Origin of the sequence: Actinoplanes sp. M2I2, from assembly GCF_023544445.1 — a bacterium.
In the GTDB taxonomy this organism is placed as follows: Bacteria; Actinomycetota; Actinomycetes; order Mycobacteriales; family Micromonosporaceae; genus Actinoplanes.
Genome location: NZ_JALPVJ010000007.1, coordinates 228,124 through 283,588, shown reverse-complemented (window position 1 = coordinate 283,588; position 55,465 = coordinate 228,124). Strand labels below are relative to the sequence as shown.

General features: G+C 71.3%; 58 protein-coding genes, 2 tRNA genes and 1 pseudogene (2 of these 61 running past the window's edge). 37 read left to right on the top strand and 24 right to left on the bottom strand.

What is annotated here, in order from left to right; genetic code table 11:
- The 5 genes from HJC40_RS15825 to serA form a co-directional block, all read left to right on the top strand.
- Positions 1-1,288, top strand: the 3' portion of a protein-coding gene (locus HJC40_RS15825) for a putative bifunctional diguanylate cyclase/phosphodiesterase (RefSeq protein ID WP_374271890.1). Its footprint begins 1,043 nt before the window's first position; the window shows 1,288 of its 2,331 coding nt (coding positions 1,044-2,331); the start codon falls outside the window, past its left edge; its stop codon occupies positions 1,286-1,288.
- 213 nt (positions 1,289-1,501) lie between these two features.
- Positions 1,502-3,331: an acetolactate synthase large subunit gene (locus HJC40_RS15820; protein ID WP_250001839.1), complete on the top strand. Its 1,830-nt coding sequence runs from the start codon at positions 1,502-1,504 to the stop codon at positions 3,329-3,331.
- An 88-nt stretch (positions 3,332-3,419) separates the two neighbouring features.
- Complete coding sequence (ilvN, locus tag HJC40_RS15815; protein WP_250001838.1) at positions 3,420-3,935, top strand: acetolactate synthase small subunit; 516 nt, start codon at positions 3,420-3,422, stop codon at positions 3,933-3,935.
- A gap of 34 nt (positions 3,936-3,969) precedes the next feature.
- Positions 3,970-4,983, top strand: coding sequence for a ketol-acid reductoisomerase (ilvC, locus tag HJC40_RS15810; RefSeq protein ID WP_250001837.1), 1,014 nt, complete (start codon positions 3,970-3,972; stop codon positions 4,981-4,983).
- Positions 4,984-5,168: 185 nt separating this feature from the next.
- A complete protein-coding gene (serA, locus tag HJC40_RS15805; protein ID WP_250001836.1) occupies positions 5,169-6,824 on the top strand; it encodes a phosphoglycerate dehydrogenase in 1,656 nt (551 codons plus the stop codon).
- Here the strand turns inward: serA and HJC40_RS15800 are convergent.
- Positions 6,760-7,095 (bottom strand): hypothetical protein, encoded by a 336-nt coding sequence (locus HJC40_RS15800; RefSeq protein WP_284043268.1) that lies wholly within the window; start codon positions 7,093-7,095, stop codon positions 6,760-6,762. The two genes, serA and HJC40_RS15800, sit on opposite strands and share 65 nt — an antisense overlap.
- A gap of 395 nt (positions 7,096-7,490) precedes the next feature.
- Between HJC40_RS15800 and HJC40_RS15795 the strand changes: the two genes are divergently transcribed.
- A complete protein-coding gene (locus tag HJC40_RS15795) occupies positions 7,491-8,522 on the top strand; it encodes a 3-isopropylmalate dehydrogenase (protein ID WP_250001834.1) in 1,032 nt (343 codons plus the stop codon).
- A gap of 138 nt (positions 8,523-8,660) precedes the next feature.
- Entirely contained in the window at positions 8,661-9,758 is a 1,098-nt protein-coding gene (locus HJC40_RS15790; RefSeq protein ID WP_250001833.1) for a branched-chain amino acid aminotransferase, read from the top strand.
- Positions 9,759-9,783: 25 nt separating this feature from the next.
- Here HJC40_RS15790 and HJC40_RS15785 read toward each other — a convergent pair whose 3' ends face one another.
- Positions 9,784-10,152 carry a hypothetical protein gene (locus HJC40_RS15785; protein ID WP_250001832.1) on the bottom strand — a complete coding sequence of 123 codons (369 nt, stop codon included), beginning with the start codon at positions 10,150-10,152 and terminating at the stop codon, positions 9,784-9,786.
- 60 nt (positions 10,153-10,212) lie between these two features.
- The gene (locus HJC40_RS15780; protein WP_250001831.1) at positions 10,213-10,953 is read right to left on the bottom strand and encodes a tyrosine-protein phosphatase; all 741 of its coding nucleotides are present in this window, start codon (positions 10,951-10,953) and stop codon (positions 10,213-10,215) included.
- 313 nt (positions 10,954-11,266) lie between these two features.
- Here HJC40_RS15780 and cimA point away from each other — a divergent pair, with 313 nt between their 5' ends.
- Both cimA and HJC40_RS15770 read left to right on the top strand, forming a co-directional pair.
- Entirely contained in the window at positions 11,267-12,838 is a 1,572-nt protein-coding gene (cimA, locus tag HJC40_RS15775; protein ID WP_250001830.1) for a citramalate synthase, read from the top strand.
- The gene (locus HJC40_RS15770; protein ID WP_250001829.1) at positions 12,835-13,218 is read left to right on the top strand and encodes a RidA family protein; all 384 of its coding nucleotides are present in this window, start codon (positions 12,835-12,837) and stop codon (positions 13,216-13,218) included. The genes cimA and HJC40_RS15770 overlap by 4 nt, the downstream gene beginning before the upstream one ends.
- Before the next feature lie 2 nt (positions 13,219-13,220).
- Here the strand turns inward: HJC40_RS15770 and thrS are convergent, their stop codons facing one another.
- The 6 genes from thrS to HJC40_RS15740 all read right to left on the bottom strand — a co-directional run bounded on the left by thrS (position 13,221) and on the right by HJC40_RS15740 (position 19,951).
- The gene (gene thrS / locus HJC40_RS15765; protein WP_250001828.1) at positions 13,221-14,417 is read right to left on the bottom strand and encodes a threonine--tRNA ligase; all 1,197 of its coding nucleotides are present in this window, start codon (positions 14,415-14,417) and stop codon (positions 13,221-13,223) included.
- Positions 14,418-14,625: 208 nt separating this feature from the next.
- On the bottom strand, positions 14,626-15,144 hold the full coding sequence (locus HJC40_RS15760) for a GNAT family N-acetyltransferase (RefSeq protein ID WP_250001827.1): 519 nt from the start codon (positions 15,142-15,144) through the stop codon (positions 14,626-14,628).
- A complete protein-coding gene (locus HJC40_RS15755; RefSeq protein WP_250001826.1) occupies positions 15,141-16,151 on the bottom strand; it encodes an endonuclease/exonuclease/phosphatase family protein in 1,011 nt (336 codons plus the stop codon). Before HJC40_RS15755 ends, HJC40_RS15760 begins: the two co-directional genes overlap by 4 nt.
- Before the next feature lie 74 nt (positions 16,152-16,225).
- Entirely contained in the window at positions 16,226-17,233 is a 1,008-nt protein-coding gene (locus tag HJC40_RS15750) for an endonuclease/exonuclease/phosphatase family protein (protein WP_250001825.1), read from the bottom strand.
- 52 nt (positions 17,234-17,285) lie between these two features.
- Positions 17,286-18,632, bottom strand: coding sequence for a pitrilysin family protein (locus HJC40_RS15745; RefSeq protein ID WP_250001824.1), 1,347 nt, complete (start codon positions 18,630-18,632; stop codon positions 17,286-17,288).
- Positions 18,629-19,951, bottom strand: coding sequence for a pitrilysin family protein (locus tag HJC40_RS15740; RefSeq protein ID WP_250001823.1), 1,323 nt, complete (start codon positions 19,949-19,951; stop codon positions 18,629-18,631). Before HJC40_RS15740 ends, HJC40_RS15745 begins: the two co-directional genes overlap by 4 nt.
- A 39-nt stretch (positions 19,952-19,990) precedes the next feature.
- Here HJC40_RS15740 and arfB point away from each other — a divergent pair, with 39 nt between their 5' ends.
- Positions 19,991-20,419 carry an alternative ribosome rescue aminoacyl-tRNA hydrolase ArfB gene (arfB, locus tag HJC40_RS15735; RefSeq protein ID WP_250001822.1) on the top strand — a complete coding sequence of 143 codons (429 nt, stop codon included), beginning with the start codon at positions 19,991-19,993 and terminating at the stop codon, positions 20,417-20,419.
- A complete protein-coding gene (locus HJC40_RS15730; RefSeq protein WP_250001821.1) occupies positions 20,419-21,237 on the top strand; it encodes an alpha/beta fold hydrolase in 819 nt (272 codons plus the stop codon). The genes arfB and HJC40_RS15730 overlap by 1 nt, the downstream gene beginning before the upstream one ends.
- Here HJC40_RS15730 and HJC40_RS15725 read toward each other — a convergent pair.
- Positions 21,224-22,165, bottom strand: coding sequence for a 3-methyladenine DNA glycosylase (locus tag HJC40_RS15725; protein WP_250001820.1), 942 nt, complete (start codon positions 22,163-22,165; stop codon positions 21,224-21,226). The genes HJC40_RS15730 and HJC40_RS15725 overlap by 14 nt on opposite strands.
- A gap of 171 nt (positions 22,166-22,336) precedes the next feature.
- On the opposite strand from HJC40_RS15725, the gene HJC40_RS15720 reads away from it, so the two are divergent.
- The 4 genes from HJC40_RS15720 (at position 22,337) to HJC40_RS15705 (ending at position 25,409) form a co-directional block, all read left to right on the top strand.
- On the top strand, positions 22,337-23,272 hold the full coding sequence (locus HJC40_RS15720; protein ID WP_374271880.1) for an ABC transporter ATP-binding protein: 936 nt from the start codon (positions 22,337-22,339) through the stop codon (positions 23,270-23,272).
- Positions 23,272-24,111 carry an ABC transporter permease gene (locus HJC40_RS15715; RefSeq protein WP_250002068.1) on the top strand — a complete coding sequence of 280 codons (840 nt, stop codon included), beginning with the start codon at positions 23,272-23,274 and terminating at the stop codon, positions 24,109-24,111. Before HJC40_RS15720 ends, HJC40_RS15715 begins: the two co-directional genes overlap by 1 nt.
- Before the next feature lie 120 nt (positions 24,112-24,231).
- Entirely contained in the window at positions 24,232-24,489 is a 258-nt protein-coding gene (locus HJC40_RS15710) for a helix-turn-helix transcriptional regulator (protein WP_250002067.1), read from the top strand.
- A 128-nt stretch (positions 24,490-24,617) separates the two neighbouring features.
- Positions 24,618-25,409: a fumarylacetoacetate hydrolase family protein gene (locus HJC40_RS15705; RefSeq protein WP_250001819.1), complete on the top strand. Its 792-nt coding sequence runs from the start codon at positions 24,618-24,620 to the stop codon at positions 25,407-25,409.
- On the opposite strand, the gene HJC40_RS15700 is transcribed toward HJC40_RS15705, so the two are convergent.
- The gene (locus tag HJC40_RS15700) at positions 25,380-26,132 is read right to left on the bottom strand and encodes a TetR/AcrR family transcriptional regulator (protein ID WP_250001818.1); all 753 of its coding nucleotides are present in this window, start codon (positions 26,130-26,132) and stop codon (positions 25,380-25,382) included. The genes HJC40_RS15705 and HJC40_RS15700 overlap by 30 nt on opposite strands.
- A gap of 46 nt (positions 26,133-26,178) precedes the next feature.
- Here HJC40_RS15700 and HJC40_RS15695 point away from each other — a divergent pair, with 46 nt between their 5' ends.
- From HJC40_RS15695 to HJC40_RS15680, 4 genes and pseudogenes are all read left to right on the top strand, one after another.
- Entirely contained in the window at positions 26,179-26,982 is an 804-nt protein-coding gene (locus HJC40_RS15695; RefSeq protein ID WP_250001817.1) for an NmrA family NAD(P)-binding protein, read from the top strand.
- A 69-nt stretch (positions 26,983-27,051) separates the two neighbouring features.
- Positions 27,052-27,123: transfer RNA gene (locus tag HJC40_RS15690), tRNA-Gln, on the top strand.
- A gap of 90 nt (positions 27,124-27,213) precedes the next feature.
- Positions 27,214-27,286 (top strand) — tRNA-Glu (locus tag HJC40_RS15685).
- Positions 27,287-28,178: 892 nt separating this feature from the next.
- A pseudogene (locus HJC40_RS15680) lies at positions 28,179-28,722 on the top strand (transposase); the annotation flags it as partial.
- Positions 28,723-29,511: 789 nt separating this feature from the next.
- Here the strand turns inward: HJC40_RS15680 and HJC40_RS15675 are convergent.
- From HJC40_RS15675 to HJC40_RS15655, 5 genes are all read right to left on the bottom strand, one after another.
- Positions 29,512-30,189, bottom strand: coding sequence for an N-acyl homoserine lactonase family protein (locus HJC40_RS15675; protein WP_250001816.1), 678 nt, complete (start codon positions 30,187-30,189; stop codon positions 29,512-29,514).
- A 260-nt stretch (positions 30,190-30,449) separates the two neighbouring features.
- Positions 30,450-31,196, bottom strand: a complete 747-nt coding sequence (locus HJC40_RS15670) for an MBL fold metallo-hydrolase (RefSeq protein ID WP_250001815.1) — start codon at positions 31,194-31,196, stop codon at positions 30,450-30,452.
- A complete protein-coding gene (locus HJC40_RS15665; RefSeq protein ID WP_250001814.1) occupies positions 31,193-31,981 on the bottom strand; it encodes a carboxylesterase in 789 nt (262 codons plus the stop codon). The genes HJC40_RS15670 and HJC40_RS15665 overlap by 4 nt, the downstream gene beginning before the upstream one ends.
- Positions 31,978-32,214, bottom strand: a complete 237-nt coding sequence (locus tag HJC40_RS15660; RefSeq protein ID WP_250001813.1) for a hypothetical protein — start codon at positions 32,212-32,214, stop codon at positions 31,978-31,980. Before HJC40_RS15660 ends, HJC40_RS15665 begins: the two co-directional genes overlap by 4 nt.
- A 98-nt stretch (positions 32,215-32,312) precedes the next feature.
- Complete coding sequence (locus HJC40_RS15655; RefSeq protein WP_023561932.1) at positions 32,313-32,999, bottom strand: IclR family transcriptional regulator; 687 nt, start codon at positions 32,997-32,999, stop codon at positions 32,313-32,315.
- A gap of 49 nt (positions 33,000-33,048) precedes the next feature.
- On the opposite strand from HJC40_RS15655, the gene leuC reads away from it, so the two are divergent.
- The 4 genes from leuC (at position 33,049) to HJC40_RS15635 (ending at position 36,720) form a co-directional block, all read left to right on the top strand.
- Complete coding sequence (gene leuC / locus HJC40_RS15650; protein ID WP_250001812.1) at positions 33,049-34,503, top strand: 3-isopropylmalate dehydratase large subunit; 1,455 nt, start codon at positions 33,049-33,051, stop codon at positions 34,501-34,503.
- Between the two features lie 17 nt (positions 34,504-34,520).
- Positions 34,521-35,108 carry a 3-isopropylmalate dehydratase small subunit gene (gene leuD, locus HJC40_RS15645; protein ID WP_250001811.1) on the top strand — a complete coding sequence of 196 codons (588 nt, stop codon included), beginning with the start codon at positions 34,521-34,523 and terminating at the stop codon, positions 35,106-35,108.
- Between the two features lie 216 nt (positions 35,109-35,324).
- Entirely contained in the window at positions 35,325-36,179 is an 855-nt protein-coding gene (locus HJC40_RS15640) for an HU family DNA-binding protein (protein ID WP_250001810.1), read from the top strand.
- Positions 36,180-36,282: 103 nt separating this feature from the next.
- On the top strand, positions 36,283-36,720 hold the full coding sequence (locus HJC40_RS15635; RefSeq protein WP_250001809.1) for a hypothetical protein: 438 nt from the start codon (positions 36,283-36,285) through the stop codon (positions 36,718-36,720).
- On the opposite strand, the gene HJC40_RS46140 is transcribed toward HJC40_RS15635, so the two are convergent.
- Genes HJC40_RS46140 through cofC form a run of 4 tightly spaced genes read right to left on the bottom strand, consistent with a single transcriptional unit; the run spans position 36,677 to position 40,741 of the window.
- Positions 36,677-37,546 carry an NUDIX hydrolase gene (locus HJC40_RS46140; RefSeq protein ID WP_250001808.1) on the bottom strand — a complete coding sequence of 290 codons (870 nt, stop codon included), beginning with the start codon at positions 37,544-37,546 and terminating at the stop codon, positions 36,677-36,679. The two genes, HJC40_RS15635 and HJC40_RS46140, sit on opposite strands and share 44 nt — an antisense overlap.
- 14 nt (positions 37,547-37,560) lie before the next feature.
- On the bottom strand, positions 37,561-39,825 hold the full coding sequence (locus HJC40_RS15625) for an RNA degradosome polyphosphate kinase (RefSeq protein WP_250001807.1): 2,265 nt from the start codon (positions 39,823-39,825) through the stop codon (positions 37,561-37,563).
- A 54-nt stretch (positions 39,826-39,879) separates the two neighbouring features.
- Positions 39,880-40,077, bottom strand: a complete 198-nt coding sequence (locus tag HJC40_RS15620; protein ID WP_250001806.1) for a cold-shock protein — start codon at positions 40,075-40,077, stop codon at positions 39,880-39,882.
- A gap of 16 nt (positions 40,078-40,093) precedes the next feature.
- Positions 40,094-40,741: a 2-phospho-L-lactate guanylyltransferase gene (gene cofC / locus HJC40_RS15615; protein WP_250001805.1), complete on the bottom strand. Its 648-nt coding sequence runs from the start codon at positions 40,739-40,741 to the stop codon at positions 40,094-40,096.
- Positions 40,742-40,910: 169 nt separating this feature from the next.
- On the opposite strand from cofC, the gene HJC40_RS15610 reads away from it, so the two are divergent.
- From HJC40_RS15610 to HJC40_RS15595, 4 genes are read left to right on the top strand one after another with little or no spacing between them, the layout of a single operon-like run.
- Positions 40,911-41,639, top strand: coding sequence for a lysophospholipid acyltransferase family protein (locus HJC40_RS15610; protein ID WP_250001804.1), 729 nt, complete (start codon positions 40,911-40,913; stop codon positions 41,637-41,639).
- The gene (locus tag HJC40_RS15605; RefSeq protein ID WP_250001803.1) at positions 41,636-42,631 is read left to right on the top strand and encodes an NAD(P)H-dependent glycerol-3-phosphate dehydrogenase; all 996 of its coding nucleotides are present in this window, start codon (positions 41,636-41,638) and stop codon (positions 42,629-42,631) included. The genes HJC40_RS15610 and HJC40_RS15605 overlap by 4 nt, the downstream gene beginning before the upstream one ends.
- On the top strand, positions 42,628-43,737 hold the full coding sequence (locus tag HJC40_RS15600; RefSeq protein ID WP_250001802.1) for a cystathionine gamma-lyase: 1,110 nt from the start codon (positions 42,628-42,630) through the stop codon (positions 43,735-43,737). The genes HJC40_RS15605 and HJC40_RS15600 overlap by 4 nt, the downstream gene beginning before the upstream one ends.
- Positions 43,738-43,761: 24 nt before the next feature.
- Positions 43,762-44,118 (top strand): hypothetical protein, encoded by a 357-nt coding sequence (locus tag HJC40_RS15595; RefSeq protein WP_250001801.1) that lies wholly within the window; start codon positions 43,762-43,764, stop codon positions 44,116-44,118.
- A gap of 39 nt (positions 44,119-44,157) precedes the next feature.
- On the opposite strand, the gene HJC40_RS15590 is transcribed toward HJC40_RS15595, so the two are convergent.
- Positions 44,158-44,661, bottom strand: a complete 504-nt coding sequence (locus tag HJC40_RS15590) for a hypothetical protein (RefSeq protein ID WP_250001800.1) — start codon at positions 44,659-44,661, stop codon at positions 44,158-44,160.
- 107 nt (positions 44,662-44,768) lie between these two features.
- Here HJC40_RS15590 and HJC40_RS15585 point away from each other — a divergent pair, with 107 nt between their 5' ends.
- Positions 44,769-45,863: a D-alanine--D-alanine ligase family protein gene (locus tag HJC40_RS15585; protein ID WP_250001799.1), complete on the top strand. Its 1,095-nt coding sequence runs from the start codon at positions 44,769-44,771 to the stop codon at positions 45,861-45,863.
- Here HJC40_RS15585 and HJC40_RS15580 read toward each other — a convergent pair whose 3' ends face one another.
- Positions 45,864-46,502, bottom strand: a complete 639-nt coding sequence (locus HJC40_RS15580) for a DUF3515 family protein (RefSeq protein WP_250001798.1) — start codon at positions 46,500-46,502, stop codon at positions 45,864-45,866.
- A gap of 2 nt (positions 46,503-46,504) precedes the next feature.
- The gene (locus tag HJC40_RS15575; protein WP_250001797.1) at positions 46,505-46,738 is read right to left on the bottom strand and encodes an Lrp/AsnC ligand binding domain-containing protein; all 234 of its coding nucleotides are present in this window, start codon (positions 46,736-46,738) and stop codon (positions 46,505-46,507) included.
- Between the two features lie 97 nt (positions 46,739-46,835).
- Here HJC40_RS15575 and HJC40_RS15570 point away from each other — a divergent pair, with 97 nt between their 5' ends.
- Entirely contained in the window at positions 46,836-47,774 is a 939-nt protein-coding gene (locus tag HJC40_RS15570; protein WP_250001796.1) for a thiamine-phosphate kinase, read from the top strand.
- A 15-nt stretch (positions 47,775-47,789) separates the two neighbouring features.
- Positions 47,790-48,248 carry a GNAT family N-acetyltransferase gene (locus HJC40_RS15565; RefSeq protein WP_250001795.1) on the top strand — a complete coding sequence of 153 codons (459 nt, stop codon included), beginning with the start codon at positions 47,790-47,792 and terminating at the stop codon, positions 48,246-48,248.
- A gap of 61 nt (positions 48,249-48,309) precedes the next feature.
- Here HJC40_RS15565 and rpmB read toward each other — a convergent pair whose 3' ends face one another.
- Positions 48,310-48,501, bottom strand: coding sequence for a 50S ribosomal protein L28 (gene rpmB / locus HJC40_RS15560; RefSeq protein WP_026207002.1), 192 nt, complete (start codon positions 48,499-48,501; stop codon positions 48,310-48,312).
- Positions 48,502-48,705: 204 nt separating this feature from the next.
- Here rpmB and HJC40_RS15555 point away from each other — a divergent pair, with 204 nt between their 5' ends.
- The 7 genes from HJC40_RS15555 to HJC40_RS15525 form a co-directional block, all read left to right on the top strand.
- Positions 48,706-50,553 (top strand): DAK2 domain-containing protein, encoded by a 1,848-nt coding sequence (locus HJC40_RS15555; protein WP_250001794.1) that lies wholly within the window; start codon positions 48,706-48,708, stop codon positions 50,551-50,553.
- Positions 50,550-52,757, top strand: coding sequence for an ATP-dependent DNA helicase RecG (recG, locus tag HJC40_RS15550; RefSeq protein ID WP_250001793.1), 2,208 nt, complete (start codon positions 50,550-50,552; stop codon positions 52,755-52,757). The genes HJC40_RS15555 and recG overlap by 4 nt, the downstream gene beginning before the upstream one ends.
- A gap of 6 nt (positions 52,758-52,763) precedes the next feature.
- On the top strand, positions 52,764-53,105 hold the full coding sequence (locus tag HJC40_RS15545) for a DUF952 domain-containing protein (RefSeq protein WP_250001792.1): 342 nt from the start codon (positions 52,764-52,766) through the stop codon (positions 53,103-53,105).
- 438 nt (positions 53,106-53,543) lie between these two features.
- Positions 53,544-53,930: a hypothetical protein gene (locus HJC40_RS15540; RefSeq protein ID WP_250001791.1), complete on the top strand. Its 387-nt coding sequence runs from the start codon at positions 53,544-53,546 to the stop codon at positions 53,928-53,930.
- 124 nt (positions 53,931-54,054) lie between these two features.
- Positions 54,055-54,618, top strand: a complete 564-nt coding sequence (rsmD, locus tag HJC40_RS15535) for a 16S rRNA (guanine(966)-N(2))-methyltransferase RsmD (RefSeq protein ID WP_250001790.1) — start codon at positions 54,055-54,057, stop codon at positions 54,616-54,618.
- Positions 54,615-55,094 (top strand): pantetheine-phosphate adenylyltransferase, encoded by a 480-nt coding sequence (coaD, locus tag HJC40_RS15530; protein ID WP_133874798.1) that lies wholly within the window; start codon positions 54,615-54,617, stop codon positions 55,092-55,094. Before rsmD ends, coaD begins: the two co-directional genes overlap by 4 nt.
- A gap of 155 nt (positions 55,095-55,249) precedes the next feature.
- Positions 55,250-55,465 carry the 5' end (the start) of a hypothetical protein gene (locus HJC40_RS15525; protein WP_250001789.1) on the top strand. The gene runs 282 nt beyond the window's last position, so the window shows 216 of its 498 coding nt (coding positions 1-216); the start codon lies at positions 55,250-55,252; its stop codon lies off the right edge, out of view.

Sequence of the window (55,465 nt, the reverse complement as noted above, 5' to 3'; positions counted from 1 at the left end):
CGGCCACGACGTGGGGGACGCGGTGCTCACCGAGGTCGGCCGGCGGCTGCAGCACAACCTGCTCGACGGCGACGTCGCCGCGCGCCTGGGCGGTGACGAGTTCGCGGTCCTCATGCGCGGCACGGCCGACGAGGCGATGCTGACCGCACACCGGCTGCTGGCCGTCCTGGGCGAGCCGTACGAGGTCGACGGGGGCTCGGTCTTCCTGTCGGCCAGCCTGGGGGTGGCCTCCACCGGGCCCGGCCCGGCCGACACGGGCGACATCATCCGCGACGCCGACCTGGCGCTGCGCTACGCGAAGCAGCGCGGCAAGAACCGCGTGGAGCGCTACCAGCAGCGGTACGACGAGTTGCTGCGCCGCCGCGGGACGCTGGAGAACGAGCTGCGCCACGCGATCGACCGCGAGCAGCTGCGGCTGGTCTTCCAGCCGGTGGTGGCGCTGCCGTCGACGCGGCCGGTGGGCGCCGAGGCGCTGCTGCGCTGGACCCACCCGACGCTCGGGGCGGTGCGGCCGGACGAGTTCATCCCGGTCGCCGAGGAGTCGGGGCTGATCAACCGGATCGGCGCCTGGGTGCTCGAGCAGGCCTGCGTCCAGCTCGCCGAGTGGCTGGCCCGGGGGCACGACGTCTGGGTGTCGGTCAACCTCTCGCCCAAGGAACTGCACGCGGCCGACTACGCGGGCCAGGTCGCCGATGTGCTCGAACGCCACGGGGTGCCGCCGCAGCGGCTGGTGCTCGAGGTGACCGAGCACGCCGTCGCCACCGACCTGGAAGAGCTGATCAGCCGCCTCACCGAGCTGCGGACCACCGGCGTCCGGATCGCGCTGGACGACTTCGGCGCCGGCTATTCGTCGCTCGGCCAGCTGCGGACGCTGCCGGTCGACATCCTCAAGATCGATCACGCGCTGGTGGCCGAGCCCGAGTCCCGGACGGGAACGGCCGCGCCGCTGGTCGACGTCGTCGTGCGGCTGGGGCACCGGCTCGGGCTCGAGGTGCTGGCCGAGGGCATCGGCACCCCGGCGCAGCGGGCCGTGGTCGAGGAGGCCGGCTGCCGGCTGGGTCAGGGCTCGCTGTTCGGCTGGGGCGTGCCGGCCGAACACCTCGAGGCGCAGTTGCGGACCCTGCGGCAGAGCCCGTCGCGGCCGGTGCCGGCACCGCGATCGGCCCCGCCCGCCGACGCCGCTCCGCGCAGCCAAGTGGTGATGCTCGGACCCGGAATGCGGCAGCTCAGGGCCCTGTTGCCCAGCGATCCGGGCTTCGCCGCCCCAACGGGTGAACGGGCCGAGTGATCAAAATATGGGATCAGTTGACTCACCGCGTGAGATGGGGCAAGGTTGGCAGCATGTGCTTCGCGTCCCGAGTACTTATGTGAGCGCACTCCAGCCGTCCTGAGACGGCGAGAGTGCGCCAGGTCCCGTGCTGTTACGGCACGAGGGCCTTTTTTGTTGCTCGCATACAGCTGCTCAGCCTGGACCGACCAACTTGAAAAGGTATGAAGTGCCATGACGAGACCCACTCCCGAGACTCTCGCCCACCGAGCCAACCCGGCCACTGTCGCGGCGGCCGCCAACCAGGCCCCGGCCGTAGCCTCCCCGGTTCCCACCACGGGCGCCGGCGCGCTCGTGCGGTCGCTCGAGGCGCTCGGGGTCGAGGTCGTGTTCGGCATCCCGGGCGGCGCGATCCTCCCGGCCTACGACCCGCTCTTCGACTCCAAGGTCCGGCACATCCTGGTGCGCCACGAGCAGGGCGCGGGGCACGCCGCCACCGGCTACGCGCAGGCCACCGGCCGGGTCGGCGTCTGCATCGCGACCAGCGGCCCGGGCGCGACCAACCTGGTCACGCCGATCGCCGACGCCTACATGGACTCGGTGCCGATCGTCGCGATCACCGGACAGGTGGCCCGGCCCGCGATCGGGACGGACGCCTTCCAGGAGGCCGACATCCAGGGCATCACGCTGCCCATCACCAAGCACAACTTCCTCGTGCAGACGCCCGAGGAGGTCCCGCGGATCCTGGCCGAGGCGTTCCACCTGGCCGCCACCGGCCGTCCCGGCCCGGTCCTGGTCGACATCCCCAAGGACGTGCTCCAGGCCCAGACCGCCTTCACCTGGCCGCCGACGCTCGACCTGCCGGGTTACCGCCCCACGCTGCACCCGCACGGCAAGCAGATCCGGGAGGCGGCCCGCCTGATCGCGGCGGCCAAGCGGCCGGTGCTCTACGTCGGCGGCGGCGTGCTCAAGGCCGGCGCCACCGACGGGCTGCGCAAGCTGGCCGAGATGACCGGCATCCCGGTCGTGACCACGCTGATGGCGCTCGGCGCGTTCCCCGACTCGCACCCGCAGCACCTGGGTATGCCCGGCATGCACGGCACCGTCCCGGCGGTCTACGCGCTGCAGAAGGCCGACCTGCTGATCACCCTGGGCGCGCGCTTCGACGACCGGGTCACCGGCAAGCTCGACTCGTTCGCGCCGGACGCCAAGGTCGTGCACGCCGACATCGACCCGGCCGAGATCGGCAAGAACCGGCACGCCGACGTCCCGATCGTGGGCGACGCCCGGCACGTGATCGACGAGCTGATCGCCGCGGTCTCCGCCGCGGCCGAGGGCGCGGGTCAGTACGAGCCGTGGTGGGCCACGCTGAACGAGCTGCGCGAGCGCTACCCGCTGGGCTACGAGGAGCCGACCGACGGCACCCTGGCCCCGCAGTACGTGATCGAGCGCATCGGCGAGCTGGTCGGCCCGGACGCCATCTACGTCGCCGGCGTGGGGCAGCACCAGATGTGGGCCTCGCAGTTCATCAGGTACGAGAAGCCCGCCACGTGGCTGAACTCGGGCGGCGCCGGGACCATGGGCTACGCCGTCCCGGCCGCGATGGGCGCCAAGGTCGGCAAGCCGGAGACCCCGGTCTGGGCGATCGACGGCGACGGCTGCTTCCAGATGACCAACCAGGAGCTGGCCACCTGCGCCCTGGAGGGCATCCCGGTCAAGATCGCCGTGATCAACAACGGCAACCTGGGCATGGTCCGGCAGTGGCAGACCCTGTTCTACGAGGGCCGCTACTCGAACACCGAGCTGGGCACCCACAAGCACCGCATCCCCGACTTCGTGAAGCTGGCCGAGGCGCTCGGGTGCATCGGCCTGCGCTGCGAGTCCAAGGACGACGTCGACAAGATCATCAAGCAGGCCATGGAGATCAACGACGCGCCCGTGGTCATCGACTTCACGGTCGGCAAGGACGCCATGGTGTGGCCGATGGTTCCGGCCGGCACCAGCAACGACGAGATCATGTTCGCCAGGGACGTGCGTCCCGCGTTCGAAGAGGACGACCTTTAGTTATGGCCGCCTGCACCGAGCAGCACCCAGCCGCACTTGACGACGGCCTCGCGCGCGAGGGCCAGAAGGACATGACCAGGAGGCTCAGGTGAACAAGCACACGTTGTCGGTGCTGGTGGAGAACAAGCCCGGTGTGCTGGCCCGGGTCAGCGGTCTGTTCTCGCGGCGCAGCTTCAACATCGATTCGCTGGCGGTGGGCGAGACGGAGAACCCGGACGTCTCCCGCATCACGATCGTGGTCAACGCCGACTCCTCACCCCTGGAGCAGGTGACCAAGCAGCTCAACAAGCTGGTGAACGTCCTGAAGATCGTCGAGCTGGACCCGCATCAGTCGGTTCAGCGCGAGCTTCTGCTGGTCAAGGTGCGCGCCGATCGCGTGCAGCGCAGCCAGGTGCTCGAGACGGTCGAGCTGTTCCGGGCGAAGGTGATCGACGTCGCTCCGGACACCCTCACGATCGAGGCCACCGGTAACCCCGACAAGCTGGACGCGTTGCTGCGCGACCTCGAGCCGTACGGCATCAAGGAGATGGTCCAGTCGGGCCTCGTGGCCATCGGCCGTGGTTCCCGCTCCATCACCACCGGGCCCGCCCTGCGCGCCGCCTGATTTCGCATTCCGGACTGAGACTGAAGAGGAACAAATGACCGCGGAAGTGTTCTACGACGACGACGCCGACCTGTCGATCATCCAGGGCAAGAAGGTCGCCGTGATCGGCTACGGCAGCCAGGGCCACGCCCACTCGCTGTCGCTGCGCGACTCGGGCGTCGAGGTGGTCGTGGGCCTGAAGGAGGGCTCCAAGAGCCGGGCCAAGGCCGAGGAGCAGGGCCTCGAGGTCAAGACGCCGTTCGAGGCGTCGGCCTGGGCCGACGTGATCATGGTGCTGGCGCCGGACACCGCGCAGCGCAAGATCTACGCCGAGTCGATCGCGCCCAACCTGACCGCGGGCAAGGCCCTCTTCTTCGGTCACGGTCTCAACATCCGGTTCGAGCTCATCAAGCCCCCGGCCGACGTCACCGTGGCCATGGTGGCGCCCAAGGGCCCGGGTCACCTGGTCCGCCGCCAGTACGTGGACGGCAAGGGCGTGCCGTGTCTGGTCGCCGTCGAGCAGGACCCGACCGGCGAGGGTCTCGCGCTCGCCCTCTCGTACGCGAAGGCGATCGGTGGCGCCCGCGCCGGCGTCATCAAGACGACCTTCAAGGAAGAGACCGAGACCGACCTGTTCGGCGAGCAGGCCGTGCTCTGCGGCGGCACCGCGGCGCTCGTCCAGACCGGCTTCGAGGTGCTCACCGAGGCGGGCTACGCCCCCGAGATCGCGTACTTCGAGTGCCTGCACGAGCTCAAGCTGATCGTCGACCTGATGTACGAGGGCGGCATCTCCCGCATGCGGTACAGCGTGTCGGACACCGCCGAGTTCGGTGACTACGTCAGCGGCCCGCGGGTCATCAACGCCGAGACCAAGGCCGAGATGAAGCGCATCCTCGGCGACATCCAGTCCGGCGAGTTCACCCGCCAGCTGATCGAGGACGACGACAACGGCGGCCCGCTGCTCAAGAAGTACCGCGAGCAGGGTGCCCAGCACCCCATCGAGGTCACCGGCAAGAAGCTGCGCGACATGATGAGCTGGGTCGACCGCCCCATCACCGAAACTGCCTGATTCGCCTCTCGGCCCGCTTTCCCGGCTCTCTGAGCCCGGAAGGCGGGCCGAAGTGTTTTCTGGAAATACGATCCCGACCCGGTGAGGCGCCGGCCGGCGCGCGGGAAAGGGTGACGCCGGCCTCCGGGACGCATACGATCGCATCGATCCCCAGCGATCCCCAGCGATCCCCGGAGGCTGCCCGCGTGACATCCGTCGTCCTGATCGCCGAGGAACTCGCCCCGTCCGCCGTCGACGTTCTCGCCCACGACTACGACGTCCGCCACGTCGACGGGGGTGATCGGGACGCGTTGCTGGGTCAGGTGGCCGAGGCCGAGGCCCTCATCGTGCGCAGCGTGACACGGGTCGACGCCGAGGTGCTCACGGCCGGCCGGCGCCTGCGGGTGGTGGCCCGGGCCGGGGTCGGTCTCGACAACGTCGACCTGGCCGCCGCGACCGCCCGCGGTGTCCTGGTGGTCAACGCGCCGACCAGCAACATCGTGTCGGCCGCCGAGCAGGCGATCGCGCTGCTGCTGGCCACCGCCCGGCACACGGCCGCGGCCACGGCCTCGCTCAAGGGCGGCCGGTGGCAGCGGTCGCGCTTCGTCGGCGTGGAGGTGCAGGGCAAGACGGTCGGCGTCGTCGGGCTCGGCCGCATCGGGGTGCTCTTCGCCCAGCGGATGGCCGCCTTCGGCACCCGGCTGATCGCCTACGACCCGTACGTGCAACCGGCCCGCGCGGCGCAGCTCGGCGTGCGGCTGGTCGGCCTGGACGAGCTGTTGCGGGAGAGCGACTTCATCTCCGTGCACCTGCCCCGTACGCCCGAGACCGTCGGACTGATCGGCGAGAAGGAGCTGGCCCTGGTGCGGCCGGGGGTGCGCATCGTGAACGCCGCCCGGGGCGGGCTGATCGACGAGGACGCGCTGGCCGCCGCGCTGCGCGAGGGGCGGGTGGCCGGCGCCGGGCTGGACGTGTTCGTCACCGAGCCGACCACCGACTCGCCGCTGTTCGGCTTCGACAACGTCGTCGTCACCCCGCATCTGGGCGCGTCCACGGCCGAGGCGCAGGACAAGGCCGGTCTGTCGGTGGCCCGCAGCGTGAAACTGGCGCTCGACGGCGAGTTCGTCCCCGACGCGGTGAACGTGCAGGCCGGCGGGGTGGTCGACGAGGACGTGCGGCCGCTGCTGGGCCTGGCCGAGAAGCTGGGCCGGGTCTTCACCGCGGTGGCCGGGCACGTCGCGGCGAGCGTGGCGGTGGAGGTCCGCGGCGAGATCGTGTCGCACGACGTGGGGGTGCTGCGGCTGGCCGCCACCAAGGGGCTCTTCACGGCGGTGGTGGACGAGCGGGTGACGTACGTGAACGCGCCGCAGCTGGCTGCCGACCGTGGTGTCGAGGTCGAGCTCGTGGTCAGCGACGAGCCGGTGGAGCAGCACAACCTGGTCACCGTGCGCGGCGTCCTGCCCGACGGCCGGTCGGTGAGCGTGGCCGGCACGTCGACCGTCCACGGCGCCCGGGAGATCGCCAAGCTGACCGGCCTGGACGACTTCGACCTGGATCTCAACGCCGACGGGGTGCTGCTGTTCTTCCGCTACAGCGACCGGCCGGGGGTCGTCGGCGCGATCGGCAGCATCCTGGGCGAGGCCGGGGTCAACATCGCCGCCATGCAGGTGGCCCGGCGCGAGGCCGGTGGCGAGGCGCTGATGTCTCTGACCGTCGACTCGTCGGTCGATCCCGAGCTGCTCTCCACGGTGGCGGCCGAGATCGGGGCCGAGCGGGGCAGCCTTGTCGACCTGCGGCTCAACGGGTCCGGACAGGCGGTGGATAGACCGTACCGTCCTGCAGATCCAGCAGGTCGAGGTTGAGTTCGGCGGCCAGCCGCTCGATCGTCTCGAGCACCTCGTCCGGGCAGTTCTCGTCGAGCCGCATCTGGATGTGGTCGGCCGCGGCGTGCAGCGGGGGGTGCGCCCACGGCGAGCCGGCCGCCGAGGCGCGTGGCCCACGGTCGGGATAACTGCTGGTCAGGGCGTCATAGAAGGCGACGACGCGCGGGTCGGCCGGGCGCTGCGGGTGCTCACCGCGCGCGCACCGCGCGTTGGCGGCCCGCACGGCGTCCGGCAGGTCCGTCTTGTCCATCGCCCACACCACGAGGTCGAAACTCACCGGCGCATGGTGCCATGTGGGCCGGAACATCCGGGCCGACACGCGGGGGATGCGTCTTGCGCGTCTTTAGTCCGCATCGCTAGCGTTGTCCGTGCCGCACGGTTCGCCGGCGGGCTCGTCTTCGGGTGACGTGTCCACTGTCGGGCCGCGTGGATCGGAGTATGTGGATAGCAGTATTTCGGCGGGACCGAGCCACGCGTACTCGTCGCAACAGCCCCCGTGACCGTTTGCCGCGGTCCGGGGGCTGTTCGCGTCCCGGTCGGCGTGTGCGAAACCGGCTTAACGTTCACTAGGTGGGACCGCTGTACCGAAGATCGAGACCGGCACGCTAGCCTGAGGCTCGCAGACCGATGACTGAGGGAGCAGACGTGAGCGTGGCGCGGATCGCGGTGGTGGCCGGCGACGGCATCGGTACCGAGGTGACCGCGCAGGCTCGCAAGGTCATCGAGGCCGTGCTCCCGGGCACCGAGTTCGACGACTACGACCTCGGCGCCCGCTTCTACAACCGCACCGGCGAGGTTCTGCCCCAGGCCATCCAGGACGAGCTGGCCCGGCACGACGCGATCCTGCTCGGCGCGATCGGCGACCCCAGCGTCCCGCCCGGCGTGCTCGAGCGCGGGCTGCTGCTCAAGCTGCGGTTCGACTTCGACCAGTACGTGAACCTGCGCCCCTCCAAGCTCTGGCCGGGCACCACCAGCCCGCTGGCCGGCGTCAAGCCCAGCGAGATCGACATGGTCGTGGTGCGCGAGGGTGTCGAGGGCCTCTACGTCGGCGCCGGCGGCGTCCTGCACAAGGACACTCCCGCCGAGGTCGCGACCGAGGAGAGCCTGAACACCCGGTACGGCGTCGAGCGGGTCATCCGTGACGCGTTCACCCGGGCCCAGCGCCGCGACCGCCGCCACCTGACCATGGTGCACAAGACCAACGTGCTGACCAAGGCCGGCGGTCTGTGGGCGCGCACGTTCGCCGCCGTGTCCGCCGAGTTCCCCGAGGTCACGACCGAATACCAGCACATCGACGCGGCCAGCATGTTCATGGTCAGCAACCCCCAGCGGTACGACGTGGTCGTGACCGACAACCTCTTCGGTGACATTCTCACCGACATCGCCGCTGCCGTTACCGGCGGCATCGGCATGGCGGCCAGCGGCTCCGTCAACCCGGAGCGTCAGTACCCGTCGACGTTCGAGCCGGTGCACGGCTCGGCGCCCGACATCGCCGGTCAGGGCATCGCCGACCCGGCGGCCGCCATCCTCTCCGCTTCGCTGCTGCTCGAGCACCTGGGCCACCACGACGAGGCCCGCCGAGTATCCGAGGCGGTCGCGGCCGAGGTCGCGTCCCGCACGACGGGCGCGCCGCTGCGTACCGCCGAAGTCGGCGACCGCATCGCCGCCGCGCTGTAGAGCCAAGCGGCAAACAGCGTCGGGGGCCTTCATCCGGCACGGTCTGTGGATTGAACGACCGTTCGGGTAGATTCAGGAAGCGCTACGGGTGCTTCCGCATGCCTCCATTCGTCTTGTCAGAAAGCAGGTCCACTTGTCATGAGCGGTGGTGACAACCTCGAGTTCGAGATTCGTCCGAACCCGGCACCCGTGGGCGACGCCGAGCGCGCAGCCCTGCTCGCGAACCCCGGCTTCGGCCGCATCTTCACCGACCACATGGTCACGATCCGCTATGCGGACGGCAAGGGTTGGTACGAGCCTCGCGTCGAGGCGCGGGCCCCGATCCCGATGGACCCGGCGTCCGCCGTGCTGCATTACGCGCAGGAGATCTTCGAGGGGCTGAAGGCGTACACGCTGCCCGACGGCGGGGTCGCGATGTTCCGCCCGGATGCCAACGCCGCCCGTTTCGCCCAGTCGGCGCAGCGGATGGCGATGCCGGCGCTGCCCGTCGAGACGTTCCTGCAGTCCCTGCGCGAGATCATCGCGATCGACCGGTCCTGGCTGCCGACCAGCGACGAGGGCAGCCTCTATCTGCGCCCGTTCGCGTACGCCAGTGAGGTCTTCCTCGGGGTGCGACCCGCGATGGAGTACCTCTACCTGGTCATCGCGTCGCCGGTCGGGCCGTACTTCTCCGGCGGCGTCAAGCCGGTCTCGGTGTGGGTGACCCCGGATTACACGCGCGCCGCCCCGGGCGGCACCGGCGCGGCGAAGTGCGGCGGCAACTACGCGGCCGGCCTGTCGGCTCAGGCCGAGGCCATCGAGCACGGCTGCGACCAGGTCGTCTACCTCGACGCGATCGAGCGCAAGTACATCGACGAGCTCGGCGGCATGAACGTGTTCTTCGTCCTCGACGACGGCACCCTGGTGACGCCGCCGCTGACCGGCACGATCCTGCCGGGCATCACCCGCGACTCGGTCATCAAGCTGGCCGGCCGGGCCGGCCGCCGGATCGAGGAGCGTCCGGTGAGCCTGGAGGAGTGGCGTTCGGGCGCCGCGTCCGGCCGCATCCGTGAGGCGTTCGCCTGTGGCACCGCGGCTGTCATCACGCCGATCGGCCAGATCAGGAGCGCCGATGACGAGTTCGTCGTCGCCGACGGCGGCACCGGCGAGGTGACCACCGAGCTGCGCAAGCAGCTGGTCGACATCCAGCGGGGCCGGGCCGAGGACCCGTTCGGCTGGGTCCACCGGGTTCTCTGACCCGGCCGGAGACCGCCCGAAAGCTCTACGACGCGCGGACAGCTCGGACGAATTCGTCGACCAGCCGATCCTGCTGGGCGCCGGAGGCGTCCGAGATCCGCAGCGTCCGGTCGCCGACCGACATCTCGACGGCGCGCGGAGCCGGGTTCCGTCCGACCCAGGAGCGGAACACGGTCATCATCTGGGTGAGTGCCTCGGCCGACCCGTCCAGCGAGACCTGGAGAGCTCCGACGAGGGCCACCTCCACGGCCCGGCTCGCCGGCGACGGCGCACCCGGCACCGGTTCGACGGTGTCCACATCGAGCTGCAACAGCTCCGAACGGACGCCGTGGATCAGGTAGTCGACCCGTTCCGCGTCGGCGCCGCCCTCGGCAATCCCGATCAGCATCTGCATCGCTCCAGCATGCGTGATGCATGCCCGGCAGTGTGCTCAGCTGACAGATGGACGACTGGGTTACTCCAACAGGTGAGTCCGCATCGAGGCGATCTCGGCGTCGGTCAGGCCGATGTCCCGGACGTAGTTCTCGATCGAGCCGTGCCGGTCGCGGATGTCGGACAGGAACATGAGCATCGCCGCGGGCGGTGAGTCGAACATGTGCTCGTTTCCCTGCACCGACTCGGGGTGGTGCTCGAGCAGGTAGGCGACGAGACGCTCCATCGCCTTGGTGGTCAGGGCGTAGTCGGCCGCGATGTCCTCGTCGGACACGCCGAGCAGGGACAGCGCGAGGGCACACACCGTACCCGTGCGGTCCTTGCCGGCCATGCAGTGGACGATCACCGGGGCGGCGGCGGGGTCGGCGATCAACCGCAGCGAGTCACGCAGACCCTCCCGGCCGTCCTCGGCGAAATTGAGGTAGCGGTCGGCCAGCCAGCGCTCGTGCAGCACGTCGTCGGGATGGGCGACCTCTTCCCAGTCGACGTGCCGGACCACGATGTTGTGATAGTCCAGGTCGTAGCGCTCGGCCACCCGGCCGTGCTTCTGCACCTCGAAGGGCCGGCGCAGGTCGATCACCGTACGCACGCCGAGCGCCTCGAAGGCCGCGGCGTCGTCCTCGCCGATCCGGCCGAGCGCGTCCGAGCGGTAGAGGCGTCGCCACCGGACGGTGCGGCCGTCCAGGCCGCTGTATCCGCCGACGTCGCGAAAGTTGTAGGTCGCCGAGAAGCCGAGATTCCGGGGGTGTTGTTCGACAGCCACGGAGCCAACGTAGCCGTCCTGTTCGATTTTCGCAGTGACGCGATCCCGCCCTGAGCGACCGTCCCGGCCGAGTCCCGGCCGAGTCCCGGCGGAGTCCCGGCCGAGTCCCGACGGCACCCGATCGAGGGACCGTGTCTCATCTGGTGGATTTCTTGTCCCAGACCGGCGACCTCGTGGCATGCTTCGGAACGTGACCCACACTGTGCTGATTATTCGCACCTAGCGCGCCGGCTGACTTCTTCGCCGACGTGCCGACCTCCCGCATCCGCGGGGGGTCTTTTTGTTGGTCACCACACTTCCGGAGGGACGCGTCATGGAGTACCAGGTCTTCGACACCACGCTGCGCGACGGCGGGCAGCGGGAGGGGATCAGCTACTCGGTCGCCGACAAGCTGGCGGTCGCGAAGCTGCTCGACGAGTTCGGCGTGGGCTTCATCGAGGGTGGCTGGCCCGGCGCGATGCCCAAGGACACCGAGTTCTTCGCCCGGGCCCGCACCGAGTTGGACCTGCGCAACGCCGTCCTGGTCGCGTTCGGGGCCACCCGCAAGGCCGGTGTCGACGTCGCGACCGATCCCCAGGTCCAGGCCCTGCTCGACGCCGAGACCCCGGTCGTGTGCGTGGTCGCCAAGAGCGACATCCGACACGTCGAGCGGGCGCTGCGCACCACCGGCGAGGAGAACCTCGCGATGGTCCGCGACACCGTCCGCCACCTGGTCGCCAACGGCCGTCGAGCCTTCGTCGACTGCGAGCACTTCTTCGACGGCTTCCGCTACGACCCGGAGTACACCGCCTCGGTCGTCCGGACGGCCATCGACGCCGGCGCCGAGCGGGTCGTCATGTGCGACACGAACGGCGGCATGCTTCCCTCGATGATCACCAAGGCGATCACCGAGGTGGTCGAGCGGACCGGCGTCACCCCCGACCTGCTCGGCATCCACTGCCAGAACGACACCTCGTGCGCCGTGGCCAACACCGTCGCCGCCGTCGAGGCCGGGGTCAAGCACTTCCAGTGCACTGCGAACGGCTACGGCGAGCGCCCGGGCAACGCCGATCTGTTCGCCACCGTCAGCAACCTCCAGCTCAAGCTCGGGCTGGCCGTCCTACCGGACGGCTGCCTGGAGAAGGCGACGCGGGTGTCCTCCGCGCTCGCCGAGATCGCCAATATCGCCCCCGACACCCACCAGGCCTATGTCGGGGCCGCTGCCTTCGCTCACAAGGCGGGGTTGCACGCGAGTGCGATCAAAGTGGATCCGCTGCTCTACAACCACGTCGACCCGTCGGTAGTGGGCAACGACATGCGGATCCTGGTGACCGAGATGGCCGGCCGGGCCAGCATCGAGCTCAAGAGCCGCGAGCTCGGGATCGACCTGGCCGGCCACTCGGACACGCTCAGCACGGTCACCCGCCGGGTCAAGGACCTGGAGGCCGGGGGCTGGTCGTTCGAGGCCGCCGACGCCTCGTTCGAGCTGCTGGTCCGGGGCGAGCTGCCCGGCCACGCCTTCCCCAAGCCGTTCACCCTGGAGTCCTACCGGGTGCAGGTCGAGCACCGCGAGGACGGCGCCGTGGTCAGCGAGGCCACGGTCAAGGTCCGCGTACGCGGTGAGCGCGTCATCGCCACGGCCGAGGGCAACGGCCCGGTCAACGCGCTCGACGAGGCCCTGCGGGTCGCGCTGACGCAGTACTACCCGCAGCTCAAGAACTTCGAGCTGACCGACTTCAAGGTCCGCATCCTCGAGGGCAGCCACGGCACCAACGCGATCACCCGGGTGCTGCTCGAGACCGGTGACGGCGACCGCGACTGGACGACCGTCGGCGTGCACGAGAACATCGTCGAGGCCAGCTGGATCGCCCTGGTCGACGCGCTCACCTACGGTCTGGCCGAGTGAGGCGCATCGTCAGCGGTTCCTCGTTCGAGGAGCAGATCGGCTACGCCCGGGCCGTGGTCGACGGGGACCGCGTCCACGTCTCGGGCACCACCGGCTTCGACTACGCCACGATGACGATCGCCGACGGCGTGGTCGAGCAGGCCCGGCAGGCGCTGCGCAATATAGAGGCCGCGCTGACCGAGGCGGGCAGCTCGCTCGCCGACGTCGTGCGCGTCCGCTATCTGCTGCCCGACCGGGCCGACTTCGAGCCGTGCTGGCCGCTGCTGCGCGAGACCTTCGGCGCGGTCCGCCCGGCCGCCACCATGCTGGTGTGCGGCCTGGCCGACCCGCGGATGCGCATCGAGATCGAGGTCGACGCCAGGGTCTCGCTTCCGAGCTGACGTCAGGGTCTCGCCTCCGAGCTGAGCAGTTCCACGGCCGCGGCCACCGGCAGGGGCTCCAGCCGGCGGCCGTCGCGATGCCGCAGGGCCACGAGGCCGTCGGGCGCCTCGCGGCTGCCGATCACCCCGGCGTACGGGATCTTGCGCTCTGCGGCCGACCGGACGCGTGAGCCGATCGAGCCGCCGGACCAGGCCTCGGCCCGCAGCCCGGCGGCCAGCGCGGCCCGTACAAGGGCGTTCGCGGCCTCGCTCTGGTCGTCCGACACCGGCAGGACGGCGAGCTGCACCGGGGCGTACCAGAGCGGGAACCCGCCCCCGTGCACCTCGATCAGATGCGCGAACAGCCGCTCCAGGGAACCGGCCAGGCTGCGGTGCACCATCACCGGGCGCGACCGCCCGCCCGACGCGTCCGCGTATTCCAGGCCGAACGCGGCCGGCTGGTGATAGTCGATCTGGATGGTGGCGAGGCTCCACTCGCGGCCAGCCGGGTCGGCGACCTGGACGTCGATCTTCGGGCCGTAGAAGGCGGCTTCGCCCGGCGCCTCGACGAAGTCCACCCCGGCGTCGTGGAGGGCCTCGCGCAGCAGCCGCTCCGCCGAGGCCCAGCCGTCCGCGTCCCCGCCGTACTTCCCGCCCTCGCCGCGCAACGAGAGCTGGAACGACGACGGGACGATGCCGAGCGCGGCGTGCGCCTGCCGCATCAGCCGCAGTACGCCGGCCACCTCCTCGCCGGCCTGGGCGGCGCCGCAGAAGATGTGCGCGTCGTTGAGCTGGATGGCCCGCACCCGGGACAGCCCGCCCAGCACCCCGGAACGCTCCGAGCGGTACATCGGCCCGAGCTCGGCGATGCGCAGCGGCAGGTCGCGGTACGAGCGTCCCCGGGACTTGTACATCAGCGCGTGGTGCGGGCAGATGCTCGGCCGCAGCACGAGCTCGTCGCCGCCCATCGGCATCGGCGGGAACATGTCCTCGGCGAAGTTGCGCCAGTGCCCGGACAGCTCGAAGAGCTGCCGCTTGCCCAGCGCCGGCGAGTACACGTGCTGGTAGCCGTGGCGGCGCTCGAGGTCGTGCAGATAGGACTCGACCGCGTGCCGGGACGCGGCGCCGGCGGGCAGCCAGAACGGCAATCCGGCGCCGATCAGCGGGTCCGAGTCGAAGAGGTCGAGTTCGCGGCCGATCTTGCGGTGGTCGAGGTGCATGGGAGGTCTCCTCCTGAACGGGGGCGAGACGTCCGGGCACCCGAAACGGCCCCGGGCAGCTCGCCCGGGGCCGTGTCGGCGCTGTGGTCAGGTCAGCGCGAACGAACGCCGGGACGTCCCGGCGTCGTCGTGCGCTGCCTGAAGCTCATGCCGCCGATGCTAGACCGATGCCGGTTCCGGAGGCATCCGCATTATCGGCCGCTCGGGCTCAGTCGTCGGCCAGGCGCTGGAACAGGATGTGGTCGCGCCAGGCCCCGGCCACCCACAGGTAGCGCGGCGCCAGGCCGAAGCGCCGGAACCCGTTCTTCTGCAGGACGCGTTGCGAGCCGGTGTTGTCGACGAGCGTGCCGGCCTCGACGCGGTGCAGGCCCAGCTCGTCGAAGGCCAGGCGGACGACCCGGCCGACCGCCGCGGTGGCGACACCGCGGCCGTTCGCGTCCCGCGACACCCAGTATCCGAGGCTGCCGGACAGGAACGGGCCGCGGGCGATGTTGGTGATCGCGATCCGCCCGACGAGCCGGCCGTCGTCGACGATGGCGTGCGGCACCGACGAGCCGGCCTCGTGCTGGCGCAGCAGCTCGGTCAGCACCCGCCGCTGGCCGCCCTCGGTGAAGTACTCCTCGGACCTGTCGGGCTCCCACGGCGCCAGGAACTCCCGGTTGGCCCGCAGCCGTTCGGCCATCTCGGCCGCGTCGCCGACCGTGAGCAGTCTCGTGGTGACGGTCATCGCGCCGGCGGGACGGTGAGACCGGCGATGACCGCGCGGTGGTCGCTGCCGGGGATCGGGTGAATGCTGACCTCGCGGACGCCGATCCGCTCGTCCACGAGCACGTGGTCGATCGTCACCGGCGGGATCGGGTCGCCGTCGTACGGCCCCCAGGTGCCGATCAGCCCCTTGCCGGTGGCGTCCGCGGCGTCGCGGTAGCCGCGCGAGATGAGCTCGCGCAGCGGGGCGTGATCGAGCGTCGCGTTGAAGTCGCCCAGGAGGATCCGCGGGACCTCGCTCCGGTCGGCCCGCGGCTCGGCCAGCAGGTCCTGGCGCCACTGCTTCAGCACCGAACTGGCGTAGGGGGCCAGCGGGTGCGCCGACTCCACGACGACCGGCCCGGCGCCCGGCACGTCGACGGTGGCATGGGCCTGCATGAAGCCACCGCCGTTGCGCTCGGCGCCCGGCGCGGTGATCGGGTAGCGCGAATAGACCCCGGAGCCGTCCGCCTTCGGCTCGTCGGCAAGGGACGAGTACGGCAGGAGCGCGCCCAGCCCGGCCGCGGCCAGGGCCTCCTTGCCCTCGGTGGTGAACTCCTGCACCGCCAGCACGGCGATGTCGTGCTCGCTGACCAGCTTGACGATCGTGGCCGCGTCGGCCCCGCCGAAAAGCATGTTCGACGTCATCACATTGAGCCGCACGCCGACCGTCGGTCCCTGGTCGCGGCTCGGCACGGCCCGCGGCGCGACGGCCGAGGCGAGCAGGATCGCGATCAGGACGGCGACCGCGCCGACGGTCCACCGGCGGGTGACGAGCGCCAGCACGGCGGGCACCCAGGCGGCCGCCGCGACGTAAGGCGTGAAGGCGAACAACTGGACCACCGGCCCGCGTTCCCAGCCACCGAGGCGGATCACGGCCCAGACCAGGAACGGCACGAGGAAGAGCCAGAACAGCACGGTCAGCGCGGCCTTTCGTCGTCGTCGGGGGCCGGCCTCCCGACCGGCGCGCGGCGCGCTGATGATCGTCATGGCGGCGAGGTTAGCGACCCCACGCCAGACCAACTATGACTCAGGACATGCGCGGCCGGCCTGGCCCGCCCCGGTCAGGCCGCGGGCAGGACCACCGAGGCGACCACGGCCCGGTGGTCGCTGCCGGTCACCCCGTGCACCTGAACGTCCCTGACCCCGATGCGCCGGTCGACCAGTACGTGGTCGAGTGTCACCGGCGGGATCGGCAGCTTGTCGTACGGGCCCCAGGTGCCGATCAGGCCCTTGCCCGCGGCGTCGGCGGCGTCCCGGTAGCCGCGCGAGACGGCGTCGCGCAGGGGAGCGTGGTCGAGCGTCGAGTTGAAGTCGCCGAGCAGAAGCGTCGGCACGCCGCCCGAGTCGGCCGGGGGCAGCGCCGCGAGATCGCTCCGCCAGGCGTCCTCGGCCCGCAGGGCGTACGGCGCGAGCGGGTGGACCGACTCGACGAGGACGGGCCCGGCGCCCGGCGGCTGGATCGTCGCGTACGCCTGCATGTTGCCGTCCTGCAGCCCGCCGCCGTCACCGCGGCGCGAGGCCTGGCCGGTCAGCGGGAAACGGGAGTAGAGCCCCGATCCGGTGGTGCCGACCTCGTCGGCCAGCGCGTGGTAGGGCAGCAGGTCGTCGAGGCCGGCCGCGCTCAGCCCGGCCGCCGACCGGGGCGTGAACTCCTGCACCGCGAGCACGGCGACGTCGTGCCGGCGCACCAGACCCACGACCGCCGCCGGGTCGGCCGCGCCGATGAACATGTTGACCGTCATGACGGTCAGCGGCACCCCGGTGGCCGGACCCCGGTCGGCGTCGGGCAGAGCGCGGGGCAGCACCGTCACGGCGAACAGCACCGCGGTCACCGCGGCCACCGCCGCGATCAGCCACCGGCGGGACCACAGCGTGACGCCCAGCACGATCAACGACCACAGGGCCGCGTACGGCGTGAAGGCGACCAGCTGCACCAGGACACCACGTTCCCAGCCGAACAGCCGGACCACCGCCCAGACGAGGCCCGGCAGGGTCAGCAGCAGGAGCAGCGCGGTGCGCCGCAGCCGCCGACCCGGCCGGACCCCGGGCGGTGTCGTGGTGATCGTCATGGCGGCCAAACTATCGGCCTGACCTTGCCGATCACTGAGAACGACGCGTGATTCAGATCTCCGCGTCGACCACGTCACCGATCTGCGCGGCGACCAGCTCGTCGCGGATGACCGCCGCGTCCCCCTCGATGACCAGGGTCAGCCCGTTCGGCCGCAGGTGGGCCGCGGCGGCCGCCGACACCTCGGCCAGCGGGGTCTCGAGGTACTGCCGGCGCAGGGTCGCGTAGTAGTCGTCGGGCAGGCCGTGGACGACCAGCGTGCTGAGCGCGCCGACGATCGAGCCGGGCGTCTGCATCTCGACCGACAGCTGACCGGCCCGCCATGCCCGGGCCACCGCCAGCTCGTCCTCGGTCACCCCGGACTCCTGCGTGCGGGCGATCTCGCCGAGCGTGTCGACGACGGCCGGCACCGTCACCGCGGTCTGCACGCCCGCGGCCACCTCGAAGCGGCCGAAGCGCCGGCTCATCGCGTAGGAGCCGCGAATGCCGTACGTGTAGCCCTTGACCTCGCGGATCAGGTGGTTCAGGCGGGACGTGAAGGCACCGCCGAGCACGGTCGCGGCCAGCGTCATCGCCACGTAGTCGGGCGTGGCCCGCTCGGGCGCCCGGTGACCGAGGCGCAGCGTGGACTGCACCGAACCGGGCCGGTCGACCAGGATGATCCGGCGCTCGGCCCGCACCGGCACGCCCAGCGGCGGCTCGACGGTGAGGGCGTCGCCCCCGGTGCCGGCGAAGGCGGCCTGGCCCAGCGCCTCGAGGTCGAGCGTGCCCAGGTCGCCGGCGACCAGCAGCACGCCCGGACGGCGCAGCCAGGCCTGGTGGAAGGCGAGCACGTCGTCGACCGACACGGCGGCCACCGAAGCGGGATCGCCGTGCATCGGGCGGCCGAACCGCTCGGCCGCGCCGAACAGGTCGGCCCGCAGCGCGGCGTCGGCCCGCGGACCGGGCTGGGCCCAGTCCATCCGCAGCGCGGTCACTTCGTCGTCGCGCACCCGGTTGACGTCGTCCGGGTCGAGCCGCGGCGTGCGGACCGCCTCGGCGGCCAGCCGCATCGCGTCGAGCAACTGGGGCACCGGGGCCGAGACGCCGACCCGGAAGGTGTCCCAGTCGACGCCGGGCGACAGCTCGGCGCCGAGGCTCTCCAGGGCCAGGGCGTACGCGGCGGAGTCGCGCTCGGTCGTGCCCTCCTCGAGCGATTTGGCCAGGACGGTGGCCGTGCCCTCGCGGCCGGCGCTCTCACGGGCGGCGCCGGCGTCGAGCAGCAGCATGGCGCTGGCCAGGGCCTGCCCGGGCAGGTGGGCGCCGATCACGGTGCCGCCGGCGACGGTCACCCGCTGCAGGTCGGGGAACGTGTAGGGGCGGGCCTCGCCCGGATCGGGGCGGGTGGCGATGAGCGTCATGCGGATTCCCCGTTCGTCTCGGGCAGGTAGGTCAGGGTCACCCGGGACTCGGGCTTGAGGGCGTACGCGGCCGCCTCGGTGACGTCGTCGGCGGTCACCGCGAGCCACTGGGGCAGGCGGTACGCGGCGCTGGCGGGATCGCCGAACTGGGTCGCGTACCGGCCCAGGGTGTCGGCCCGGCCGCCCACCGTGGACACCTGCCGCCACCACGCGGTGGTCAGCAGCGCCTTGGCCCGGGACAGCTCCTGCTCGGTGACCGGCTCGGTGACCAGGCTGCCGATCACCTCGGACAGGCCCTCCTCGAGCGTCTCGACCGGGACGCCGTCCTTGGCCGTCGCCGTGACGATCAGCGGGGCGGGCGCGTGCGCCAGGTCGACGCCGTACGCGCCGATGTAGTCGGGCTGGGCGATCCGGGCGCCGTCGGCCAGGCGCTGGTAGAGCCGGCTGCCCCGGCCGTTGCCGAGCACGGCGGCGAGCACGGTGACCGCGTCGTACCCGGCCGTGCCGAACTGGTGGGTGCGGTGCGACAGATAGAGGCGGGGCGCCGGGACGTCCGCGGTGACCGTCTCGCGCACCGGCGAGGTGGCCGGGCCGGGCAGGTGGCTGCCGGGCGCGGGCGGGATCGAGGCCACCGGCTCGAGCAGGCCGAAGTACTTCTCGGCCAGCGCGAACACCTCGGCCGGCGAAGCGTCCCCGGCCACCGTGAGCACGGCGTTGTTCGGCGCGTAGTAGCGCTGGTGGAACTCCTTGAACGTCTCCAGCCCGGCCGCGTTCAGGTCTTCCATCGAGCCGATGGTGGCGTGGTGGTAGGGGTGCCCCTCGGGATAGAGCAGGGCCAGCAACCGCAGCCAGGCGTCGCCGTAGGGCACGTTCTCGTAGCGCTGGCGGCGCTCGTTCTTGACGACCTCGCGCTGGTTGTCCAGCGTTTCCTGGGTGAGCGCGGGCACCAGCCCGCCCATCCGGTCGGCCTCGAGCCAGAGCGCGAGCTCCAGATGCTCGGCCGGCATGGTCTCGAAGTAGTTGGTGCGGTCGGGGTTGGTGGTCGCGTTGAGCGAGCCGCCGTTGCCTTGCACGAGACGCATGTGCTCGGTCTTGGCGACGTGCTGCGAGCCCTCGAACATCAGGTGCTCGAAGAGGTGCGCGAAGCCGGTCTGCCCGGCCGGCTCGTGGCGGGAGCCGACGTCGTACCAGAGATTGACGCAGACCACCGGGGCGGTCCTGTCCTCACTGACCACGACCCGGAGGCCGTTGTCGAGACGCGTGGTTTCGATGGGCCACGGATAGCCGGTCGCGACTGCCGGCGCGCTTGGTGACGTCACCCACCCATACTGCCCTGTGCGCGTGCCAGGATGGGCGGCGTGGTGGACGACGTGCGGGTCAATGAGCGCCTGATCATTCCGGCGGCCGAGCTCGCGTGGCGGTTCTCGCGGGCCAGCGGCCCCGGCGGGCAGGGCGTCAACACCACCGATTCGCGGGTCGAGCTGTCCTGGGACCTGGCCGGCAGCGCGCTGCTGCCGCCGATGCTCAAGGAACGCGCCGCCGGACGTCTGGGACACCGGCTGGTGCACGGGGTGCTGACCGTCACCGCGTCGGAGCACCGCTCCCAGCTGCGCAACCGCGAGGCGGCGGCCGCCCGCCTGGCCGGCCTGGTCGCGTCGGCCATCGCGTCGCCACCCCGGGTCCGCCGGGCCACCCGCCCCTCGAGGGGTGCGGTGGAACGCCGGATCGCCGAGAAGAAGCGCCGGGGCGAGACCAAGCGCAACCGCCGCCCGGGGCCCGGCGACTGATGCTCCACCGCTCCGCTCTCGCCCGGGACGACGTCGAGCTCTCGGTGCTGCGCGGTGGCGCCGGCGGCGAGCCCGTCGTGCTGCTGCACGGGCTGGCCGGCAGCGCGGCCGAGATGGCGCCGCTGGCCGGGGCCGTGATGGCCGCCGGGCATCGGGTCGTGGTGCCCGACCAGCGCGGCCACGGGCACAGCACGAGCCGGCCGGCGGACGTGTCGCGCGAGGCCTACGTGGCCGACGTGCTCGCGCTGATCGACGAGCCGGCCTGGCTGGTCGGTCAGTCGATGGGCGCGCACACGGCGATGCTGGCCGCGGCCGCCCGCCCCGACCGGGTCCGCGGGCTGGTGATGATCGAGGGTGGCGTCGGCGGCTCGACCGACGACTATCCCGAGCGGCTGCGGGCCTGGTTCGCGTCCTGGCCGGTGCCCTTCGCCGATGTGGAAGCGGCGCGGGCGTTCCTCGGCGATCGGACGATCACCGAGGCGTGGATCGCCGACCTGGAACGGCGGGCCGGCGGGCTGTGGCCACGGTTCGACCCGGACACCATGAAGGCGGCGATCGCCGGCGTCGCCTCGACCGCGCGCTGGACGGAGTGGCACAGCCTGACCGTGCCGGTCCTGCTGATCCTGGGCGAGCAGGGCGCGATCCCGGCCGATGAGGTCGAAGGGATGGCCGCTGCCCGGCAGGTCGTCGTGGCGGGCGCCGGGCACGACGTCCATCTGGACACGCCCGGGGAGACGGCCCGGCTGGTCGTCGACTTTCTGAGCGGTGGCGCCGCCGGCGGTGGCCCCGCCGGCGGTGGCCTCGTCAGCGGTGGTTGAAGGGCGCCACGGCCTCGCGGTTGCGGGCGGCGCTCTCCGAGCCGAGCAGTTCCTCGCAGACGCGGATGAGGCGGGCCCGCAGGCCGGCCGCGCGCCGGGCGAACTCGCGCTGCCGGGCCACGTACTCGGCCTTGCCCTCGGGGGTCTCGATCTTCACCGGGGGATGGCCGTAGGAGCTCAGATCGTACGGGCTGGCCTGCATGTCGAGGAGGCGGATGTCGGCGGCCAGCGCGAAGCAGTCCAGGGCCAGGGCGCCCGGCACGGCGGCGCCGAGCTTCGTCGCCCACTTGTGGACGTCCATCGCGGCGTGCAGGCAACCGGGCTGGTCGAGGTCGACCTGGGTGGCCCGGGTCGGCTGCAGCCGGTTGAGCCCGACCGCCTCGGGCGTGAAGAACCGGAACGCGTCGTAGTGGGTGCAGCGGATCGGGTGCCGCTCGACCACCCGGTCGGTCTCGGCCTGGCCCAGACGCAGCGGCAGCGGGTGACGGTGGTCGGGGTCGCGGTAGACCATCGCCCACTCGTGCAGGCCGAAGCAGCCCGAGAACACCGGCCGGGACGCCGTCGCGGTGAGCAGGCCGTGGATGTAGCGGACGCTCTCGCCCCGGGCATGCAGGTAGGCGTCCTGGTCGAGCGTGACCACACCGTCGGGATAGGTCAGGTAGAACTTCCACGCCGCGTGCTCGGCCACGCCGTCGGGTGCGGGCGCCAGGCCGGTGCCGACTCCGGGGTGCCAGCGGCGCAGCACGGAGGGCCGGGTGCCGTAGTAGTCGTAGAGGAAATCCTCGATGGCGTGCGTCTCGCCGGCGCTGCGCCGGGTGCGGTGGCCCGCGGTCATCTCGTCGGCCCGCTCGGCGTGCGCCCGGGCGAGGGGAATCCAGGTGACCGAAGGCAGCGTCGTGGTGAGCGCCCTCACCTGCTTGATCCCCATGCGCCCAGCGTATCCAGCTGAAGCGATCAACACGATCACCGTGGCGCGCGAAAGCTTCGGCGTCGCGCTCAATACCGGGCATATACCCATATTGCGGTCGCTCCGGGCCAAGAGACGAACACCTACTCAAGTATGTAGTACATCTACTACGTTCTTGATAGCGTGCTGGACATGGGAGGAACGACTTTGGCGGGGGCGCTCGACGCAGGCACGCAGGTGCCGCCCGGTGAGCGGGTCATCGACGTCCGCGATCTGCGGATGCGGTACGGGGCGAAGGATGTCCTGACCGGTGTGAGTTTCGCCGCTCGGCGGGGCGAGGTGCTGGTGCTGCTCGGTCCCAACGGCGCCGGCAAGACGACGACGATCGAGATTCTCGAGGGTTTCCGCATGCGTTCCTCGGGCGAGGTGAGCGTGCTGGGCGCCGACCCGGCCGGCGCCGGCGAGGCGTGGCGGGCCCGGCTCGGCGTGGTGCTGCAGTCCTGGCGCGACCACGGCAAGTGGCGGGTCCGCGAGCTGCTCGGTCACCTGGGGTCCTACTACCGGCGCTACTCGACCGACGGCAAGGCGCGACCCTGGCCGGTCGACGACCTGCTCGAGGTGGTCGGTCTGACCGCCGCGGCCGACACGCGGGTCCTCCGGCTCTCCGGGGGCCAGCGTCGCCGGCTCGACGTGGCGATCGGCATCGTCGGCCGTCCCGAGGTGCTCTTTCTCGACGAGCCCACGGTCGGCTTCGACCCCGAGGCCCGGCGCGACTTCCACGACCTGGTGCACCGGCTGACCGATGTGGACGACACCGCCATCCTGCTCACCACCCACGACCTCGACGAGGCCGAGAAGCTCGCCGACCGCATCCTCATCCTGGCCGGCGGGCGGATCATCGCCGACGGCTCGGCCGACGAGCTGTCCCGCCAGGTGGCCGGCGAGAGCGAGATCCGCTGGACCCGGGACGGCCGGCGGTTCGTGCACTCCGCGGCCAACCCCACGCCGTTCGTCCGTGAGCTGCTGCTCCAGCACGGCGACGACGTCACCGAGCTCGAGGTGCGGCGCAACAGCCTCGAGGACACCTACATGCGCGTGGTCCACGACTTCGAGGGGGGCTCGAAGTGATCGAGACGCTGAGGGTGGGGGTCGCCCGCGGGCTGATCGAGTTCCGCCACACCCTGACCAACGCCCAGGACATGTGGGGCTACCTGTTCCCGTCGGTCGCCTTGCTGGCCACGCTCTTCTTCATGGACGACGCCCGGGTGCCGGGCACCACCTTCTCGCTCGGCGCCAGCGCGCTGCCCAGCTCGATCGGCATGCTGGTGGCCCTCGGCGGCCTGATCACCATCGCCCAGTACCTGGTGGTCGACCGCGAGGACGGGACGCTGCTGCGGGCCAAGGCCACGCCGAATGGGATGAGCGGCTACCTGATCGGCAAGGTGGTCGGCGTGGGTGTCATGACCCTCGCCTCCGTGCTCATCGTCCTCGTGCCCGGTCTCTTCCTGGTCGACGGTCTGCGGCTCGACCTCGGCGGGTTCCTCACGCTGCTCTGGCTGTTGCCGCTGGCCATCGTGGCGACCGTGCCGATCGGCGCGTCGATCGGGTCGGCCTTCGACAACCCGCGCAGTTTCGGCATCGTCATGCTGCCGATGTTCGGGCTGGTGGCGATCTCCGGCATCTTCTATCCGATCACCGCGATGCCGGGCTGGCTGCAGGGCATCGCTCAGATCTTCCCGATCTACTGGCTAGGGTTGGGCATGCGGTCGGTGTTCCTGCCCGACGCGCTGGCCTCGGTCGAGCTGGCCGGCTCCTGGCGCCACCTGGAGACGTTCGGGGTGCTCGCCGTCTGGGCCGTGCTCGGCCTGGCTCTGGCGCCGGCGCTGCTGCGGCGCATGGCCCGCCGCGAGTCCGGCTCGGCGGTGGCGGCCCGGCGCCGGCGGGCGCTGACCACCATCGGTCGCTGAGCCCGGAGCGGTCGTCGTGGTGGTTCCGGGTCGTTGTGGTCGTTGTGGTCGGTCGGGTCGTTCGGGTCGTTGGAAGAGAGCGCATTGAGCAACGGCGAGGTCACTTACAACCGCATCGCGATGCTGCGGGCCGAGCGGGGCGTTTCGCGGCGGCAGCTCGCCGACGCCCTGGGAGTGCACTACCAGACCGTGGGCTACCTGGAGCGGGGCGAGTTCAGCCCGAGCCTGCATCTCGCCCTGCGTCTCAGCCGCTACTTCGAGGTGCCGGTCGAGGTCATCTTCTCGCTCGATCCGTTCCCCCGCCTGGGAGCGCCGCCGAACGGCGCGCCGGCGAACGGCGCGGCGGGGAACGCGGCGGCGGCTGACCGGCTGGCGTAGGTCACTGGGCAGTGCGGCCTGGATCACGACCGTCGGGCGGTAGGTCACGGGGACAGCGCCGCCCGGAGCCCGACTGCCCGGCGTAGATTTCTCGCCGAGAGCTGCCAGCCGCGAAGAGGGGATTAGCCGTGCGATTCGCCCGTTTTGTTCATGCCGGAGGGGTGTCCTTCGGTGTCGTCGAGGGTGACGCGTCGGGCCTGACCGTCGCCGAGATCAGCTCGCTGCCGTTCGAGGCGGTGCGGTTCACCGGCCAGCGGTGGGCGCTCGCCGACGTCCGCCTGCTCGCCCCGATCTTCTCCAGCAAGGTCATCGGGATCGGCCGCAACTACGCCGACCACGCTGCCGAGCACGGCAACGAGGTGCCCAAGGAGCCGCTGATATTCATCAAGCCGTCCACGTCGGTGATCGGGCCGAACGACGCGATCCGGCTTCCCCCGCAGTCCCAGCGGGTCGAGGAGGAGGCCGAGCTCGGCGTGGTGATCGGCGCGACCGGCGCCCGCCGCCTCGACCGGGCCGGCGCCGAGAGGGCGATCTTCGGCTACACCATCGGCAACGACGTGACCGCGCGCGACCTGCAGCGCAGCGACCCGCAGTGGACCCGGGCCAAGGGCTTCGACTCGTTCTGCCCGATCGGCCCGTGGATCGTCACCGGCCTCGACGTGAGCGACCTCGAGATCCGCGCCGAGGTGGGCCGCAACCCCGAGGCGATGGAGACCGTGCAGCTGGGCCGGACCAAGGACATGGTCTTCGACGTCCCGACCCTGGTGTCGTACGTGTCGCACGTCATGACGCTGCTGCCCGGTGACATCATCCTGACCGGCACGCCGGCCGGGGTCAGCCAGATCACCCCCGGCGACACCGTCTCGGTGAGCATCCAGGGCATCGGCGAGCTACGGAACCCGGTCGTCTCCCTCGACTGAGCGCTCGATCCCGTCCAGCAGCAGGCCCAGGCCGTACTCGTACGCGTCCTGGGCCTGTTCGTCGGCGCCCCGGTCGAAGGCGCCGGCGTTCCAGATGGCGGTCATCGTGGGATGGGCCGTGACGTCGAACCAGTTCTCCCACAGCTCGCCGCGCTGGTGCCACCACTCGTCGTTGCTGAGCCCGGTCGTGCGGCGCAGCAGGGCGCTCTCGGCCTCGTGCCGACCGGCGGAGGTCACCCAGGCCGTGATCGCCGTGGCCGCGCGGTTCAGCTCGTGCAGCGGCAGACCCAGCGTCGCCACGGCGGCGAGCACGTACTCCTGCTCGGCGAGCAGCCCCGGGCCGGCCGGTGGACGGGCGGTGGAGACCTCGGCCAGCCAGGGATGGGCCCGGTACATGGCGAACGTGCGCTGGGCGTACCGCAGGACCCGCTCCCGGAAATCACCCGCGCCGGTCAGATCGCGGGCCCAGAACACCTCGTCGACCATCAGATCGACGAGTTCCGGGCGCGACGGAACGTACGTGTAGAGGCTCATCGTCGCGACCGAGAGCTCGGCCGCCACACGCGCCATCGAGGCCGCTTCCAGGCTCTCGGCGTCGGCCAGCCGGATCGCCGTGGCCACCACGAGGTCGACGCTGAGCCGGGGTGGCCGGCCGACCGCTTTACGAGCGGGAACCGACCGGCGCCAGAGCAGCGGCAGGATTCGGGGACTGAACTCTTCCATGATCTCGTATACCCTACGGGAACGAGTTTCCTTAGGGGGTACGGTAATGAAGATCCTGGTGACCGGCGCCACCGCCAACGTGGGGCGGATGGTCGTCGATGAACTGATCACGCTCGGCGCCACGGACATCCGCGCTCTGACGGTCGACCCCGCGAAGGCCGCGTTGCCGTCGGGTGTCGAGGTCGTACGGGGATTCGTCGGACGGCCCGCAACACTGCTTCCCGCGCTCCAAGGTGTCGACGTGATGTACCTCGCACCGCACATCCCCACGGTGCACGAGGCCTGCCGGCTGGCCGCCGAAGCGGGCGTCGGCCGCATCGTCGACCTGGCCGGCGCCAAGGGCGACCACTGGCAGGAGATCGAAGACGGCGTCGAGGCGTCCGGGGTGCCGTTCACCCACCTCGAACCGGGAGAGTTCATGGCCAACGCCACCCTGTGGGCCGACCAGATCCGCGCCGGCGACGACGTACGCGACGGCTACGCCGCCTCGGCCAACGCGGCCATCGCCCAGGAGGACATCGCCGCCGTCGCGGCCCGGGTCATCGTCGAACCCGGCCACGAAGGCAAGGCGTACGAGCTCACCGGCCCCGAATCCCTGACCCGGCGGGAGAAAGTCGAAGCCATCGGCCGCGCGCTCGGCCGCAACCTCCGCTACCTCGAACTCAGTCACGACGACGCCGTCGACCAGCTGCGACCCGTGATGGGCGAGTACGCCGAGTGGTATCTGGAAGGCGTGGCCCTGCTCGCCGAGCACCCCCAACCAGCCGTCCCCACAGTCGCTGACCTGCTCGGCCACCCCGCCACGACGTACGAGAAGTGGGCCCGCACCCACGCCGCCCTCTTCCGATGAGGTAACCCGATTTGGTTGGCCCCGGGGCGTCGGGTAAAGTTCCCTCTCGGCACGGGTTACCGGGCCAAATGGGGTATGGGGTAATTGGCAGCCCGGCTGATTCTGGTTCAGCTAGTCTAGGTTCGAGTCCTGGTACCCCAGCGCTACCACTCCCGCGAGGGGCGGCGCTGGACTTCTGATAGAGTTCAGCCCGTCGCAAACGCGAGAGCGGAAGCACAAAAAGCAAGTCCTGGCCCCGTCGTCTAGCGGCCTAGGACGCCGCCCTCTCAAGGCGGTAGCGAGGGTTCGAATCCCTTCGGGGCTACATTCGGGTTGACCCCGTCCGCGGAAAGCGCGGACGGGGTCATTTCGCATTCTGCCTGGGGGCCGAGCCCCCAGACCCCGCGGTGCGGTGGGGGCGCTGAGCGCGTCGGCTCGGCTGGGGGGCTCTTCGGCTCCGCCGAAATCGGAGCGGGAATTGGGCTCGGGCTTTGCCCGGCGGCCGGTCGGCCTGCCCAGCCCGTCCGGCTGATCGGTCCACCTCGCCTGCCGGCCCCTCGCTTGGCTCGACCCGGCTGCCTGCTCACCTGATCCGGCCCGTCCGGCCGCTCGGCCCGTCCGGGCTGTTCGGCTCGCTCTGCGCGCCTGCTGGCCCGGCCTGCCCGGCCTGACCGGCCGTTCGGCCTGCCTTGCCCGGCTCGCTCGGCCCGTCCGGCCGCTTGGCCCGGCTCGCTCGGTCCGCTTGATCAGCCCGCTCGGCCCGCCTGGCCTGTTCGGCTCGCTCGGCACGCCGGTCCGGCCCGGCCCGGCCTGCCCAGCCCGACCGGCCGCTCGGCTCGCCTGGCTCCGCTCGCCTGACCTTTTCGGCCGCTCGGGCCCGGCCCGCTCGGGCCTGGCCCGCTCGCCCGGCCTATCCGCTCCTGCTTGCCCGGCCCGCCTGGCCGGCCCGCCTGGCCCGGCCCGACCGGCCGCTCGGCCCGCCTGGCTCCGCTCGCCTGGCTCCGCTCGCCTGGCCTTTTCGGCCGCTCGGGCCTGGCCCGCTCGCCCGGCCTGTCCGCTCCTGCTTGCCTGGCCCGGCCCGCCTGGCACGGCCTGTCCGCGCCTGCTTGATGGCCTGGCCTGGCCCGGCCTAGCCTGCGTGCACGCTCTGATCGCGGTTGGGTCAACGCCGGGGGCGGCCGTGAGTCTTCAGCCTCAAGCGGCAGTGACGACGACGGGCCGACTGGCTGGCGTTCTTGCGCAGCTTGACCGCTCGTGGCCTGGCCGGGTCGGGCTCGTGGTCTCCGACGCCCACCGCGGCTTGGTCTCGACGATGGGCCCGCGCTGGCCGGGCGTCCGGGAAGGGCTGCCGGGCCACTATCTGCGCAACCTGCTGGCACAGGTTCCGAAGTCGGCGTAGCCGTGGGTCGCCACTCTGGTCAGTACCGTCTTCGACCAGCCCGACAGCGACGAGGTGAGAGCCCAATTCGCCCGAGTGCTGGACACCATCGGCGACAAGCTTTCCGACGCCGCCGAACATCTCGATGACGCCCGCCATGACCTGCTGGCGTTCACCGCGTTCCCGGGTGAGCTCTGGCGCCAAATTTGGTCGAACGACCTGCAAGAACGCTTGAACCAAAGAGATCCGCCGGCGCACCGACGTCGTCGGAAATCTTCCCGAATCGCGCTGCGATCGTCCGCCTCGTCGGTGCCGTGCTCGCCGAACAGACCGACGAGTGGGTCGAAGGACGCCGCTACATGGCCCTGGACTTGCTCCGCAAGCCCGCATTACACCGGTCTCCGCCAGCCAAGACGCCGATCGTGCCGAGACCGCCGCATGGCATTAGTCCACACGGATCAGCGATGGCGGACTCTTACACCGCGCCGGCGGACGTGAACCCCTGCCTGGCCCGGCCTGCCTGCCGGCTGCCCGCCCGGCAGCTCGGCTCGCCTGCCCGCTCAGTCTGCCCGGCCCGCCTGTCCGCTCGTCCTCCCTGGGCCGCTCGGCCCGCCCCCGCCTGCCTGCCCGGCCCGCCCGCTCGGCCCGCCGTGCCCGCTCTGTTCACCTGCCCGCTCGGCCTGCCCGGCCGCTCAGCCCGCTCCGGCCAGCCTGCCCGCGCGGCCCAGTTGCCCGCTTGACCTGCCCGGCCGCTCGGCCGGCTCCGGCCTGCCTGCTCGGTCCGCCTGCTCGCCGGACCGGGTCGGCTTGCTCGGTCCACCTGCTCGTTCTGACGGCTTGGCTGGTTCTGACGGCTTGGCTGGTTCTGACGGCTTGGCTCGTTCTGACGGCCTGGCTCGCTCTGCCCGCCCAGTCCGCCCAGCCGCCTGACCGCAGGCTTTCCCTGATGGCCCGGCTCGCGCTGACCGCGCTGACCGCCCGCTCGGCCCCCTGCCGACCTGTCGCCTAGCTGGGCTGGTGGTCGATGGCTCGGCTTGTTGTTTAGCCGCTGGGCTTGCCGCTCGCCCGGCCGGCTTGGCCTTGCCGTGGCTGTCGTGTGCTCGGCTGGACTGTTGCTCGGCTGCTGGGGTCTGGCGGTTCAGTTCGCTTGGTCGAGGTTGCTGGGGGTCGGGTTAGGCGGGGGTCCAGATGGCGTTGTCGTGGGCGAAGTAGATCTGTTTGGGGTCCAGGGACAGGAGGTGGGGGAGCCAGGCGGGGTGGGGAGCTGCGCCGGTCTGGTGGGAGAGGGCGTCTGTGGTGAAGAGGTTGGCGTTGTCGTGGGATTGGCCGGCGACTATGACCGTGCCGTCGGAGCGGCGGATGACCAGGGACTGGTGGCCGGCGGTGTGGCCGGGGGTGGGGATGATGTGGACGCCGGGGGCTATCTCAGCTTCGCCGTCGAGTTCCTCGATGTGGGCGTCGGGGTGGTCTACCAGGTCGGGCAGGGTGTGGCTTTCCGGGGCGCGGGCCAGGGCCAATTCTGAGCGTTGGGCGAACACCGGGCGGCCGGCCAGTTGGGGGTTTCCTCCACAGTGGTCGAAGTGAAGGTGGCAGTTCACCACGGCTTTGATGTCGGCCGGGGTTGCGCCGGCTGCCTTGAGGGCGGCCGGTAGGGGGATGCGCATGGGGCGGTACCAGGCGTCCACCTCGGGGTTTCCGCCCATGCCGGTGTCCACCAGGATGTTTCCGGCCCAGGGGTGGGTCACCAGGTAGCCCAGGGTGGGTTCGGCGCGCTGTTGCCCGGTGCCGGTTTCCTCGGCCGGGCGGATGAAGTAGCCGTAGTTGACGCGTCGCACGGTTATGTCGCCCACACCGGCCAAACTAGCGTTTTCGCCTCGGAACGAAAACGGTAGCGGTCAGGGATGCGGCCGGCCTCGGCTGCTCCAACGGTTGGGGGAGCGGCGCCACGAAACGGTGCGGCGGCCGGCTTGACCGCTCACGCGGCGCACGGCAAGCGATGAGGCTCTACCGCGTGGTGGCCGGCCGTCCCGCCGACACGGTGGAGCGGCAAGACGTCTTGCGCCGGGACTGCCGGCTGGCGTCTCGGGCTTGATCGACGGCTACGGCGTTGTCAGGACAGTGTCGTCGCTACGCCGGGGTGCAGCCACGTCAGGCGGTTCGGGGGAAAGGCGGCCTCGATCTGGGGGCGGCCCTCGTGGAAGTGCGACCAGCCCTCGTAGTGCACGGGGACGACCGTGCGCGGCCTCACCCGGTCGACCAGGGCTGCGGCGTCGCGGCCGGTCATGGTGAAGCGGGCCGGGCCGGTCAGGCCGAACTGCACCTTGCCCAGGTGCAGGATCGCGGTGTCCACGGTGAAGCGGTCGGCCACCTCCAGGACGCCGGGGAACAGCACCGTGTCGCCCGAGATCCAGACCACCGAACTCGCGCCGGGGGCCCGCAGGGCGAAGCCGGTGGTGGGGCCGACGATCGGCACACTCCAGGCCGGGCCGTGGCGCGACGGCGTGGCGGTGATCTCCACGTCGCCGACGGTGGTGGTCTGCCAGGGGGCCAGGCCGGTCGCTTTCAGGCGGCGGGCGGCGGCCTCGGTGGTCACCACGACGGGTGCCGACGGCAGCAGGGCCCGGCCGGCGTCGTCGAGGTTGTCGGCGTGCTGGTCGTGGGTGAGCAGGACGCCGTCGAGCCGGCCGAGCGACGAAGCGGGCACGGCCGGGCCGGTCGTCTTGCGGGAGGACGTGCCCCAGCCGAACGCGTAGCGGCGGCCGGGGGCGTCGAAGGTCGGGTCGACCAGCAGCCGTACGCCGCCGAACTCCAGCAGCGTGGTCGGCCCGCCGATGTGGGTGATCGTCAGGTCGGTCATCTCGCGTGGGCCAGGGCCCAGTCGAGCACCTCGTCGGCGATCTGCTCCCAGCCTTTCTGGGCCGGCAGCAGGTGGGCGTATCCCTCGTACTCGCGGCGTTCGGTGATCGTGTTCGACTTGTAGTGCTTGGCGTTGGACTCCTGAATGGCCGGCGGCATGATGTGGTCTTCCGAGGCCGAGACGAACAGCAGCGGCGCCCGGTTGTCGTTGTGATAGTCGACCCACGTGTCTTGATGGCCGGGCTGGAAGTTGGCGAGCACGCCACCCCACAGGATGCCGCCGCTGGCCGGGATCGCGTACCGCTCGTAGAGCGCCTTCGCCTCGTCGTCGCTGAAGGTGTTGGTGAAGGCGTATTTCCATTCCTCGAAGGTGAGCGGGATGGCCTTGTGCCGGTTCGCCGGCGTCTTCAGCACCGGGAATGTCGACTTGAGTTGCGAGAGGGGTACGACCCGTACGCCCTCAGTGGGCGCCGAGTTGAGGGCGACGCCGGCCGAGCCGTACCCGTGATCGAGCAGGATCTGGGTGAACGCGCCGCCGGCCGAGTGCCCGATGATGATCGGCGGCTCGGGAAGCGCGCGGATGGCCTCTTCGAACCGCGCGATGATCTGCGGCACGGTGACGTTCACGATCGGGGCCGGGTCGGCGTTGAGCGCCTCGACCTCGACCTCGAAACCGGGGTAGGCCGGAGCGATGACCTGATGGCCCTTGGCTTCGTAGTACGCCTTCCAGTTCTCCCAGCTGCGCGGGGTCACCCAGAAACCGTGGACCAGGACGATGGGCTTCATATGCCGTACTCCTTCAGAAAGGGAGATCGGATCCGAGCCGTTCGTGAGGGAAAGGGGTGACGTGGCGCGCCGAAGGTGCAGTCCGGCTTGCGCGTGGCCGCCGTCGGAGAATCCGGGCAGGCGGCCAGGAGGAGATCCGCGCAGGCGGCGAGGAGGAGATCCGCGCAGGCGGCGAGGAGGGGATCGGCGCAGGCGGCGAGGAGGATGTCGGTGTCGCGCCGGATCAGCCTCACTCCGCGACCTTATCGACGGGTCGACGGCACGTCACCGGTCCGCGAGCCGGTCTGCGCGGAGGGCCGATTCCTGTGCGCGGTAGGCCGATCCGGGACGGTCAGAGGCCGGACAGGCGCTGGCCCGCCCGCACCACGGCCATCGCGTGGCGCTCACCCGGCCGGCGGCCCAGACGCTCGATCGGACCGCTTATCGAGATGGAGGCGATGACCCGGCCCGTGCGATCGCGGATGGGCGCGGAGACGCTGGCCACACCGGGCTCGCGCTCGGCGACGCTCTGGGCCCAGCCACGGCGGCGTACCTCGGCCAGGGTGCGGCCGGTGAACTTGCAGCGGGGCAGCAGCGGCATGACCGCCTCGGGCGGCTCCCAGGCGAGCAGGATCTGGGCGGCCGAACCGGCCACCATGGGCAGCACCGAGCCGACCGGCACGGTGTCGCGCAGACCGCTGGCGCGTTCGGCCGCGGCCACGCAGATCCGCTCGTCGGCCCGGCGCAAGTAGAGCTGCGCGCTCTCCCCGGTCGCGTCCCGCAATGCGGAAAGCAGAGGCTCGGCCGCGGTCAGCAGGACGTCCGGCGCCGCGTTGGCCAGCTCGCCCAGGCGGGGTCCCGGACGCCAGCGGCCCTGGGTGTCACGCACCAGCATCCGGTGGATCTCCAGGGCCTGGGCCAGGCGATGTGCGGTTGCCCGGGGCAGCTTCGTACGGTCGACGAGTTCGGCCAGGCTGGCGCCGTCGACACAGGCCGCCAAGATGACGACCGCCTTGTCGAGAACGCCGACACCGCTCATACTGTGTCCCACAAGCCGAAACATACCTCCCAGAATTTAGGATGTCCAGATGGTGGGAGTCACTCCGAGGACCCTGGCCGAAAAGGTCTGGGACGACCATGTCGTGCGTGCTGCCGAGGGTGAGCCTGATCTGCTCTACATCGACCTGCACCTGCTGCACGAGGTGACCAGCCCGCAGGCCTTCGACGGTCTACGCCAGGCCGGCCGTCCGGTACGCCGCACCGATCTCACGCTCGCGACCGAGGATCACAACACGCCGACCGGTTACGCCGACCCGGCGTTCAACACCCGGCGCGGCGAGCTCTTCACGATCGCCGACACGACCTCGCGGACGCAGATCGAGACGCTGCGGAAGAACTGCGCGGAGTTCGGTGTCCAGATCCGCCCGCTGGGCGACGTCAATCAGGGCATCGTGCACGTGATCGGCCCGCAGCTGGGACTGACCCAGCCGGGCCTGACGATCGTCTGCGGCGACTCGCACACCGCGACCCACGGCGCGTTCGGCGCGCTCGCCTTCGGCATCGGCACCAGCGAGGTCGAGCACGTGCTGGCGACCCAGACACTGCCGCAGGCCAAGCCCAAGACGATGGCGGTCACCGTGGTCGGCGAGCTCGGCCCGGGCGTGAGCGCCAAGGACCTGATCCTCGCGCTGATCACGCAGACCGGCACCGGCGGCGGCAACGGCCACATCGTGGAGTACCGCGGCGAGGCCATCCGCAAGCTCTCCATGGAGGGCCGGATGACCATCTGCAACATGAGCATCGAGTGGGGCGCCAAGGCCGGCATGATCGCGCCGGACGAGACCACGTTCGCCTATCTGAAGGGCCGCGAGCACGCGCCCGCGGGGGCGGACTGGGACGCTGCCGTGGCGTACTGGAAGACGCTGGCGACCGACGAGGACGCCGAGTTCGACACCGAGATCATCCTCGACGCCGCGTCGATCAGCCCGTTCATCACCTGGGGCACCAACCCGGGTCAGGGCGCGCCGCTCGACAGCGTGGTGCCCGATCCCGAGGAGTTCATCGAGGAGACCGACCGCAACGCCGCCCGTCGCGCGCTGGAGTACATGGCCCTCGAGCCCGGCACCCCGTTCCGGGACGTGCCCGTCGATGTGGTGTTCGTGGGCTCCTGCACCAACGGTCGCCTCGAGGACCTGCGCGCCGCGGCCGACGTGATCCGCGGTCACAAGGTGCACGACGGCGTCCGCATGATGATCGTGCCGGGGTCGTACAAGGTGCGCGAGGCGGCCGAGGCCGAGGGGCTCGACAAGGTCTTCACCGACGCGGGCGCCGAGTGGCGGTTCGCCGGCTGTTCGATGTGCCTGGGCATGAACCCGGACACGCTCAGCCCGGGCGAGCGCGCCGCCTCGACCTCGAACCGCAACTTCGAGGGCCGGCAGGGCAAGGGCGGGCGTACCCATCTGGTCTCGCCGCAGGTCGCCGCGGCCACCGCCGTGGTCGGCAAGCTCGCCGCCCCGGCCGATCTGGCCGTGTCGGCCAACTAGTCAGGGAGAGACGAGAGATGGACAAATTCGTCACCCACAGCGGCAAAGTGATGCCGTTGCGCCGATCCGATGTGGACACCGACCAGATCATTCCGGCCGTGTATCTGAAGCGGGTGACCCGCACCGGATTCGAGGACGGTCTGTTCAGCGCCTGGCGCGACGACCCCGGATTCGTCCTCAACAACCCGGCCCACGCCGGTTCCACGATCCTGGTCGCCGGGCCCAATTTCGGCACCGGATCATCGCGTCAGCACGCCGTCTGGGCTCTGCGCGACTGGGGCTTCAAGGTGGTCATCGCGGCCCGCTTCGGCGACATTTTCCGCGGCAATGCGCTCAAGGAGGGGCTCCTGCCCGTCCAACTCGACCAGAAGGCCGTCGAGGCGATCTGGGACCTGGCCGAAAGCGAGCCGGACAAGCAGATCACGGTGGACCTCGAAGGTCGCCGAGTGGTCGCCGACGACGCCTCCTGGTCTTTCCCGATCGACGATTTCAGCCGTTGGCGCCTCATGGAGGGGCTCGACGACATCGGACTGACGCTGCGCCACGAGAGCGCCATCACGTCGTACGAGAAGGGTCGTCCGTCCTTCAAGCCGGTCGTCGCCTGAGTTCCATTTCCCTGCCGAGACAGGCCTTTTCGCCCCCACCGGGTCCCCGGTGGGGGCGAATTCGTTGCAACACAAGGGATTTTTTTACACTAATGTTTGTGTCCGCTGGTCAGAGGGCATACGGTGCGCGCAGAATGGCTCGCATTGGGCCAGTGAGGCTCGAAGCGACGGAGAAGACCCCTACGAGCCTCAGTTCTCACGTTCGGGAGGAAAACCGTGAACAAGGCCGAGCTCATCGAGGCGCTCGCAGCCCGTCTGGGTGACCGCAAGACGGCTACGGCCGCTCTTGAAGCTGTCATCAGCGAGGTGGAGAACGCAGTCACCAAGGGCGACCGAGTGGCCATCACCGGCTTCGGCGTCTTCGAGAAGCGGGCACGCAATGCGCGGACGGCCCGTAATCCGCGTACCGGCGAGCCGGTGAAAGTGAAGAAAACGTCCGTGCCGGCCTTCAAGCCCGGCACGGCCTTCCGCGAGATGGTCGCGAGCGGAAAGGTCGCCAAGGCCGCTGCCCCGGCGAAGAAGGCCGTGGCCACCAAGGCCACCGCCACCAAGGCGACCGCGACCAAGGCGACTGCGACCAAGGCCGCTCCGGCCAAGAGCACCGCCACGAAGGCGACGGCGGCCAAGAGCACCGCCGCCACCAAGGCCGCTCCGGCCAAGAGCACTGCCACCAAGGCCGCCACCGCCACCAAGGCGACGGCGGCGAAGAAGATGGCCGCGACCAAGGCTGCTCCGGCCAAGAGCACTGCTACCAAGGCGACGGCGGCCAAGAGCACCGCCGCCACCAAGGCCGCTCCGGCCAAGAGCACTGCCACCAAGGCCGCCACCGCCACCAAGGCGACGGCGGCGAAGAAGACGGCCGCGACCAAGGCTGCTCCGGCCAAGAGCACTGCTACCAAGGCGACGGCGGCCAAGAAGACCGCCGCCACCAAGGCCGCCCCGGCCAAGACCGCCGCCACCAAGACGACGGCGGCGGCCAAGAAGACGACGGCCCGCAAGACCACCACCGCGGCGACCGCCGCTACCCCGGCACGGGCTCGCGCCACCAGCACGGCGCGAAAGTCCCGCTAGTCCGGAGGGCACCATGCACCGCCGATAAGGCGTCCACCCGAAAGGTGGACGCCTTTCGTGTGTGCGGGTCACGGACGACCGGGCCCGCCTACCGTCTGCGGGCATGGGGCGTGACGCATCGCCGCGGGGGCTGGTCGGCCGGTCGCTCATCGCCGCGCTGGTGTTCGCGGCGGCCGTGGTGCCGGGCTGGACGATAGGTGGGCTGGCCGAGCGGTACACCGGATCGGCGCTGCTCGACTGGCTCCTCACCGGCGCCTGGGCCGCGTTCGTCGTGCGTCTGCTGGCGCCGTGGACCTCGTACCGGCCGCGGGACGCCTGGCTGGGTCTGATCCCGCTCTACAACTGGTATCTGATCTGTGTGCTCGGCTGGCGGCTGTCCCTGTTGCCGTTGCGCGACTGGGAGCCGCGCGAGGACGAGCTGTGGCGGGCCCGCTGGCTCACCGGCGAGCTGCTCGGCTACTGGCGGGCCGACCAGCTCGCCCGGCCCCGGGACGGCCTCAGAGGCGAGCCGGCTCGAGCAACCGCTCGCCGGCCCAGGTGAGCAACCACGAGTCGCCCTTGGCGGTCTTGTAGGGCTCCTCGTCGGCCTCGTCGAGCAGGGCGGCGATCAGGTGCGGGATCATCTTGCCCTGGCTGCAGATCGCCGGCAGGCCACCGGAACGCAGATCGAGCAGGCGCTGCGCGGCCAGCTTGGCCTTGGCCGGCGCCTCGTCCGCCTCGGCCGGCTCGGCGAAGGCGCCGTCCATGACGATGGGCAGGTTGCCCCGGGCCGCGGCCAGCGGCTCAAGGGTCTGCTTGCACCGCAACGGCGTCGCCGAGATGAGCCGCTCGGGCCCGATCGGGGCGCACAGCGCGGCGAACAGCTCGGCCTCGGCCCGGCCCTGCGCGTCGATCGGGCGGAGGGCGTCGTTGCCCGACCACTTCTTGCGCTCGCCGGCGTGCGCGTGCCGCACCAGGACGACCACCGAGGTGATCGCGGGCAGCCCGGCCGCCTTGTGCAGCACTGCGCGCTCGTCGTCGTAGGTCAGCCGGGCGGCGGCCTGGTCGAACGGCAGCCACTCGACCCGGTCGACCTCCTCGGTGTCGCGCACCGGCCCGCCGTCGCCGACCGCCTCCATGAGCCAGTAGTCGACCGTCTTCGGGCGACCGTTGGGCAGCGTGTAGGCCACCGTGGGCAGCGCCGCGCGAACCCGGCCGGCCCAGCCGGTCTCCTCCAGCACCTCACGGGCGGCGCCGAGGATCGCGTGCTCGTCGCCCTCGAGCTTGCCCTTGGGCAGAGCCCAGTCGTCGTAGCGCGGGCGGTGCACCAGGCACACCCGGCCGTCGCGGATCAGCACGCCGCCGGCGGCGCGCACAGTGTCGCTCACCCGATCTCCTCGGCTCACTTGACCGGCTTGCCGCTGACCCGGCGCAACAGCGCCTCCTGCAGATGGATGTGCGGATCGGAGAAGCTGGCCGGATTGCGGTGCCACGTGCCGTCACCGGCCAGGTCGAAGCCCTCGGTGCCGTCGCTCATCGACAGATCCAGCACGTACCGCAGCTCCTCGCGCGCGGTCGGCAGGGTGACCCGCACCAGCGCCTCGACGCGGCGGTCGAGGTTGCGGTGCATCATGTCGGCCGAGCCGATCCAGTACTCCGCATCGTCGCCGGCGCCGAACCGGAACACCCGCGAGTGCTCGAGGAAACGGCCGACGATCGACCGGACCCGGATGTTGTCCGACAGCCCGGGCACGCCGGGCCGCAGCGCGCACATGCCCCGGATGATGAGGTCCACCCGTACGCCGTCCTGGGAAGCGCGGTAGAGCGCGTCGATGGTCTCCTCGTCGACGAGCGAGTTCACCTTGATCTGCACCAGGGCCGCGCCGCCCTCGCGGGCCACCCGGGCCTGCTCCTCGATCCGCTCGATCAGGCCGGTGCGCACGCCGTGCGGGGCCACGAGCAGCCGGCGGTACGACCGCTGGCGGCTGTAGCCGGTCAGGACGTTGAACAGGTCGGTGACGTCGGCGCCGACCTCGGGATCGGCGGTCAGCATGCCGAAGTCCTCGTAGAGCCGCGCGGTCTTGGGGTGGTAGTTGCCGGTGCCGATGTGGCAGTAGCGCCGGATCTGGTTGCCCTCCTGACGGACGACCAGCGCGGTCTTGCAGTGGGTCTTGAGCCCGACCAGGCCGTAGACGACGTGGCAGCCGGCCCGTTCCAGCGTGCGGGCCCAGGCGATGTTGGCCACCTCGTCGAAGCGGGCCTTCACCTCGACCAGCACCACGACCTGCTTGCCGGCGGCGGCCGCGTCGACCAGCGCGTCCACTATCGGCGAGTCACCCGAGGTGCGGTACAGGGTCTGCTTGATGGCCAGCACGTGGGGATCGGCCGCGGCCTGCTCGATGAAGCGCTGGACGCTCGTCGAGAACGAGTGGTACGGGTGGTGCACCAGGATGTCGCTCTCGCGCAGCCGGTTGAAGACGCTCCTCGGCACCTCGCCGTCGGCCAGCTGCGGGTGGGTCGCCGGGACGAAGGGGCGGTCCTTGAGATCGTCCCGGTCGCACTCGCCGAACACCTGCCACAGCGCCGAGAGATCGAGGAGGCCGGGCACCCGCTGCACGTCCGAGCTGACCACGTCGAGCTCGCGCACGAGCAGATCGAGCACGTGGTCGCTGATCGAGGCGGCCACCTCGAGACGCACCGGCGGGCCGAAGCGACGCTGGGCCAGCTCCCGTTCGAGCGCCTGCAGCAGGTCTTCGTCGCGGTCCTCGTCGACCTCGAGCTCGGCGTTGCGGGTGACCCGGAACAGGTGCCACTCCTGCAGTTCCATGCCCGGGAAGAGCTGGTCGAGGTGGACGGCGATGACCTCCTCGACGGGCAGGAACCGCACCCCCCGGCTGTCGTTCTGCACCGTCACGAACCGCGGCACGTTGTTGGGGACCTTTATGCGCGCGAACAACTCGTTCCCGCCGCCGTCGGGGTCCCGCAGCACGACCGCGAGATTCAAAGACCGGTTCGAGATGTACGGGAACGGGTGCGCGGGGTCGACCGCGAGCGGCGTCAGCACGGGGAAGACCTGCTCGCGGAAGTACGTCCGCAGACGCTCCCGCTCGGGCGCGTCGAGCTCGGCCCAGGTGACCACCTCGATGCCCTCGGCCGACAGCTTGGGGCGCACCTCGTCGGCGAAGCAGGCCGCGTGCCGGGTGACCAGATCGGCCGTGCGCTGCGAGATCGTCTCGAGCTGATTGCGCAGCGACGACCGGTCGCCGCCCCGCATCGGGAGCCCCGCCTTGAGCCGCCGCTTCAGACCGGCCACCCGCACCATGTAGAACTCGTCCAGGTTGCTGGCGAAGATGGCCAGGAACTTGGCCCGCTCGAGCAGCGGGGTGCCCGGGTCCTCGGCCAGCGTCAGCACGCGGGCGTTGAAGTCGAGCCAGGAGAGCTCCCGGTTGAGGAAGCGGTCCTCGGGCAGCTCGGGCCGCTCGGGCTGCTCGATCAGATCGGGTGTCTCGATGCTGGTGGTCACCACTGGCTCCGTCGGTGTCGGATCGTCCGTCACGGCGGCCACGGTCTCGCCCACGGGCGCCGGATCGGTCTGGTTCGTGCGGGGGAGGAAGCGGCCGTTCGGGCCACGCCGTCGGGTCTCGGGGGTCCGGGGCGAGGTCGTCATCGCACCATCATCGCCGGTTTCGCCGAAACGTGAAACGAACGCGAGTCGGGCGATTCAACCGACCCCCGGGATTCTCACCTGGCGGACCCGGCCGTCCTCGCCGGGCTCGACCGTGACCCGCTGGCCCAGGCGCAGTTTCCGCAGCCCGGAGGCGTCGAAGGCGGCGGCGTCGAAGGCCAGCTCAGTGCCGTCGTCGAGCAGCAGCGTGCCGCTGCGGGAGCCGGATTCGAAGGTCGCGATGGTGCCCTGCATGCCTTGACGCTACCGGTCACGCGGCCGAGACGCAGGCCACCTTGAGTCCGAGATCACGAAGAAGCGCGCAGGTGTGCCCGCCGGCCCCCAGCCCCAGGACGGTGAGGAGGTCGTCGGGGGTGTCGACGTCCTGGCGCAGACCCGGCCAGGCGCCCTCCAGCGAGCGTGCCCCGGAGGCCTCGTGCGCCGCCGCCGAGCCGATGCCGAAGTGCGGGTCGAGCGGCTCGCCGGGCGCCACCGCCAGCAGCACGGTGCCGGTGCCGGCCGCGTCGGCCACGAACGCCCGGCCCGGCCGGGCCGCGGTCAGCGCCGCGTCGAGCTGCTCCGGGCGCAGGGCGGGCAGGTCGCCGGCCAGCACGGCACGGTGGACGCCCAGACCGGCCACGTCGTCGGCGCCGTAACGCATGGCCTCGTTCAGCCCGGCCGACGGCCGGTCGGGCACCACCCGCGCGCCCAGGGCGGCGACCACCGCCGCGGCCAGCGGCTCGTCGGTCACGACCAGCAGCTCGGCCACCGTCGAGGCGGCCAGCACCGCGGTCGCCGTGTCGCGCACCATGGCCAGCGCCAGATCGCCGTGCCGGGCGGCCGGCACCGCACCCCGCAGCCGGCTCTTGGCGACGCCCAGCCGCTTGACCGGCATCACCGCCGTCCAGTCCCGCCTCATTGCGCCGAGCCTACTGGGCGGGCCCGCCGGCCCTCGCCCGCTGCTCGGCGCCGCACCGGCGGTAAGGACCCCTGCCTGGTACCGCGGGCTTCCAGCAGGCATGATTTCGTCGCAGGCACGACTACGCCGGCGGCGGGAACCCGCCGCCCGAGCAGGGGCAGGGGGAGCCGTGGCACACCGAAGGCTCGGTTTCTGGCGACGTTTCGCGGCGTTGCTGGTGATTCCGACGCTGAAGGTCTGGACCAAACGGACCTGGCTCAATCTGGAGAACGTCCCACCGTCCGGCGGCGTGATCGTCGCGCCGAACCACGTGTCGCATTTCGATCCGGTCGTCGTCGGCTACTACATCTTCAGCGCCGGCCGCTGGCCGCGCTTCCTGGGCAAGGCCAGCCTGTGGAAGGTGCCGCTGCTCGGCGGCTTTCTCCGCAAGGTGCAGCAGATCCCGGTCGAACGCGGCAGTGTCGAGGCCGTGAAGTCCCTCGACGTGCTGGTCGACGCGCTCCAGCAGGGCGGTGTCGTGGTGATCTACCCCGAGGGCACGACCACCCGGGATCCCGACCTGTGGCCGATGCGCGGCAAGACCGGCGCGGCCCGGCTGGCTCTGGTCACCGGCGCGCCGGTCATCCCGATGGCCAACTGGGGAGCCGAGAAGATCTTCGATCCGCGGACGAGCAAACTGCGATTCCGGCGTACGGCGGTGTCCGTGACCACAGGCCGGCCGGTCGACCTCAGCCCCTGGGCCGGCGCCACTCCCACCCGCGCCGTGCTCGAGCAGATGACCGACGCGATCATGCGGGACGTCAGCGTGCTCGTCGGCGAGCTGCGCGGCCAGACGCCGCCGGCCGTCCTGCACGACCGTCCGCGCCGCCCGATCGCGCGCACCGAGGACTTCGGATGAGCCGGGCCGCGGTGATCGGGGCGGGCGCCTGGGGCACGGCGTTCGCCAAGATGCTGGCCGAGGCCGGCGCCGACGTGACCATGTGGGCCCGGCGGGAGTCGGTCGTCGCCTCGATCCGCGACCACCACCTCAACGAGGGCGCGCTGCCCGGGCTCAAGCTGCCCGGGCGCATCACCGCCACCGGCGACGTCGCCGAGGCGGTGGCCGGGGCCGAGCTGGTGGCGATCGCGGTGCCGTCGCAGACGTTGCGCGGCAACCTGGCCGAGTGGGCCGGCGCCTTCGAGCCCGACTCCACGATCGTCTCGCTGATGAAAGGCATCGAACTCGGCACCACCAAGCGGATGAGCCAGGTGATCGTCGAGACGGCCCGCGTCGACGCCACCCGCGTCGTGGTCGTCTCGGGCCCCAACCTGGCCCCCGAGATCGCCGCCGAGCAACCGGCCGCGACGGTGGTGGCCGGCACGGACGCCGCCCGGTGCCGGGCCGTGCAGCACGCGATCGCCCTGCCGTACCTGCGTCCGTACACGAGCGAGGACGTGATCGGCTGTGAGCTGGGTGGCGCGGTCAAGAACGTGATCGCCCTGGCCTACGGGATGGCCGCCGCGATGAAGCTGGGCGACAACACGAAGGCGTCGCTGATCACCCGGGGCCTGGCCGAGACGGCCCGTCTGGGCGTGGCCCTGGGCGCCGACCCGCTCACCTTCGCCGGCCTGGCCGGGCTGGGCGACCTCGTGGCCACGTGTTCGTCGCCACTGTCGCGCAACCGCACGTTCGGCGAGCAACTGGGGCTCGGTAAGACTCTGGAGCAAGCGCAGGCCGCCGCCCGGCAGACCGCCGAGGGGGTCAAGAGCTGTCTGGCGATCCGCGATCTGGCCCGCGCGCACGCGGTCGAGATGCCGATCACCGAACAGGTCGAGCGGGTGTGCCACGAGGGCGTGGACCCCCGGGTGGCCGTCAAACTGCTGATGGGCCGGGAGATGAAACCAGAATGAGCACCAGCTATTCGGACGGCACGCGGGTCGTGCACGCCGGTCTGCCCGAGGCCGAGGTGGGCGATCCGTTCCTGCCCGGGCCGGTCTTCGCGGCGCCGTACCACCTCGACCCGGCCCAGGGCCAGGTCGGCGACAACGGGTACGGGCGCCCCGACAACCCGACCCGCCGCCTGCTCGAATCCGCGATCGGCGAGCTCGAGGGCGGCCGGACCCTGACGTTCGCGAGCGGCCAGGCCGCGATCACTGCTGTGCTGCTCTCCGTGCTGCGCAGCGGCAACACCGTGGTCCTGCCCTCCGACGGCTACTACACGGTCCGCAGCTTCGCTGAGAGCACCCTTCGCGACCTCGGCGTGACGATCGTGACGGCGCCCACCGCCGGGCCCTATCCGGACTTCGCCGGCGTACGCCTGGTGATGCTCGAGACCCCGGCCAACCCCGGCCTCGACGTGTGCGACATCACCCAGGTGTCCGCGGCCGCGCACGCGGCCGGCGCGCTGGTCGCCGTCGACAACACGACGGCCACGCCGCTGGGACAGAACCCGCTGGCGCTGGGGGCCGACCTGGTCGTCGCCTCCGGCACCAAGGCGCTGACCGGACACTCCGACGTGCTCCTGGGCTACGTCTCGACCAACGACCTCGACCTGTTCGACAAGGTCGAGACCTGGCGCAAGCACACCGGCGCGATCCCCGGCGCCTTCGACGCGTGGCTGGCCCACCGCTCGATCGCCACGCTCGACCTGCGGCTGGCCCGGCAGAGCCAGAACGCGGCCGCCGTCGCGGCCCTGCTGAGCGGACGCCCGGACGTGACCGGCGTGCGCTGGCCCGGCCTGCACTCGGACGCCTCGTACGAGATCGCCTCCCGGCAGATGCGCCGCATCCCCGGAGTGGTCTCCTTCGACCTGGGCGACGCGCAGCGGGTGGCCCGCTTCCTCACCGCGGCCGCGCTCATCTTCGCGGCCACCTCGTTCGGAGGCGTCCACACCACCGCCGACCGGCGGGCCCAGTGGGGCGACGACACCCCGCCCGGCTTCGTCCGGCTGTCCTGCGGCATCGAGGACACTGTCGACCTGCTGGCCGACCTGACCGCGGCGCTCGACCAGGCCTGACCGTTCCCGGGATACGGTGCCCGGGTGAGTTGGGACAGCTTCTCCGGTGACCAGGTGGCGGCCATGACGCGGGGCGAGAGCTTCTTCGCCTCGCCCGGCGAGCGGGATTGCCCCGCTTGCGGCGCCCAGACCCTCCGGGCGTACGTCAACGCGCCGGAGAACGCCCGCCGGCCCACGCTGGTGAGCTACGTCTGGTGTTCGTCGTGCCGCAAGTTCGTCGGCACCCGGGCCAAGCACCCCGAGGGGCTGGTCTTCAGCGACCCGCTGGCCGCGCTCCCCGCCGGCGAGCGCCGGGAGCTGGAGCGCAGCCTGGTCGGCTTCCTGGACCACCTCGACCGGCTCTGGGACGAGGGCGCGCTGCCCCAGACCTTCGCCGCCTGAGGCGGAACGGGTCAGGCCGAGCCGGCCAGGCGGAACGAATCAGGCCGAGCCGGCCAGGCGGGACGGGTGGGTCGCCGCGAAGTCGTAGAGCCAGTCCTGGGTCACCGGCATCTCGGACCCGCCGGTGACCCGGCTCAGCGCCTCGCCCGGGGCGATGCCCAGCAGCACCAGCGTGGTGCAGGCCAGCAGGGTCGAACGCCCGATTCCGCCGAAGCACTGGGTCACGACGAACCGGCCCGACCGCACCTCGGTGGCCAGCTTGCCGGCCAGCGCGACGACCTGGACGGCCTCGTCGCGCGGGACTCCGCCGGCCGGCACCGGGAACGAGACGAACTCGACACCGTACGACGCGGCGACCGTGGCGGTGTCGCCGAAGCCGAGCCGATGCTGCTCGGACGCGGTCAGCGCCGAGACGATGACGTTCACCCCGGCGCGGGCGAACGCGCCGAAATGGTCGGCCGGCCAGGCGTCCGCGCGCGGGTGCGCGATGGTCGCGAGTTGCCCGGGCCCCGGCCCGGCGATCACGTGGAGTGCTGCTCTCATGAACTGCCCGTTCCCCTGTCCCGGCCCCGAGGCCGGGTGATCCCGCGAGTGGCTAACGCAGAGTAGGGTTCCCCCCGGCACGCCCGCTAGCGAGAGGCCCAAAGAAAGTGACGACCCCTCGGAAAACCCGCGTCGCGATCGTCTTCGGCGGTCGCAGCAGCGAGCACGCGATCTCGTGTGTGAGCGCCGGCAGCATCCTGCGCGCGCTCGACCCGGACCAGTACGAGGTGCTCCCGGTCGGCATCACTCGCGAGGGCCGCTGGGTGCTGGCCGCCGCCGACCCGTCCACCTTCGCCATCGCCGGCCGCACGCTGCCCGAGATCACTGCGGAGAGCGGCAGCGCCATCGTGCTCGCGGCCGACCCGACGGCCACCGAGCTGATCGTCCGCGAGCCCGTCGACGGCGTCTCGTCGCTCGCCGGGGTCGACGTGGTCTTCCCGGTGCTGCACGGCGCCTACGGCGAGGACGGCACGATCCAGGGCATGCTCGAGATGGCCGGCCTGCCCTACGTGGGCGCCAACGTCTTCGCCTCGGCCGCGGCCATGGACAAGGAATTCACCAAGAAGCTCGCGCTCGCCGAGGGCATCCCCGTGGGGCCGTACGCGGTGCTGCGCGCGGGCGTCTCGCTGAGCGAGGCCGACAAGGACCGCCTGGGCCTGCCCGTCTTCGTGAAGCCCGCGCGGGCCGGCTCGTCGCACGGCATCACCAAGGTGACCGACTGGGCCGACCTCGACACCGCGGTGGCCACCGCGCGCCGGATCGACCCCAAGGTGCTCGTCGAGGCCGCGATCGTCGGGCGCGAGATCGAGTGCGGTGTGCTCGAGGGTGAGGCCGGGGGCACCCCCGAGGCGTCGCTGCTCGCCGAGATCCACGTGGACGCGGCCGACTGGTACGACTTCGAGGCCAAATACCTGGACGGCGGCCGCTACGACATCCCGGCCGGCCTGCCCGACGAGGTGACCCGCCAGGTGCAGGAGTACGCCCGCCGCACCTTCACCGCGCTCGACTGCGCCGGGCTGGCCCGCGTCGACTTCTTCGTCACCGCCGACAACCAGGTCTACCTCAACGAGATCAACACGATGCCGGGCATGACGCCCACGTCGATGTTCCCGCTCATGTGGGCGGCCACGGGTCTCGAGTACCCCAAGGTGGTCGACCGCCTCATCCGCACGGCCCTGCGCCGCGGCTCAGGCCTGCACTAGCTAGCCCTTGCAGCCCGACGGGACACCGGCGGTCGTGGACTTCACGGTCTTGACCACCGGCTCGGAGAACTCGTTGGCCCACTGCCCGGTCTGCTCGTAGCTGCCCGGCACGCTCACCTGCACGGCGACCTCACGGTCCATCGTGGTGAACACGTCGGTGGCCGGGCCGTCGTCGGCCCACCAGCAGACGCCGTCCATCGCGAGCATCGTGGAGTCGAGCGGCACGCAGCCGTCGTGACCGCCGTCGATCCGCTCGCACATCGTGGGCTGGGTCACCCCGCAGGCGAGGGTGATCGGCGGCTCACCCCAGGCCGCGTTCTGCTCGGGGCCGGCGGTCACCTTGCGGCCGGTCAACCCGCGCAGCTCGGTCGGCAGCTGCGAGGTCACCGCCAGGCACACCTGGGTGGTGCGCGCGTCGAGCTTGGGCGCGGCCACCCGTACCGGAGTGGAAGGAACCGCAGCCGGCGCCGAGGCCGACGGGGCCGCCTCGGGTTCCCCGGCCCGCGGAACGACCTGCCAGGCCACGAAACCCACGAGAAGGGCCACCGGAACGGCGATCAGCGTGGCCCACAGGGCCGCGGTGCGCGTCGCCGGATCCGGTTTCTTCTCGTCCGCCGGGGGAGTCTCCACGTCGACCATGGTCAGAGGTTTACCACGGAGCAGGTGAGCGTCCGCATGATGCCGGGTACGTACTGGACTTTGCTCACAATGAGCCCGCCGAGCTCGTCGACGGTGTGCGCCTCGGCCAGAACGACCACGTCATAGGGGCCGGTGACAGCGTCGACGCGCACCACACCGGGAATTTTGCCGATCGCGGCGGCCACGTCATGGGCCTTTCCCACCTCGGTCTGGATCAGGATGTATGCCTGTACCACGCTCCGACTCCATTCCGCCTCCGCCGTAACCCGAACGTGAAACTACCGTAAGAATCCGTCCGACAGCGGGACGCATCAGGAACGAAAGGCCACACACGTGAGCATCGCCGAGGCCGGGGAGTTCGGGCTCATCGCCCGGGTGATCGCCCGGCTCGAGAACGGTCCGACGACATTGCTGGGTCCGGGTGACGACAGCGCGATCGTCGCCGCGCCCGACGGACGGATCGTGGCCTCCACCGACGTCCTGGTCGAGGGTCGTCATTTCCGCCGCGACTGGTCCTCCGGGGCTGACGTGGGCCACCGTGCGGCCGGTGCCAACCTGGCCGACATAGCAGCCATGGGGGCGACGCCGACGGCCCTGCTGGTCGGCCTGTGCGCACCCACCGACCTCGACGTGAGCTGGGCCGAGGACCTGGCCGACGGTCTCGCGGCCGAGGCCGGGCTGGTCGGCGCGAGCGTCGTGGGCGGCGACATGTCGTCGAGCCCGACGCTGACCATCGCGGTGACCGCCCTGGGTGACCTGGGCGGCCGGAAACCGGTGCTGCGCAGCGGCGCCGAGCCCGGGGACGTGATCGCCCTGGCCGGCCGGATCGGCCACGCGGCGGCCGGCTACACGGTGCTCTCGCGCGGTTTCCGGACGCCCAAGGCCCTGGTCGAGGCCTACCGCCGGCCCGCGGTCCCGTACGAGGCCGGTCCGGCCGCCTCGCGCGCGGGCGCGACAGCGATGATCGACGTCTCCGACGGGCTGCTGCAGGATCTCGGTCACATCGCCCGGGCCAGCGTGGTCGGGGTGGACGTCCGCACCGACGCGTTCGAGGTCTCCGACCAGATGCGCGACGCCGCGACCGCCCTGGGGGTCGACCCGTTCCAGTGGATCCTGGGCGGTGGCGACGATCACGCGCTGGTCGCGACGTTCCCGCCCGGCACCGGGCTTCCGGAGGGCTGGCAGGAGATCGGCGTGGTCCACGAGGGCACCGGCGTGACGGTCGACCGCAAACCGTGGAGCGGCCCGTTGGGCTGGGACCACTTCCGCTGATTACTCTTGCCTGTTGTGCAAGAAATCAAGTTCAGGCAGGCGGATTACACCGAGCCGGCCGTCCGGGCGTTGCTGGCCGACGTGGTCGCCGAGCTCTCCGAACGCTACGGCGGCTCCGGCGACGACACACCCATCGCCGACGACGACTTCGCCCCACCGAACGGCGCCTTCTTCGTCGCCGACGACGGCGAGCGGCTGGTGGCGTGCGCCGCTTGGCGCCGCCACCACGACGACGCCGAGCTGAAGCGGATGTACACCGCCCGGTCGGCGCGCGGCCGGGGCCTGGGCCGTCGCATGCTGGCGACCGTCGAGGAATCGGCCCGCGCCGCCGGTTGCCGCCGGGTGATCCTGGAGACCGGTGACCGGCAGCCCGAGGCTGTCGCCCTCTACGAGTCGGCCGGCTACGTGCGGATCGAGGACTTCGGTTACTACAAGGGGGAGGAGGGCGTGCTCTCGTACGGCAAGGCCCTCTGATCGGCCGTGGAAAGACAACTAGCCCCTCAGTCAGCGACTGAGGGGCTAGTTGAAAAGACGATCAGGCGCGGACGACCTTGCCGGCCTTGATGCACGAGGTGCAAACCTTGAGCTTCTTGGTCGTACCACCACCGGCGGGGGTGCGCACCGACTGGATGTTGGGATTCCAGCGGCGGTTGGTCCGCCGGTGCGAGTGGGACACGTTGTGGCCGAAGCCCGGTCCCTTGCCACAGACGTCGCACACGCTAGCCACGGGATAACTCCTGGGTCGAAACGAAACTGAAGGCGCCCAGCGAACACCGCCGCGCAGGCAACCCGGCAAGGTTACCCGATGCCGGCCCCGAACAGCCAATCGCCCCCGGAGGCCCCGCCGATCACCCTCGGAAGCACTGTGCCATCCGCACCGACGGGGGTTCGCTGCCGAGAAGTTGTCGGTCGTGGTCAGTACGATTTTCCCGTGCTCGAGACGCTGGACGCCGCAGCCGTCCGCCGCTGGTGCGGCGGCGGCCTGAGGGCGCTGCGGGCACATCAGCGCGAGATCGACGATCTGAACGTCTATCCCGTCCCCGACGGCGACACCGGCACCAACCTGGTGCTCACCCTCACGTCGGCGCAGGAGGCTCTCGACCTGCCCGAGCCCGATCCCGATCCCGGGGTCGCGAGCCCGGCGGCGCCCGAGGCGACCGCCCCGGCGAGTGCCCTGCGGCGCATGGCCAGGGGAGCCCTCCTCGGCGCGCGGGGCAACTCCGGTGTGATCGTCTCCCAGATCTTGCGCGGCATGGCCGACAGCGTCGCCGCCTCGGCCGCGGTCCGGGGCGCCGAGCTGGCCACGGCGCTGCGCTCGGCCTCCGAGGCCGCCTACGCCGCCGTCGCGCGTCCCGTCGAGGGCACGGTCCTCACCGTCGCCGCGGCCGCCGCCGACGCCGCGGCCCGTCTCAAGTCCGACGACCTGGTCGCCGTGGCCCGGGCCGCCGCCGGAGCCGCCGCCGAGGCGCTGGCCCGCACCCCGCAGCAACTTCCCGCCCTGGCCCGGGCCGGCGTCGTTGACGCCGGCGGCCGCGGCCTGGTCGTCCTCCTGGAGGCCCTGGTCGAGGCCCTGTCCCCGCCGACCGGCCGCGTCTTTTCCTCAGCCGGCAACTCCGACGTGCGCCCGCAGGCGAGGGACGATGACCCCCCACGGGGCACTTCGGCCGGTGGCGACCGCAGCCGACAGCTTGACGGTGGTCCGGCCGGCAAGGTGTCGCCCGGCGCGGGCCACTGGGGCTATGAGGTTCAATATCTGCTCGACGCCGAGGCGCCGCGGGTCGAACGGCTTCGCGCCGAACTGTCCGTCCTGGGCGACTCGCTGGTGGTCGTCGGCAGCGGCGACCCCGGCGTGGCGGTCTGGAACGTCCATCTGCACGTCCCCGCGGCCGCCATCGGGCCTGCGATCGAGGCCGGCGTCCGGGCCGGGCGGCCGCATGCCGTCACCGTCACCCCGCTCGACGACCATCAGCATGAGCACGAGTCCGGTCGGGCCGGGGCGGCCGGGGGCAGGGCCATCGAGGGGCCGTCGCCGACCGGCCAGGAGGAGACAGCCGCCCAAGAGCGCGCGGCCATCGTCGTGGCCGCCGGGGACGGGCTCACGGCCCTGTTCGAGGCCGAGGGCGCCATCGTGGTCGGCCACAACCCCTCCACCGGCGAGATGCTCGAGGCCATCCGCGCGTCCGGCGCCGGGTCCGTCGTGCTCCTGCCCAACGACGCCAACACCCAGGCCGTCGCCCTCTCGGCCGCCCGCGAAGCCGAGCGCCAGTTCCAGCATCACGCCGAGCGCCGATCCGACGACCCGGCCGAGCGCCGATCCGGACCGCCGGCCGGGACGGCGGGCCTCCGGGTCAGCGTCGTGCCCACCCGGTCCCCGGTGCAGGCGCTGGCCGCTCTCGCCGTACGGAATCCCCGGCGTCCCTTCGCCGACGACGTCATCGCCATGGCCGAGGCGGCCGGCGCCTGCCGGTACGGCGAGGTCTGCACCGCCCGGCGCGACGCCCTCACGGTCGCCGGGCCCTGTCGCGCCGGGGACCTCCTCGGGCTCGTCGACGGCGAGGTGCACGTCATCGGCGACGACCTGACCGAGGTCAGCACCCGTCTGCTCGACCGCATGCTCGGCGGCGGCGGTGAGCTGGCCACCCTCATCCTCGGGGCCGACGCCCCGGACGCCCTCGACGGCGTCCTGCGCGGGCACGTCGCCCGCGTCTGGCCGTTCGTCGACCTGCACTGCTACGCGGGCGGGCAGCCCCGTTACCACCTGCTGGTTGGAGTGGAATGAGCGAGACCCAGACCAAGGCCACCCGGGCGACGACCGGCACTCCCCTTGACGAGGTGCTCAAGAAGAACGAGGCCAAGGCGCTCGCCACCCACCTCGACCTGCACACCGCGGGCGACCTGATCTACCACTTCCCGCGCCGCTACGACGAGCGCGGGGAGGAGACGGCCATCCACGGCCTGCAGATCGGCGAGCAGGTCACCGTGCTGGCCCAGGTCCAGTCGGTGGCGGTCAAGCCGATGCGCCAGCGCCGCGGCAACATCCTCGAGGTGACCATCGGCGACGACTCCGGCGCCACGCTCACCTGCATGTTCTTCGGTCAGGCGTGGCGCGAGCGCGAGCTCAAGCGCGGCCGCTGGGGCCTGTTCGCCGGCAAGGTCAGCGACTTCCGCGGCAAACGTCAGCTCGTCAGCCCGGCCTATCAGCTGCTCAGCGTCGATGCCACGCAGGACGAGGCGGCCGAGGAGATCGAGGAGTTCGCCGGCGCCCTGATCCCGGTCTACCCGGCGTCGCAGGCCGTGCCCACCTGGGTCATCGCCCGGTGTGTGCGCACGCTCCTGGAGACGTTCGAGCCGCCCGCCGACCCGCTGCCGGCCACCGTGCGGGCCAAGCGCAACCTGGTCGGCATCGGCACCGCCCTGCGCGAGATCCACCGTCCGAGCTCCAAAGAGGCCCTGTTCTCGGCGAAGTACCGCCTCAAGTGGGACGAGGCCTTCGCCGTCCAGCTCACGCTCGTCCAGCGCCGGGCCCGGGCCGCCGCCGCGCCGGGACGCGCCCGCCCGCGCGTCGACGGCGGCATCCTGGCCAAGTTCGACGCGAGCCTTCCGTACGAGTTGACCGAGGGCCAGGCGACGGTGGGCGAGGAGATCGCCGCCGACCTGGCTCGGCCGCACCCCATGCACCGGCTGTTGCAGGGCGAGGTCGGCTCGGGCAAGACGCTCGTCTCGGTGCGCGCGATGCTCCAGGTCGTCGACTCCGGCGGTCAGGCCGCCCTGCTCGCCCCGACCGAGGTGCTCGCCACCCAGCACTACCGCAGCATCAGCGCCCAGCTGGGCGCCCTGGGCCGGGCCGGCGAGATCGACGGCGACCCGGCCGGCACCCAGCTCACCCTGGTCACCGGTTCGCTCGGCGCCGCCGCCCGCCGGGCCGCCCTGGCCAAGGTCGCCGACGGCACCGCGGGCATCGTCATCGGCACACACGCTCTGCTCTACGAGGGAGTCGACTTCCACGACCTGGGTCTGGTGGTTGTCGACGAGCAGCACCGGTTCGGCGTCGAGCAGCGCGACGCCCTGCGGGCCAAGGCCGCCACCCCGCCGCACGTGCTGGTCATGACGGCCACGCCGATCCCGCGCACGGTCGCCATGACCGTCTACGGCGATCTGGAGACGTCGGTGCTCTCCCAGCTCCCGCGCGGCCGCTCACCCATCGCGTCCCACGTCGTGCCGCCCGAGAAGCCGGCCTTCCTCGACCGGGCCTGGCGCCGCGTGCGCGAGGAGGTCCAGGCCGGCCACCAGGCGTACGTGGTCTGCCCGCGGATCGGCACGGCCGAGGGCGACGAGGAGGAGCCACCGGGCGACAACGAGCCGGCCCGCCGCCCGCCGCTGGCCGTTCTCGAGGTCGCGCCGATCCTCGAGGAGGGCCCGCTGCACGGCCTGCGCATCGGCATCCTGCACGGCAAGCTGCCAGCCGACGAGAAGGACGCCGTGATGCGCCGGTTCGCCGCCGGTGACCTCGACGTGCTGGTGGCCACCACCGTCATCGAGGTCGGCGTCGACGTGCCCAACTCCACTGTCATGGTCATCATGGACGCCGACCGCTTCGGCGTCTCCCAGCTCCACCAGCTGCGCGGCCGGGTCGGCCGGGGCGCCGCGGCGGGCATCTGCCTGCTGGTCACCGAGTCGGTCGAGGGCACCGCGGCGCGCGAACGGCTGGCCGCCGTCGCGTCCACCACCGACGGTTTCAAGCTCAGCGAGATCGACCTCGAGCAGCGCCGTGAGGGCGATGTGCTCGGCGCCTCCCAGTCCGGCAAGCACTCCCACCTGCGCCTGCTGTCGCTGATCACCGACGCCAAGCTGATCACCGAGTCCCGCGCCGAGGCCGCCGAGCTGGTCGGCGACGATCCCGACCTGACGAAATACCCCGCGCTGGCCGCCTCGGTGGCCGCACTGGTCGACGAGGAGCGAGCCGAATACCTGGAGAAGGGCTGACCACCGATGATTCTGCACATCGTTCCGCGCGCAGCGTGGGAGGCGGCGGGGGCGCGAGGCGTCTATGAGGGCGACACCCTGGCCACCCAGGGCTTCATCCACTGCTCCACCGAACATCAGGTACACGTGCCCGCCACCGCCCTGTTCCGCGGCCGCGACGACCTTCTCCTGCTGGTGATCGACGAATCCCGGCTGCCGGTCGCGATCACCTGGGAACAGGGTGATCCACCCGCGGCGGACGGCAGCCCGTTCCCCCATCTGTACGCCCCGCTGCCGCTCGGCGCGGTGGTCGCGGTGCACGATTACCGCCCCGAGCCGGACGGCTCCTTCCAGCCGCCGCCCCTGTAAAGGCACACGAGAAAGGCGCGCCGGCCGGAGCCGACGCGCCTTTCTCGTGCCCTCGCTGTTGTCGATGCCGAAGACCAGCGAGTCACAGGTGACGTCGTAGCCGATCTCGGTCTTTCCCTCGACCGGCGTGCACTCCGCGGGCTTCTGCCACTTGCCCTCGAGGAGCGGCTTGTCGCCCGACTTCTCGGTGACGACGACCTTGGCCGCCTGCTCGGCGGGGATGTCGACCGTGGCGGGCTTGTCGCCGGCCTTGACCGTGACCTTCTTCTCGAAGCCGCCCGAGCCCTCGACGACGAATTCGGCGTCGGTCTTGGCATCCTCGCCGTTGGTCAGGGTGACCGTCACGCCGTCACAGGAGGAGGCGAGAGAGGCTTCCGGCTTCGCGGTCGGGGTCTCCGGCTGGGAGCACGTGCCGCGGAACTTGACGAAGCCCTTGCGGTGCTCGTACTCGGTCCACTCGTCGCTCCACTTGACCTGGACCTCGAGCTTGGCGACCTTGCTGTCGCCCGGAACCCGCTGCACGCCCTTGAGCGGCTCGTTGCTCGTGTGCGGGAAGGCCGGGTCGGCGTCGTCCGGGGTGTGGACGATGCCCTCGACCGGCGCCGGGGACGCCTCGACGAGGAGGAAGCGGTACTTCTCGGCACCGGGCTGGTTGCCGTTGTCGGTGGTCACTTCCCAGTCGACGACCCACTCGCCGGTGGCCGTGTCGCACCACGGGGCGCCCTTGACGTCGCTGCCGTGAGCGCTGGCGGGGGAAGCGAAGAACGCAACACCGGCGAAGCCGATGAGCCGTTCCTGTTGGTGCTGATCCGTGATTTACGCTGACTTAGCGGAATTGGACCGGCGCCCAGAGTGGTCGGCCGCTGCGGAATTGTTCACTCGCTCGTCGCTGTGGGTAAGTGGTGAAGTAGCTTCGACTCGTGTTCACCGCAGAACCGCGTGAGGGCCCATGACCAGGATCATCGCGGGCGCGCATGGCGGCCGGCGACTGTCGGCTCCGGCCGGTGCGCTGACCCGGCCCACATCGGACCGTGTCCGTGAGGCGTTCTTCAGCGCCCTCGATTCGATGATCGACCTGACCGACGTCCGGTTCGCGGATCTTTACGCCGGTTCCGGGGCGATCGGGCTCGAGGCTCTCTCCCGGGGCGCCGCCCATGCCCTGCTGGTCGAGGCCGACGCCCGTGCGGCCCGGGTGATCCGTGACAACATCGTCACGCTGCGCCTCGGCAACGCCGCCCGGCTGATCACCGGCAAGGTCGCCCAGGTCGTCGCCGGGCCGCCCGACGGGGGCACCTACGACGTCGTGTTCGCCGATCCGCCGTACGCGGTGACCGACCGCGACCTCATCGACGTGCAGCAATCCCTGATCGACTTCGGCTGGCTGACCCCCGGCGCCGTCGTCGTCCTCGAGCGGGCCACCCGCGGTGGCGCGGTGACCTGGGTGGACGGCATCACTGCCGACCGCAGCCGGCGCTACGGGGAGACCACACTTTGGTACGGTCGCCGATCATGAGACGAGCGGTGTGTCCCGGCTCCTTCGACCCGGTCACCAACGGCCACCTCGACATCGTCGGCCGGGCCAGCCGGCTGTTCGACGAGGTGATCATCGGCGTGCTGATCAACCAGTCGAAGACGGGCCTCTTCACGATCGAGGAGCGGATCGAGATGCTCGGCGAGGCCACCGCCTCGTACGAGAACGTCCGGGTCGCCTCGTTCCACGGGCTGCTCGTCGACTTCTGCCGGTCCCAGGGGGCGGCCGTAGTGATCAAGGGTCTGCGCGCGGTCAGCGACTTCGACTACGAGTTGCAGATGGCGCAGATGAACATCGGGCTCTCCGGAGTGGAAACGCTCTTCATGCCGACCAACCCGCTCTACTCTTTCCTCTCATCGAGCCTCGTCAAGGACGTGGTGAAGTGGGGCGGGGACGCTTCGGCGTACGTGCCCGACTTCGTCGGCGAGCGCCTGGTCACCCGCCTCAAGCAGAATTGAGGTCCGCCGCCGCGCCGCGGCGTGACCGGCGCGCCCGACGCGGCTGTGCCGGTGACGCAGTAACGTGATCGCACGACGCAGCGTGGGGCAGAAGACGCCTTCGGTCCGGTTCAAGGTGGGCGGACGGGGCGGTTGGATGGAGGAGTGAGGCACCGGTGGATCCGCTCGACCGCATCGACGAGATCATCGAGCTCGTGCAGGAAGCGCGCTCCGTGCCCATGTCGCGGACCAATTTCATGTACGACCGGGGCGAGATGATCGAGCGTCTCGACGATCTGCGCGCCGAGCTCCCGTCCGAGCTGCGCAAGGCGGCCGCCGTGCTCGAGGAGCGCGACCGGATCATCGAGGCCGGCCGTCGTGAGGCCGACCGG

Excerpts from the sequence above, each read along its gene's own strand:
- leuC (WP_250001812.1), top strand. The coding sequence starts at position 33,049 with ATGGTGGGAGTCACTCCGAGGACCCTGGCCGAAAAGGTCTGGGACGAC.
- HJC40_RS15605 (WP_250001803.1), top strand. The coding sequence starts at position 41,636 with ATGAGCCGGGCCGCGGTGATCGGGGCGGGCGCCTGGGGCACGGCGTTC.
- HJC40_RS15820 (WP_250001839.1), top strand. The coding sequence starts at position 1,502 with ATGACGAGACCCACTCCCGAGACTCTCGCCCACCGAGCCAACCCGGCC.
- rsmD (WP_250001790.1), top strand. The coding sequence starts at position 54,055 with ATGACCAGGATCATCGCGGGCGCGCATGGCGGCCGGCGACTGTCGGCT.
- HJC40_RS15785 (WP_250001832.1), bottom strand. The coding sequence starts at position 10,152 with ATGCAGATGCTGATCGGGATTGCCGAGGGCGGCGCCGACGCGGAACGG.
- HJC40_RS15745 (WP_250001824.1), bottom strand. The coding sequence starts at position 18,632 with ATGACGCTCATCGCCACCCGCCCCGATCCGGGCGAGGCCCGCCCCTAC.
- HJC40_RS15670 (WP_250001815.1), bottom strand. The coding sequence starts at position 31,196 with ATGACCGACCTGACGATCACCCACATCGGCGGGCCGACCACGCTGCTG.
- HJC40_RS15635 (WP_250001809.1), top strand. The coding sequence starts at position 36,283 with ATGGGGCGTGACGCATCGCCGCGGGGGCTGGTCGGCCGGTCGCTCATC.
- HJC40_RS15790 (WP_250001833.1), top strand. The coding sequence starts at position 8,661 with ATGAGCGGTGGTGACAACCTCGAGTTCGAGATTCGTCCGAACCCGGCA.
- HJC40_RS15700 (WP_250001818.1), bottom strand. The coding sequence starts at position 26,132 with ATGGAAGAGTTCAGTCCCCGAATCCTGCCGCTGCTCTGGCGCCGGTCG.
- leuD (WP_250001811.1), top strand. The coding sequence starts at position 34,521 with ATGGACAAATTCGTCACCCACAGCGGCAAAGTGATGCCGTTGCGCCGA.
- HJC40_RS15655 (WP_023561932.1), bottom strand. The coding sequence starts at position 32,999 with ATGAGCGGTGTCGGCGTTCTCGACAAGGCGGTCGTCATCTTGGCGGCC.
- HJC40_RS15620 (WP_250001806.1), bottom strand. The coding sequence starts at position 40,077 with ATGCAGGGCACCATCGCGACCTTCGAATCCGGCTCCCGCAGCGGCACG.
- HJC40_RS15600 (WP_250001802.1), top strand. The coding sequence starts at position 42,628 with ATGAGCACCAGCTATTCGGACGGCACGCGGGTCGTGCACGCCGGTCTG.
- thrS (WP_250001828.1), bottom strand. The coding sequence starts at position 14,417 with ATGCACCTCGACCACCGCAAGATCGGCCGCGAACTCGACCTCTTCGAC.
- HJC40_RS15720 (WP_374271880.1), top strand. The coding sequence starts at position 22,337 with ATGGGAGGAACGACTTTGGCGGGGGCGCTCGACGCAGGCACGCAGGTG.
- cimA (WP_250001830.1), top strand. The coding sequence starts at position 11,267 with ATGGAGTACCAGGTCTTCGACACCACGCTGCGCGACGGCGGGCAGCGG.
- coaD (WP_133874798.1), top strand. The coding sequence starts at position 54,615 with ATGAGACGAGCGGTGTGTCCCGGCTCCTTCGACCCGGTCACCAACGGC.
- HJC40_RS15760 (WP_250001827.1), bottom strand. The coding sequence starts at position 15,144 with ATGACCGTCACCACGAGACTGCTCACGGTCGGCGACGCGGCCGAGATG.
- HJC40_RS15590 (WP_250001800.1), bottom strand. The coding sequence starts at position 44,661 with ATGAGAGCAGCACTCCACGTGATCGCCGGGCCGGGGCCCGGGCAACTC.
- HJC40_RS15710 (WP_250002067.1), top strand. The coding sequence starts at position 24,232 with ATGCTGCGGGCCGAGCGGGGCGTTTCGCGGCGGCAGCTCGCCGACGCC.
- cofC (WP_250001805.1), bottom strand. The coding sequence starts at position 40,741 with ATGAGGCGGGACTGGACGGCGGTGATGCCGGTCAAGCGGCTGGGCGTC.
- HJC40_RS15695 (WP_250001817.1), top strand. The coding sequence starts at position 26,179 with ATGAAGATCCTGGTGACCGGCGCCACCGCCAACGTGGGGCGGATGGTC.
- HJC40_RS15800 (WP_284043268.1), bottom strand. The coding sequence starts at position 7,095 with ATGGACAAGACGGACCTGCCGGACGCCGTGCGGGCCGCCAACGCGCGG.
- HJC40_RS15750 (WP_250001825.1), bottom strand. The coding sequence starts at position 17,233 with ATGACGATCACCACGACACCGCCCGGGGTCCGGCCGGGTCGGCGGCTG.
- recG (WP_250001793.1), top strand. The coding sequence starts at position 50,550 with ATGAGCGAGACCCAGACCAAGGCCACCCGGGCGACGACCGGCACTCCC.
- HJC40_RS15730 (WP_250001821.1), top strand. The coding sequence starts at position 20,419 with ATGCTCCACCGCTCCGCTCTCGCCCGGGACGACGTCGAGCTCTCGGTG.
- HJC40_RS15725 (WP_250001820.1), bottom strand. The coding sequence starts at position 22,165 with ATGGGGATCAAGCAGGTGAGGGCGCTCACCACGACGCTGCCTTCGGTC.
- HJC40_RS15545 (WP_250001792.1), top strand. The coding sequence starts at position 52,764 with ATGATTCTGCACATCGTTCCGCGCGCAGCGTGGGAGGCGGCGGGGGCG.
- HJC40_RS15580 (WP_250001798.1), bottom strand. The coding sequence starts at position 46,502 with ATGGTCGACGTGGAGACTCCCCCGGCGGACGAGAAGAAACCGGATCCG.
- HJC40_RS15755 (WP_250001826.1), bottom strand. The coding sequence starts at position 16,151 with ATGACGATCATCAGCGCGCCGCGCGCCGGTCGGGAGGCCGGCCCCCGA.
- ilvC (WP_250001837.1), top strand. The coding sequence starts at position 3,970 with ATGACCGCGGAAGTGTTCTACGACGACGACGCCGACCTGTCGATCATC.
- HJC40_RS15665 (WP_250001814.1), bottom strand. The coding sequence starts at position 31,981 with ATGAAGCCCATCGTCCTGGTCCACGGTTTCTGGGTGACCCCGCGCAGC.
- HJC40_RS15625 (WP_250001807.1), bottom strand. The coding sequence starts at position 39,825 with ATGACGACCTCGCCCCGGACCCCCGAGACCCGACGGCGTGGCCCGAAC.